The 43020-nt window shown below is 69.2% G+C and carries 37 protein-coding genes and 2 pseudogenes (1 of these 39 cut by a window edge); 22 read left to right on the plus strand and 17 right to left on the minus strand.

Annotated features, from left to right (window positions below; translation table 11 throughout):
- On the minus strand, positions 1-270 hold the beginning of the coding sequence (locus M2283_RS45180; protein ID WP_280882427.1) for an alpha-L-fucosidase. Its footprint begins 1785 nt before the window's first position; only the first 270 of its 2055 coding nucleotides appear in the window; the start codon lies at positions 268-270; its stop codon lies beyond the left edge, outside the window.
- 474 nt (positions 271-744) lie between these two features.
- Between M2283_RS45180 and M2283_RS45185 the strand changes: the two genes are divergently transcribed.
- Positions 745-930: an integrase core domain-containing protein gene (locus M2283_RS45185; RefSeq protein ID WP_432423226.1), complete on the plus strand. Its 186-nt coding sequence runs from the start codon at positions 745-747 to the stop codon at positions 928-930.
- Here M2283_RS45185 and M2283_RS45190 read toward each other — a convergent pair.
- Positions 879-1142 (minus strand): hypothetical protein, encoded by a 264-nt coding sequence (locus M2283_RS45190; RefSeq protein ID WP_280882428.1) that lies wholly within the window; start codon positions 1140-1142, stop codon positions 879-881. The two genes, M2283_RS45185 and M2283_RS45190, sit on opposite strands and share 52 nt — an antisense overlap.
- 302 nt (positions 1143-1444) lie before the next feature.
- On the opposite strand from M2283_RS45190, the gene M2283_RS45195 reads away from it, so the two are divergent.
- The 6 genes from M2283_RS45195 to M2283_RS45220 all read left to right on the plus strand — a co-directional run bounded on the left by M2283_RS45195 (position 1445) and on the right by M2283_RS45220 (position 9494).
- On the plus strand, positions 1445-2485 hold the full coding sequence (locus M2283_RS45195; protein WP_280882429.1) for a LacI family DNA-binding transcriptional regulator: 1041 nt from the start codon (positions 1445-1447) through the stop codon (positions 2483-2485).
- 139 nt (positions 2486-2624) lie between these two features.
- Positions 2625-3872, plus strand: coding sequence for a sugar ABC transporter substrate-binding protein (locus tag M2283_RS45200; protein ID WP_280882430.1), 1248 nt, complete (start codon positions 2625-2627; stop codon positions 3870-3872).
- 20 nt (positions 3873-3892) lie between these two features.
- Positions 3893-4864 (plus strand): carbohydrate ABC transporter permease, encoded by a 972-nt coding sequence (locus M2283_RS45205; protein WP_280882431.1) that lies wholly within the window; start codon positions 3893-3895, stop codon positions 4862-4864.
- Positions 4861-5706, plus strand: coding sequence for a carbohydrate ABC transporter permease (locus tag M2283_RS45210; RefSeq protein ID WP_280882433.1), 846 nt, complete (start codon positions 4861-4863; stop codon positions 5704-5706). Before M2283_RS45205 ends, M2283_RS45210 begins: the two co-directional genes overlap by 4 nt.
- 118 nt (positions 5707-5824) lie before the next feature.
- Complete coding sequence (locus M2283_RS45215; RefSeq protein ID WP_280882434.1) at positions 5825-7582, plus strand: amylo-alpha-1,6-glucosidase; 1758 nt, start codon at positions 5825-5827, stop codon at positions 7580-7582.
- 55 nt (positions 7583-7637) lie between these two features.
- Positions 7638-9494, plus strand: a complete 1857-nt coding sequence (locus tag M2283_RS45220; protein WP_280882435.1) for an RICIN domain-containing protein — start codon at positions 7638-7640, stop codon at positions 9492-9494.
- Between the two features lie 270 nt (positions 9495-9764).
- On the opposite strand, the gene M2283_RS45225 is transcribed toward M2283_RS45220, so the two are convergent.
- On the minus strand, positions 9765-10793 hold the full coding sequence (locus tag M2283_RS45225; protein ID WP_280882437.1) for a LacI family DNA-binding transcriptional regulator: 1029 nt from the start codon (positions 10791-10793) through the stop codon (positions 9765-9767).
- Positions 10794-11355: 562 nt separating this feature from the next.
- Here M2283_RS45225 and M2283_RS45230 point away from each other — a divergent pair.
- The 4 genes from M2283_RS45230 (at position 11356) to M2283_RS45245 (ending at position 17055) form a co-directional block, all read left to right on the plus strand.
- Positions 11356-12663 (plus strand): extracellular solute-binding protein, encoded by a 1308-nt coding sequence (locus M2283_RS45230; protein ID WP_280882438.1) that lies wholly within the window; start codon positions 11356-11358, stop codon positions 12661-12663.
- Positions 12660-13562 carry a carbohydrate ABC transporter permease gene (locus tag M2283_RS45235; RefSeq protein WP_280882439.1) on the plus strand — a complete coding sequence of 301 codons (903 nt, stop codon included), beginning with the start codon at positions 12660-12662 and terminating at the stop codon, positions 13560-13562. The genes M2283_RS45230 and M2283_RS45235 overlap by 4 nt, the downstream gene beginning before the upstream one ends.
- Before the next feature lies 1 nt (position 13563).
- Positions 13564-14460, plus strand: coding sequence for a carbohydrate ABC transporter permease (locus M2283_RS45240; protein WP_280882440.1), 897 nt, complete (start codon positions 13564-13566; stop codon positions 14458-14460).
- 213 nt (positions 14461-14673) lie between these two features.
- A complete protein-coding gene (locus M2283_RS45245) occupies positions 14674-17055 on the plus strand; it encodes a glycoside hydrolase family 3 N-terminal domain-containing protein (protein WP_280882442.1) in 2382 nt (793 codons plus the stop codon).
- 30 nt (positions 17056-17085) lie between these two features.
- Here the strand turns inward: M2283_RS45245 and M2283_RS45250 are convergent, their stop codons facing one another.
- The 3 genes from M2283_RS45250 to M2283_RS45260 form a co-directional block, all read right to left on the minus strand.
- The gene (locus tag M2283_RS45250) at positions 17086-18279 is read right to left on the minus strand and encodes an RNA-guided endonuclease InsQ/TnpB family protein (protein ID WP_280882443.1); all 1194 of its coding nucleotides are present in this window, start codon (positions 18277-18279) and stop codon (positions 17086-17088) included.
- 253 nt (positions 18280-18532) lie between these two features.
- A complete protein-coding gene (locus M2283_RS45255; protein WP_280882444.1) occupies positions 18533-19720 on the minus strand; it encodes a fumarylacetoacetate hydrolase family protein in 1188 nt (395 codons plus the stop codon).
- A gap of 47 nt (positions 19721-19767) precedes the next feature.
- Entirely contained in the window at positions 19768-21501 is a 1734-nt protein-coding gene (locus M2283_RS45260; protein ID WP_280882464.1) for an IlvD/Edd family dehydratase, read from the minus strand.
- Positions 21502-21870: 369 nt separating this feature from the next.
- Here M2283_RS45260 and M2283_RS45265 point away from each other — a divergent pair, with 369 nt between their 5' ends.
- Positions 21871-22203: a hypothetical protein gene (locus tag M2283_RS45265; protein WP_280882445.1), complete on the plus strand. Its 333-nt coding sequence runs from the start codon at positions 21871-21873 to the stop codon at positions 22201-22203.
- A gap of 236 nt (positions 22204-22439) precedes the next feature.
- On the opposite strand, the gene M2283_RS45270 is transcribed toward M2283_RS45265, so the two are convergent.
- The 3 genes and pseudogenes from M2283_RS45270 to M2283_RS45280 form a co-directional block, all read right to left on the minus strand.
- Positions 22440-22826: a GntR family transcriptional regulator gene (locus tag M2283_RS45270; protein WP_280882446.1), complete on the minus strand. Its 387-nt coding sequence runs from the start codon at positions 22824-22826 to the stop codon at positions 22440-22442.
- On the minus strand, positions 22819-23607 hold the full coding sequence (locus M2283_RS45275; RefSeq protein WP_280882447.1) for a hypothetical protein: 789 nt from the start codon (positions 23605-23607) through the stop codon (positions 22819-22821). Before M2283_RS45275 ends, M2283_RS45270 begins: the two co-directional genes overlap by 8 nt.
- A 226-nt stretch (positions 23608-23833) precedes the next feature.
- Positions 23834-24169: pseudogene (locus M2283_RS45280) on the minus strand (GNAT family N-acetyltransferase); the annotation flags it as partial.
- Between M2283_RS45280 and M2283_RS45285 the strand changes: the two are divergent.
- The 3 genes from M2283_RS45285 to M2283_RS45295 all read left to right on the plus strand — a co-directional run bounded on the left by M2283_RS45285 (position 24144) and on the right by M2283_RS45295 (position 26061).
- Positions 24144-24344, plus strand: coding sequence for a hypothetical protein (locus M2283_RS45285; RefSeq protein ID WP_280882467.1), 201 nt, complete (start codon positions 24144-24146; stop codon positions 24342-24344). The pseudogene M2283_RS45280 and the gene M2283_RS45285 sit on opposite strands and share 26 nt — an antisense overlap.
- A gap of 81 nt (positions 24345-24425) precedes the next feature.
- On the plus strand, positions 24426-25253 hold the full coding sequence (locus M2283_RS45290) for a hypothetical protein (protein WP_280882448.1): 828 nt from the start codon (positions 24426-24428) through the stop codon (positions 25251-25253).
- A gap of 43 nt (positions 25254-25296) precedes the next feature.
- Positions 25297-26061 carry a hypothetical protein gene (locus M2283_RS45295; RefSeq protein ID WP_280882449.1) on the plus strand — a complete coding sequence of 255 codons (765 nt, stop codon included), beginning with the start codon at positions 25297-25299 and terminating at the stop codon, positions 26059-26061.
- Between the two features lie 130 nt (positions 26062-26191).
- Here the strand turns inward: M2283_RS45295 and M2283_RS45300 are convergent, their stop codons facing one another.
- Positions 26192-26770: a TetR/AcrR family transcriptional regulator gene (locus M2283_RS45300; RefSeq protein ID WP_280882450.1), complete on the minus strand. Its 579-nt coding sequence runs from the start codon at positions 26768-26770 to the stop codon at positions 26192-26194.
- 239 nt (positions 26771-27009) lie between these two features.
- Here M2283_RS45300 and M2283_RS45305 point away from each other — a divergent pair, with 239 nt between their 5' ends.
- From M2283_RS45305 to M2283_RS45330, 6 genes are all read left to right on the plus strand, one after another.
- Positions 27010-27588, plus strand: coding sequence for a (2Fe-2S)-binding protein (locus M2283_RS45305; RefSeq protein WP_280882451.1), 579 nt, complete (start codon positions 27010-27012; stop codon positions 27586-27588).
- Positions 27585-28577, plus strand: coding sequence for an FAD binding domain-containing protein (locus tag M2283_RS45310; RefSeq protein ID WP_280882452.1), 993 nt, complete (start codon positions 27585-27587; stop codon positions 28575-28577). The genes M2283_RS45305 and M2283_RS45310 overlap by 4 nt, the downstream gene beginning before the upstream one ends.
- Entirely contained in the window at positions 28574-30700 is a 2127-nt protein-coding gene (locus M2283_RS45315; protein ID WP_280882453.1) for a xanthine dehydrogenase family protein molybdopterin-binding subunit, read from the plus strand. Before M2283_RS45310 ends, M2283_RS45315 begins: the two co-directional genes overlap by 4 nt.
- The gene (locus M2283_RS45320) at positions 30693-31814 is read left to right on the plus strand and encodes an XdhC family protein (RefSeq protein WP_280882454.1); all 1122 of its coding nucleotides are present in this window, start codon (positions 30693-30695) and stop codon (positions 31812-31814) included. The genes M2283_RS45315 and M2283_RS45320 overlap by 8 nt, the downstream gene beginning before the upstream one ends.
- Before the next feature lie 69 nt (positions 31815-31883).
- Complete coding sequence (locus M2283_RS45325) at positions 31884-32987, plus strand: Gfo/Idh/MocA family protein (protein ID WP_280882455.1); 1104 nt, start codon at positions 31884-31886, stop codon at positions 32985-32987.
- Between the two features lie 281 nt (positions 32988-33268).
- Positions 33269-33799: a DinB family protein gene (locus M2283_RS45330; protein ID WP_280882465.1), complete on the plus strand. Its 531-nt coding sequence runs from the start codon at positions 33269-33271 to the stop codon at positions 33797-33799.
- Positions 33800-34799: 1000 nt separating this feature from the next.
- On the opposite strand, the gene M2283_RS45335 is transcribed toward M2283_RS45330, so the two are convergent.
- Entirely contained in the window at positions 34800-34931 is a 132-nt protein-coding gene (locus tag M2283_RS45335; RefSeq protein ID WP_280882456.1) for a hypothetical protein, read from the minus strand.
- On the opposite strand from M2283_RS45335, the gene M2283_RS45340 reads away from it, so the two are divergent.
- Positions 34917-35063, plus strand: coding sequence for a hypothetical protein (locus M2283_RS45340; protein ID WP_280882457.1), 147 nt, complete (start codon positions 34917-34919; stop codon positions 35061-35063). The genes M2283_RS45335 and M2283_RS45340 overlap by 15 nt on opposite strands.
- A gap of 174 nt (positions 35064-35237) precedes the next feature.
- Here M2283_RS45340 and M2283_RS45345 read toward each other — a convergent pair whose 3' ends face one another.
- From M2283_RS45345 to M2283_RS45370, 6 genes and pseudogenes are all read right to left on the minus strand, one after another.
- Complete coding sequence (locus tag M2283_RS45345) at positions 35238-35441, minus strand: hypothetical protein (protein ID WP_280882458.1); 204 nt, start codon at positions 35439-35441, stop codon at positions 35238-35240.
- Positions 35442-35825: 384 nt separating this feature from the next.
- Entirely contained in the window at positions 35826-36419 is a 594-nt protein-coding gene (locus M2283_RS45350) for a hypothetical protein (protein WP_280882466.1), read from the minus strand.
- Positions 36420-36494: 75 nt separating this feature from the next.
- Positions 36495-36863: pseudogene (locus tag M2283_RS45355) on the minus strand (helix-turn-helix domain-containing protein); the annotation flags it as partial.
- Entirely contained in the window at positions 36757-41166 is a 4410-nt protein-coding gene (locus tag M2283_RS45360) for a caspase family protein (protein WP_280882459.1), read from the minus strand. The gene M2283_RS45360 and the pseudogene M2283_RS45355, both read right to left, overlap by 107 nt.
- On the minus strand, positions 41163-42065 hold the full coding sequence (locus tag M2283_RS45365) for a hypothetical protein (protein WP_280882460.1): 903 nt from the start codon (positions 42063-42065) through the stop codon (positions 41163-41165). Before M2283_RS45365 ends, M2283_RS45360 begins: the two co-directional genes overlap by 4 nt.
- A gap of 212 nt (positions 42066-42277) precedes the next feature.
- On the minus strand, positions 42278-43020 hold a 743-nt coding region (locus M2283_RS45370), incomplete at its 5' end, for an integrase core domain-containing protein (protein ID WP_432423224.1).

Below are 43020 nucleotides of genomic sequence, written 5' to 3' on the forward strand. Positions count from 1 at the left end.
GTTGAAGTTCTGGGTGACCTGGGTCTGGTAGTTCGCCTTGGTCCACTGCGAGTTGGTGAACGCCCACTCGCCCTGGCCGAGCTGCGAGTAGGACCCGAAGTGGATGAACATCCCGAACCGGGCCTGGTACCACCAGTCCATCTTCGAGGGGACGGCGTACGCCGCGGCGGTGGAAGGCCACAAAACCTGCGGCAGCCCGAAGGCCGCCACTCCTCCGGCGAGGGCGGCGGCCTTCATCAGGGAGCGTCTGCTCAGGGAGGCAGAGGACATGGTGCGGCTCCATGTGTCGAGGTGGGGGAGGACAGGACGTTAGGCGCGGAAGGTCGGCATGGCGACCCTGCTCCGTGTCACCCTGCTGAAGACATCGGATGGATTTATAGGAGAACCATGATGGCTGCGTCTACAGGTAGGGCAAGATTGGTCCAAGATCGGGGGAAAGGTGCCTTGTTTCCGGAGGGGTTGCGCCCGAAAGGTCACTCACCCGTCGTCGACTGAGATCCCATACATGGGATCTATTGGGGTAGCTCTTCGCGATCAGGACCCAGCACCCGAGCTGAACGTGAGGTTCCCCGGCGTGCGGGAGGAGCTGATCAGCTGGTCAGGACGGGTTGACGGGGTTTCAGAAGCCGTATCCCAACCGATCATGGAACGTGCGGGCCGAACAAGTTTCCCGCCGGAGTGATCTTCGCGTGGTGCGCGCATGAAGGCAGGGCCTCTCGGTAGCTCGGGGATACGACACGCCACCTGCAGCGGGAGGCGCTTCAGGGCCGCAATACCTGGGCCGACGAGCTCGAAGCCCGCCTCGAGGTGTTCCGCTGGCTGCACCGCTACAACACCCGACGCCGCCACTCCAGCCTCGGACAACGCAGCCCCAGCGCCTACGAGACAGCACTCGAAACAACATCAACTACCCTGGCCCCAGCCGCATAGCCCGTGTCCAGATTCCGGGTCAAGGCCCGTGCGCCGTCGCCGTAGACCTCGTACAGAGAGCCGGCGGCTGCGCCGTGGAAGGCGCCGGTGTCGGCGGACAGATCGATGACGAGCCGTTCCGGATCCGCGGCGTGGGCGGTGCCGGCGGAGGGGGCAGTGGGCAGGGTGGCGAGGATGGCCGCCACCGCGGCGCCGGCTCTCGTCGTTCTCATCGGTCTTCGTCGCACTGAGGTCTCCGTGGTTGTGCTGCGGGTTCGGACGCCGAACGACGCGGATCGAACCGGTTCGATGACGGTGGGTCGGGAAGCTAGCACCGCCGAAATCCACCAGCAATAGCTCCGGCACAGGGAGTTGCGGCAGTTCCCCCCGAGTTTCGGAGCTGTTACGAGGTGTGTGGTCAGAGGTGTTGACAGCCGCAGTGGTTGTTCCTACGTTCACTTCACGCGAACCGGTTCGATGACCGGCTGTCGCCCCTCGCACCATCGAACCGGTTCGATCCATCCAAGGAGTGCCCGTGAACATCGGTGAGATCGCCCGGCGGGCCGGTGTCTCGCGGAGCACCGTGTCCTACGCGCTGAGCGGCAAGCGCCCCGTGTCGGAGGACACCCGCCGGAAGATCCAGCACGTCATCGACGAACTGGGCTACCGACCCAACGCCAGCGCGCGCGCCCTGGCCAACGGCCGGACCAACACGATCGGCCTGGTCTTCCCGCCCGCCGGCAACCACTACACCGGCATGCAACTCGACTTCATCGGCAGCGTGGTGGAGGCGGCCGCCGCTCAGGACTACGACGTACTGCTGTCTCCCAGCGGCGTCGACAGCGACCGCTCGTTCCAGCGGATGCTGGGGGAGCGGCGGGTCGACGGCGCGATCCTGATGGAGATCAGACTGGAGGACGACCGGGTCGATCACCTGGCCGCCCTCGACTTTCCGTCCGTCGCCATCGGCCGGAGCGCGCATCCCGAGGGCACCTGGTGGGTCGGTCTGGACCACACCGCGCTGGCGGCGGCGTGCGTCCATCACCTCGCGGACCTCGGTCACCGCCGGGTCGCCTTCGTCAACCGCCCCGAGCAGTTGCTGCGGACGGGATACGAGTCGGCTCACCGTGGGCTCGACGGCTTCACCAAGGCCGCGGCCGAACGCGGGCTCACCGTCCGGACGTACTGCTGCGGGGACGACGCCGCGTCCGGCCAGGCCTGCCTCGAACAGATCCTGCACGACGACCCGGCCACCACCGCTCTGGTCACCCTCAACGAGGCCGCGCTCGGCGGCCTGTACCGCGGACTGACCCAGGCCGGTCGTCATGTGCCGCGCGACTTCTCCGTCACCGGCGTCGTGGCGGGCCGGTGGGCGGAGACGGTGACCCCGCAGCTCACCGCGGCGGATGTGCCGGCGGAGGAGATGGGCCGCCGCGCCGTCGACCTCCTCGTCGAGCGGCTCGACCACCCCGACGCGCCGCCCCGGCACCACCTGCTGACCCCGCCGATCTCGCTCCGCGCCAGTACTGGCCCCGGCCCCGGCCCCGGCCTGCCGTCGTCCATCGAGTCCCGCTGACCTAGCCCCGCCCCACCTGCTCACCACGGATCACGGGCACTGCCGTCCACCTCATCGCCGCCGTGACTGTCCGGCATGCCCGCTTCCCCCTCGTCACCCTCCCTCGGCACACCCGTGCCCGAAAACGAAGGAACGCGCAATGCACAGCTCCGTCAGAGGGCTCCGCCTCACCGCCGCGACCGTGACCGTCCTCGCCGTCGCCGGCACTGCCACCGCCTGTTCCTCCGGTTCGGGCAGTACCGGCAACAAGGCCGCGGACAGCGGCACCTACACGATCTGGGACCCGTACCCGCAGTTCGACAAGAGCTCCGCGTGGGCGAAGCTGCTCGACGCCTGCGGCACCAAGGCCGGGGTGAAGATCAAGCGAACCGCGTTCGACACCAGCGACCTGTCGAACAAGGCGCTGCTCGCCGCCCAGCAGGACAACTCCGCCGACGTCCTCATCGTCGACAACCCGGTGGTGTCGACCCTGGCCGAGGCCGGCGTCCTCACCACGACCGAGGACAACAAGCTGGACACCTCGAAGGTGGACGCCAACCTCCTCGCGGCCGGACAGTCGGACGGCAAGACGTACGGCACGCCGATCGGCGCCAACACCCTCGGCCTCTACTACAACAAGACGGTGCTGAAGCAGGCCGGGGTGGACATAGCCACGGTCAAGGACTGGAAGTCGCTCACCGCGGCGCTCGCGAAGGTCAAGAAGGCCGGCAAGAAGGGCATCACGTTCTCCGCGATCGGCACGGAGGAGGGCACCTTCCAGTTCCTGCCCTGGTACTGGGGATCGGGCGCCCAGTTGACCGCGCTCGACTCCGACCAGGCCGTCACCGCGCTGACGTTGTGGAAGGACTGGCTGAAGAACGGCTACGCCCCCAACTCCGTCCTCAACAACACACAGACCACCAGCTGGCAGGAGTTCGCGAGCGGCGACTACGCGTTCAGCGAGAACGGCACCTGGCAGCTCGCCAACGCCGCGAAGGCCGGCTTCGACTACGGGGTCATCCCCGTCCCCGCCGCCGACGGCGCCAGCGCGTCCGCCCCGACCGGCGGCGAGTTCGTCACCATCCCTGTCCAGGGCAAGACCGACCGCTACGCCACCTCGCAGAAGATCGTGACCTGCCTGACCAGCACCGACAACCTCCTCAACACCGACACCACGCTGTCCTACGTGGCGCCCACCTCCGAGGTGCAGGGCAAGCAGGTCGCGGCGAACGCCGAGTTGAAGCCCTGGGTCGACGCGGTCAAGGCGGCCAAGGGGCGCACCAGCGACGACCTGGGCACCAAGTACCCGAAGATCTCCGAGCAGTTGTGGAAGGCGGTCCAGTCCGCACTCAGTGGTGCGCAGTCGCCCAAGGACGCGCTGGCCGCGGCGCAGTCCGCCGTCAAGTAGCCGGGAACCAGGGCCTGTTGATGAGCCATACGACGAAAGTGTCGCACCGGCGGCCGGTCCGCCTGGCGAGTGGTGCGGCTCCCACCGCACCGCCCCGGGCCCGGCGCCGCCCCACCTCCCAGCAGTGGGCCGCCTGGGCATTCCTCACACCGGTGACCCTCTACCTCGTCCTCTTCTACGCCTATCCCCTCTACCGCAACATCGATCTGAGCCTGCGCAACTACACCGTCCGGTCCTTCGTCCAGGGCGACGCACCGTTCACGGGCCTGGCGAACTACCGCAATGTTCTCCACGACCCGACCTTCGCCCCGGCCCTGCTGCACACCGTGGTCTTCACCTCCGTATGCCTGGTCTTCCAATACGCCATCGGCCTGGCCCTCGCGGTCTTCTTCAACCAGCGCTTCCGGCTCTCCGCGACCCTGCGGGCCCTCTTCCTCGTGCCCTGGCTGCTGCCGTTGATCGTCTCCGCGTCCACCTGGTCGTGGATGCTCAACAGCGACTCCGGAGTCGTCAATTCAGCTCTGCACGCCGTCGGCATCGGGCCGGTGAACTGGCTGACCGCACCGGGCTGGTCGCTGGCCTCGGTGATCATCGCGAACATCTGGATCGGCGTCCCGTTCAATCTGGTTGTCCTCCACAGCGGTCTGCAGTCCATCCCCGCGAGCCTCTACGAAGCAGCCGCCCTCGACGGGGCGAACGCCTGGCAGCGGTTCAGGCGCATCACCTTCCCACTGCTGCGCCCGGTGTCCGCGATCACCCTGCTACTGGGCCTCGTCTACACGCTCAAGGTCTTCGACATCATCTGGATCATGACCAAGGGCGGCCCGGCCGACTCGTCCACCACCTTCGCCACCTGGTCCTACCAACTCGGCTTCGGCAACATGCTGCCCGCCTTCGGTCCGGGAGCGGCCGTCGGAAACCTGCTCGTAGTCGCCGCCTTGGTGTTCGGACTGGTCTACATCAGGGTCCAGCGGAAGCAGGGGTTGTCATGACGAGTACGCGAACCGCCAGGGGCAGGCACGGCCGCCGTACGTGGTGGCAGACCGCCATCGGCGTGCTGTTCACCGCGGTGATGCTCTTCCCCGTCTACTGGATGCTCAACGTCTCCTTCACCCGCGACCAGGACATGCGCAAGAGCCCGCCGGACCTGATCCCCGTGCATGGCACCCTGGAGGGCTACCGAGCCGTCCTGGACCAGCAGTTGCCCTACCTCGGCACCAGCCTCGTCATCGGCCTGGGCACCGTGGTCCTCACCGTCGCACTCGCGGCGCCCGCGGGCTACGCACTCGCCAAACTGCGCCCGCGCGGCGGCGGCGTCCTCAGCTTCCTCTTCCTGGTCGCCCAGATGATCCCCGGCATCATCATGGCGATGGGCTTCTACGCCATCTACCTCAACCTCGGCCTGCTCCAGTCGGTGCCCGGCCTGATCGTCGCGGACTCCACACTGGCCGTGCCGTTCGCCGTACTGATCTTCACCGCGTTCATGTCCGGCATCCCCGGCGAACTCCTCCAGGCCGCGAAGACGGACGGCGCGGGGCCGGTGCGCACCTTCCGGTCCATCGTGCTGCCCATGAGCCGCAACGCCGTCGTCACGGTGTCGCTGTTCGCGTTCCTGTGGTCCTGGTCCGACTTCGTCTTCGCCAGCACCCTCGCCAACGGCGGCGCCCACGAGCCGATCACCCTCGGCATCTACCACTACATCGGCAACAACAACCAGGAGTGGAACGCCATCATGGCCACCGCCGTCGTGGCCTCACTGCCCGCCGCGGTGATCCTGGTCCTCGCCCAGCGCTACGTCGCCGCCGGCGTGACCGCCGGCGCCGTCAAGGACTGACCCCTCCGCACCTCGTCAGGGTTCCGGCTGCTCGCCGGCCTGTCGCTCCGGCCTGCCCAAAAGCCGATCACCCACCTCACGCGCCGATCGCCCCTGCTCCAGAAACGAGTCACGCTGCATGACCGCCGCCCCGTCCGGCCCGGCCTTCTCCGTCCACGACATCCCGTTCAGTACACGCGGGTCTTGGTTCGGCATCTCACCCGTGGTGGCGGAGAAGACGTACGCCGAAGACCTGCATCTCGTCTCGCACCAGAACGGCATGCACGCCGTGCTGCGTCTGGTCCCGCTCGACCCGGCCACCGGCGACCGCACCGCCACCGATCCGCACGCGACACCGAGCCTGCTCAGCTGGACCGGGAGCGAAGGCCGCATCGACCTCACCTACGAATCGCCGGACACCGTACGTCTGCGTGGTGCCGGACTCAGCCTGCACATCGGCGCGGCGGCAACCGTACTGACCCCGTTCAGCGGCACCTACTTCTACCGCGAACCCGGCGCGGACGCCTATGTGTTCACCTCGTACGAGACCGGCCGGCGCTACCGCGTCACCGTGCTGTCGGGGACCGTGACCGAGGCCTTGGGCACGCAGAGCCTGGGCAGTGCCGCCCGAGGTGTGACGATCGACGCCGAAGCCGGTGCGGCCTGGGAGCTCGCAGTCGAGGAGTACCAGACCGCGCGCCGCCCCTACGCGTCCTCGGCACCCTTCGACCAGATCGTGGACACCGCGCGCGCCGCCTTCGACGTCTTCGCCGACTCCGTCGCGCCCTGGCGCACGTCCAAGACGCCCGCTGCCGAACTCGCCGCCTACGTGCTGTGGTCGGCGAGCGTGCGACCGCTGGGCTTCGTCACCCGGCCCGCGGTGCTGATGTCGAAGCACTGGATGGACAAGGTGTGGAGCTGGGACCACTGCTTCAACTCCCTTGCCCTGGCTGCCGGAAGCCCCACGTTCGCCCTGGACCAGTTCTCCCTGCCCTTCGACCACCAGGACGAGACCGGCGCGCTGCCCGACTCGGTGACCCACTCGGAGATCCTCTACAACTTCGTCAAGCCGCCCATCCACGGCTGGGCCCTGCGCCATCTACGCCAACGGCTCCGCGATCCGCTCAGCCAGGCCGAGTTGACCCAGGTGTACGACCGGCTGGTGCGATGGACCGACTTCTGGCTCACCATGCGGCGCGCGCCCGGGTCCGCCCTTCCGCACTACCAGCATGGCAACGACAGCGGCTGGGACAACGCCACCACCTTCGACTCCGGGCGTGTGATCGTCAGCGCCGACCTGTCCGCCTTCCTTGTCCTCCAGCTGCGCGAACTCGCCGACCTGGCAGATGAGTTGGGGCTGACGGACGACACGCACAAGTGGACACGAACGGCCGACGTGACGCAGGCGGCGCTGCTCGACGAGCTGTGGACCGGCGACCGGTTCGTGGCCCGCTCGGCGGACGGCGGGGCCACCTGGACGAGCCACAGCCTGCTCGACCTGATGCCCATCGTGCTCGGCGAGCATCTGCCCGAGAGCATCAGCGACGCGCTGGCCGACCGCATCGAGGCCCACCTCACCCAGTACGGTCTCGCAACCGAACGTCCCACCTCGCCGCACTACTTGGACGACGGCTACTGGCGCGGCCCGATCTGGGCCCCGTCCACCGTCCTGATCGAGGACGGTCTGCGCCGTGCCGGCCACGGCCGCCTCGCGGACGAGATCAGTTCCCGCTTCCGGGCCCTGTGCGAGACCTCGGGTTTCGCCGAGAACTTCGACGCCCTCACCGGCGCAGGCCTGCGCGACCGCGCCTACACCTGGACGGCCAGCAGCTACCTCCTCCTCGCCGAAGCCCACGAGTTCCGACGCGCCGAGGCCGCCGAGGCCGTCGGCGGCTGACAGACCACCTGGGCGGGCCGCGCCCAGGCAGCACCCCCCTCAATCAGGAGCCGCCATGCACACCACACCCCTGCCCCGAACAGCACGCAGACACCGCATCGGACGACGAGCGGCATCGGCCCTCGTCACCCTGTTCGCCGCACTGGCCGGGACCGTCCTGCCCGCCGCCCCCTCCCAGGCCGCCGACACCTCCGTCACCGTCGACTTCTCCACCGCAGGCGGCGCCCCCACCTACCACGCCTCCGGCATGATCTACGGAATGACCCCGGACGGCTCGCTGCCCCAGGACCACTTCTTCAAAGACATCAAGTGGCACTTCATGCGAGCCGGCGGCGCCCAGCTCAACAGCGGCGGCTACGCCACCAGCCTCGCCGACTACCAGACCCGCTGGGCCTCAACCCTGGCCCAGTACAAGCGCACCGCCGCCCTCGGCGGCACCTTCGTCCTGCTGCCGCACGACCTGTGGGGCGCCGACGGCACCACCAGCCAGGGCTGGCCCGGCGACAACGGCGACTGGACCCAGTTCGACTCCTTCGCCGCCCAGCTCATCAGTGACGTCAAGGCCAACAACATGACGGTCCAGTGGGACCTGTGGAACGAGCCCGACGGCAGCGGCTTCTGGGGCGCCTCGCAGACGCAGTACCTCCAGATGTGGTCGCGCTTCTACGCCAAGGTCCGCGCCGCGTTCCCCGCCCAGCTTATCGTCGGCCCCAGCATCGCCGGCCAGCCCAACTCCTCCAACAGTTGGTGGACGACGTATCTGACGTACATCAAGGCGAACAACGTCGCCCCCGACATCTACAGCTGGCACGACGAACCCGGTGACCCTGCCACCGACGTCGGCCGCGCCAACTCCACGCTCGCCGCAGCCGGGTTGACCAACACTCGCGCGTACCAGATCAACGAGTACGCCACCCTGTCCATGCAATCGCCGGGTGGCGGCGCCTGGTTCATCGGCCGGCTGGAGCGGGCCGGTGCCGACGGCCTGCGAGGCAACTGGGCCTCGGGAACCGCCCTGCACGACAACGAGGCCAACCTGCTCACCAAGAACAGCGCGGGCCAGTACCTGCCGCTCGGTGAGTGGTTCATGTACCGCTACTACGGCTCGCAGACCGGAAACATCGTCAAACTCACGCCGGGCACCGGTACCGACGGACTGGCCACCAAGGACAACTCGGCCGCCAACGCCAAGGTGTTGCTCGGTAGCAGTGGCAACACCGGGACCGTGACCGTCAACCTGACGGGGCTCAACACGACGTCTGTCGTGGCCAACAGCCAGGTCCGCGCCATCGTCCAGCGTGTCCCGTACAGCAATGGGGCAGCCGTGACCGGTCCGGAGACCATCGCCGACACCACCCTCACGGTCAGCGGCAACGCCGCCTCGGTGAACCTGCCGTGGACGAACGCCAAGGACGGTTACACCGTCACCCTGCTGCCCCCGTCCAACACGACCGTTTCCACGGTCGCCGTCAGCCAGAACAGCGGTCAGTGCCTGGACGACACCAACCTCAGCACAGCCAATGGCACCCAGTACCAGCAGTACTACTGCGAGGGCGGCCACCAGCAGATGCTCGACCTCAAGCCGGTCAGCGGCAAGACCAACACCTACACCGTCGTCAACGAACTCAGCGGGAAATGCCTGGACGTCTCCGGCGCCTCCACCACCGACGGCGCCGCCGTCATCCAGTACACCTGCAACGGCGCCACCAACCAGCAGTTCACCCTCAACCCCGTCACCGCACTCGGCAACAGCCACGACTACCAACTGGCCGCGGTCCACAGCGGCAAGTGCGTCGATGTCAGCAATGTCTCGACCGCGGCCGGCGCGCAGATCCATCAGTGGACCTGCGACGCGGCGAGCGTACTGAGCACCAAGAAGAACCAGATCTGGCGACTGCTCGGCAAGAGCTGACCGCCGTCACGCACGCCGATGGGGAGGGGCACTCCAACTGCCCCTCCCCATCGAGGGCATTGCCTTGCCTCTCGCTTTCGCGAGAGGCCTGTCCAGGCCTTGATCAAATAAATGGGGAGCGCCGCTGACCTGCAACGATGGGATTTTTCGAGGGTTCTGTCAGCTGCCCAAGCAGGGCAGCCGCGTCTTCATCGCCCCGCTCACGGCGGCCCGCGCGGGAGACGTCTGCGACCGGTTCGCCAATTCTGTCCGAAGACCTCTCACTTGTGGTTACCCACGCGCCGAAGTCTGTTCGCGGGGCGGCGCGGTTGAGGCCCGTACCACGAGTTCGGTGGCGAGTTCGATGTGGTGGGACTCGACCTTTTCGCCGTTGGCCAGGCGGAGGGCGGTGCGGAGGGCGGCACCGCCCATCTCCCGTAGTGGCTGGCGCACGGTGGTCAGTGGCGGTGAGGCCATCTGGGCGAGGCTTGTGTCGTCGAAGCCGACCACGCTCAGGTCTTCGGGGATGCGCAGGCCTCGGGCGCGGGCGGTCTCGATGACACCGAGGGCGATCTCGTCGTTGCCTGCGAAGATCGCAGTCGGTGACTCTTCCAGGTCCAGCAGCACCGTGGCGCCGAGCAACCCGGTCTCGTACGTGAATTCTCCGGGCCGGACATAGGCGCTGGGTACCTGCGCTCCTTCCGCCTCCATGGCGGCGCGGTAGCCGTGCATGCGTGCCTGGTTGCATACGGCCAGGGTCGGTCCGCCGAGATAGGCGACGCGGCGGTGGCCCAGGGAGAGCAGGTGCCGGGTCGCGGCCAGGCCGCCGGCGAAGTTGGTCGCCCCGACGCTGTTGACCCGGCTGTCCGGCAGGTGCAGTGGGTCCAGCACGACCAGCGGCAGCCCGGCCCGGGCCAGTTCGTTCAGGTGCGTCGCGGTGTGCACGCTGGTGACCGCGATGACGGCGCGGCGCCCGGCTGAGACCAGGTCCCGCGCCCAGTGTGGGGCACGGGACGCCTTACTGATCACCACCGAGGCCCCCAGTTCGGCGGCGGAGTCGATGATGCCTTCCAGGGTCTCGGCCACGTACGACTTGAGGCCGCCCTGGAACTGCACCTCGATGGTCGGGCTCTCGACGGCCTCGGTGTGACGGAACACGGGCGCGAGGTAATCGTGCTGATGCAGCAGCTCCTGCACCCGGGTGCGGGTGTGCGCCGCCACGTCACCGCGGCCGTTGACCACTTTGGACACGGTCGCGACGGAAACCCCGGCCGCTTGGGCGATGTCCGCCAAAGTGGTGCGCCTGGCGTTCGGTCGCATCGGTTCCTCTCAGCTGTACGTCCACCAGTGTGGTGAGCCGCCGGTCGGACCGGCAACGCGGGTGGAACCGGTCAACCGTACGGCAGCGCGGCACCGAGATCGTCCAGGGAGGTACCGACGGGCTCCTCGACCTCGACGCGTCCGAGGATGTGCGTGAGATCGCGTCCGGTGAACGCGATCCGATCCGCATGCGCGCCGACCCTCCGGGACCGTGTGCCGCGACCCGACGAGCACCGCGCCCCGCTCCCGCATCGGCGGCACCTCGCCCTGCCGGTGTGACATGACCTGCACCGACAGCGAGTCAGCCGCAGCCATCGCCTCACTCTTGCCCACAACCAACCGATTTCGAAACAGTTTCGGTCCCCGCCAAGGTCTCTCGAAGGTGACTGTCGCCCTATGCTACGCAGCCTGACTGCTGCCCGACAACGCGTGTCTGCACATGTCTTGACAGGGCGTCAGCCCGAAACCTAATTTGCACGGACAGAGCTAGAAGAAGGTTGTTTCGAAAACCTTTCACCATGACTCACGAGAAGCCTCTGGCTCTCGAGTGCGGAGAAAAGACATGGCGCTCTCCCGACGTACCCTCCTCGGCCTGGCCGCCGCAGTGCCGGCCTCCGCGGCGCTGGCGGCCTGCGGCTCGTCCGGCCCCGGCACGAGCGGCGGGGCCACGTACTGGTACCTGAACGGTCAGCCGCAGGAAGGTGTCAGGGCCGGCGCGGTGGACGCGTTCAACAAGGCCCACCCCAAGGAGCAGATCAAGGACACGACCTTCCAGAACGACGCGTACAAGACGAAGATCAAGACCGCCATCGGCGCCGGACAGGCGCCCACCATCATCTGGGGCTGGGGCGGCGGGACGCTGCGCACCTACGCGGAGGCGGGCCAGGTCGAGGACCTCACCTCGTGGTTCGACGAGCACTCCGAGGTCAAGAAGGGGCTGTTCCCGTCCTCGTTCGGCGCGGCGACGGTGGACGGCAAGATCTACGCGATGCCGGTCGAGGCCGTGCAGCCGATCATCCTCTACTACAACAAGAAGGTCTTCGACCAGGTTGGTGTGAGTCCGCCGAAGTCCTGGGACGACATCATGGCGCTGGTGCCCAAGTTCAACGCGAAGGGCATAGCGCCGTTCTCCCTCGGTGGCCAGTCCCGGTGGACGAACATGATGTGGCTGGAGTTCCTGTTCGACCGCATCGGTGGTTCCGAGGTGTTCCAGGCCATCATCGAAGGTGAGAAGAACGCCTGGTCCAACCCGGACGCCATCACCGCGCTGACCAAGGTGCAGGAGCTCGTCAAGGCCCACGGGTTCGTCAAGGGCTTCTCCTCGATCACCGCGGATTCCAACGCCGACCAGGCGCTGCTGTACACCGGCAGGGCCGCGATGATGCTGCACGGGGCCTGGTCGTACGGCATCCAGCAGGCGGATGGCGGGGACTTCGTCTCCAGCGGCTCGCTGGGCTACATGACCTTCCCGCCCGTGGAAGGCGGCAAGGGCGATCAGAGCGACACCGTCGGCAACCCCGCCCAGTACCTGTCCATCTCCTCGAAGGCCAGCGCCGAGCAGAAGAAGGTCGCCAAGGACTTCTTCGCCACGGGCGTCCTCCAGGACGCGGAGGTGAAGGCGTGGATCGACACTGGGTCGGTCCCGATCCGGCTGGGCACGAAGAAGCTGCTGGCCGCCTCCAAGAGCGCCGATTTCCTGCAGTTCACCTACGACATCGCCAGCAAGGCCAAGGTGTTCGGCCAGTCCTGGGACCAGGCGCTCAGTCCGACGGCCGCCGAGACCCTGCTGGACAACATCGTCAAGTTGTTCCAACTGTCCATCTCACCGAAGCAGTTCGCCGGCAACCTCAACGCGGTCATCGGCAAATGAGTTCACTCACCGGCCATCGGCCGCGTCGCGAACCGCGCAGCATCCTGCCGTGGCTGGCGGTGCCGGCGCTGGTGGTCTTCGTCGGCTTCGCCGTGGTTCCACTCGTCGGTGTCTTCGCGCTGAGCTTCACCACGTGGGACGGGATCGGCACCATCCACCCGTCGGGGCTGACCAGTTGGCGTGCGGTGCTCACCGACCCCGGGCTGCCGCATGCCCTGTGGGTGACGTTTTTGGTGATGGCCGTGTCCTGGGCCGTTCAGACGCCGCTGAGTATTCTGCTCGGCACGTTCATGGCGGGCCGCCAGCGCTACCGTGCGGTGCTGGGAGTGGTGTACTTCGTCCCGCTGATGCTCAGCTCCGCGGCCATCGCGATCGCGTACAAGGCCCTGCTGGACCCCAACTTCGGGCTCGGTGCCGGACTGAAGATCCATGCGCTGAGCCAGGACTGGCTGGGGCGGCCCGGGCTCGCGTTCGGAGTCGTCATCTTCGTGGTCTCCTGGCAGTTCGTCCCGTTCCACTCCCTGATCTACCAGGGTGGTGTCCAGCAGATCCCGAAGTCCCTCTACGAGGCGGCGCAGTTGGACGGAGCCGGACGGATCCGGCAGTTCTTCAGCATCACCCTGCCCCAGCTGAAGTACACCATCATCACCTCGTCCACGCTGATGGTGGTCGGATCGCTGACCTTCTTCGACCTCATCTTCATCCTCACCGAGGGCGGCCCCGGCGACGCCACCCGGGTCCTCGCACTGGACATGTACAAGCGGGCGTTCCAGGCCAGTCTGATGGGACCGGCCAGCGCCATCGCGGTCATCCTCGTCCTGGTGGGTCTGGCCCTCGCCCTGCTGCTGCGCCGACTCGGTGGCCGGGACGCCGGCGCGAGCCAACTCGAGGGGGCCTGACGTGACCACCACCCTGACCGAGTCGCGACAATCACAGAAGGCCACCCACCGCGAGCGGCAGCGACGCTCCCGTCAGAAGGCCCGCCGCCACAACTGGGTCGGCGGCCTGGCCGGATGGCTCTGGCTCGTCATTGTCGCCGTGCCTCTTTACTGGACCCTCATCACCAGTCTCAAGGCCCAGAGCCGCTACTACGCGAGTAACCCACTGGTGCCTTCAAGCGACCCGACTTTGGACAACTACCGGCTGGTCATCGAGTCCGACTTCCTTCGCTACTTCGTGAACAGCGTCGTGGTCACCGCCGGCGCCGTGGTGCCGGCGGTCGTGTTCTCCTTCATGGCCGCCTACGCGATCGTTCGCGGTTGGCGCATGCGGGTTCTTCGCGCGGTGAACGGACTGTTCCTCATGGGTCTGGCCATCCCGCTGCAGGCGACGGTGATCCCGGTCTACCTGATCATCATCAAACTCCACCTGTACGACAATCTGCTAGCGCTGATCCTCCCGTCGATCGCCTTCGCCATCCCGCTGTCCGTGCTGGTGCTCACCAATTTCATCCGCGACGTACCCAAAGAGCTGTTCGACTCGATGCGGGTCGACGGCGCCACCGAATGGACGACCCTGTGGCGGCTGGCGGCACCGCTCACCCGGCCGGCCATCCTCACCGTGACCATCTTCAACTCGCTGACCATCTGGAACGGATTCCTGCTGCCGCTGATCCTCACCCAGAGCCCTGAGCGCCGGACCCTGCCGCTCGCGCTGTGGACCTTCCAGGGCCAGTACGGGGTCAATGTCCCTGCCGTTCTCGCCGCCGTCGTCCTCACCACACTGCCCGTCCTGGTGCTGTACGCGTTCGGCCGCCGCCAGCTGCTGAGCGGACTGACCGCCGGATTCAGCCGTTGACCGACGCTGACGCCGTGTCCGGTGACCGGCCCGTGGTCGCGCGGGCCCTGCACCAACCCTGGAAGCAGCGACAGCCCCGGCCCCCGATGGGCGGGCGACGCGGATCCGGGCCGATGCCGGAGCCCGGACGCGATCTGCCCCGCCTTGAGTCCTGCTCGTCTACCTGTTCGCCCATCGCGCCCCGGCCAAGGGTCTGACGGGCGTGGGAAGAAAGTGAACGCCAACGTGGCTGTAGAGAACATCCCCGGAATCTCCCTCTGGAACGACCCCACCGTTTCCGTCGCCGCAAGAGTCGACGCCCTGATCGGCGCGATGACCCTGCAGGAGAAGACCGCCCAACTGTACGGAGTGTGGGTGGGCGCCTCCGACCAGGGCGGTGAAGTGGCCCCCCACCAGCACGACATGGAGGAGGCCGTCGATCTCGACGCACTCCTGCCCACCGGACTGGGCCAGCTGACCCGGCCCTTCGGCACGGTCCCGGTCGACCCCGCCCTGGGTGCGCTCTCCCTGGCCCGCACCCAGATGCGTATCGCCGCCACCAACCGGTTCGGCATCCCCGCTCTCGCGCATGACGAATGTCTGGCCGGCTTCGCGGCCTGGGGAGCGACGGCCTACCCCGTTCCGCTGTCCTGGGGCGCCACCTTCGATCCGGACACGGTGCGGCGCATGGCCGCCGCCATCGGCCGCGACATGCGTTCCGTCGGCGTCCACCAGGGACTCGCGCCCGTCCTGGATGTGATGCGCGACGCCCGCTGGGGCCGGGTCGAGGAGACCATCGCCGAGGACCCATACCTCGTCGGCACCATCGGGACGGCCTACGTGCAGGGCCTCGAGTCCGCCGGGATCGTCGCCACCCTCAAGCACTTCGTCGGCTACTCGGCCTCTCGCGCCGGCCGCAACCTCGCCCCCTCCTCCATGGGGCCGCGTGAGCGCGCCGACGTCCTGCTGCCCCCCTTCGAGATGGCGATCCGAGAAAGCGGCGCCCGGTCGGTGATGAACGCCTACACCGACACCGACGGCATGCCCTCCGCGGCCGACGAGGATCTGCTCACCGGACTGCTGCGCGACACGTGGGGCTTCGACGGCACAGTCGTCGCCGACTACTTCGCCATCGCCTTCCTCAAAACCCTGCACGGCGTCGCGGCCGACTGGGCCGGCGCCGCCTGCACGGCGCTGCGCGCGGGCATCGACATCGAACTGCCCAACGTCAAGACATACGGCGCGCCCCTGACCGAGGCCGTAGCCGACGGCCGCGTACCGGAGGCGCTGGTCGATCGCGCCCTGCGCCGGACACTCACCCAGAAGGCGATGCTCGGCCTGCTCGACCCGGACTGGAACCCCATGCCGGCCGCGCTCGACGGGGCGGACCTGGTCGATCCGGCCGCCCTGCGCGGCCGCATCGACCTGGACGGCCCGGAGAACCGCGCGCTGGCCCGCACGGTCGCCGAGAAAGCAGTTGTGCTGCTGAGTAACGACGGCACCCTGCCGCTCGACAGGCCGCGCCGCATCGCCCTGCTCGGCCCCAACGCCGACGAGCCCGTCGCCGTACTGGGCTGCTACTCCTTCCCCCAGCACATCGGCGTCCGCCATCCCGGTACCCCACTGGGCATTGAGCTGCCCACGCTGCGCGACACTCTCGCCGCCGAATTCCCCGACGCCGAAATCACGGTCGCCCGCGGCACCGGAATCGACGACGGAGATCTTTCCGGCATCGGCGAGGCCGCCCAGGTGGCACAGGAGGCGGACGTCGCCCTGGTGGTGCTCGGCGACCGCGCCGGACTCTTCGGGCGGGGCACCAGTGGCGAGGGATGCGACGTCGAGGCGCTGGTGCTGCCCGGCGCGCAGCAACAACTGCTCGACACCCTGCTCGACCTGGAGACACCCGTGGTCACCGTCCTGCTCGCGGGACGACCGTACGCCCTGGGCCGCGCCGTGGAGGAGTCCGCTGCGATCGTGCAGTCCTTCTTCCCGGGGGAGGAGGGGACCCACGCGATCGCCGGGGTGCTCAGCGGCCGTACCAATCCCTCCGGACGTCTCCCGGTCAGCGTGCCGCGCGGGCCGGGCTCCCAGCCGGCCACGTACCTCGGGGCGCGGCTCGCTCAGGCCACTGAGGTGTCCAGCATCGACCCGACCCCCGCGTTCGCCTTCGGTCACGGCCTGTCCTATACGCGGTTCGAGTGGACTGATCTGAGCGTGGACGTCCAGGAAGCTCCTACGGACGGCGAGTTCGGCCTCGCCTTCACCATCCGCAACACAGGCGGGCGGGCCGGAACCGAGGTTGTCCAGCTCTATCTGCACGACCCGGTTGCCTCCGTCGTCCAGCCGGTGCAGCGTCTCGTCGGCTACACCCGGGTCGAACTGGAGCCGGGCGAGGGCCGCCGCGTCCGTGTCACGGTCCCGGCCGACCTCGCCTCCTTCACCGGACGCGACGGCCGGCGCGTCGTCGAACCGGGCGAGCTGGAACTGCGGCTGGCCGCCTCCAGCGCGGACCCGCGCCTGACGGCCAGGGTCACGTTGACCGGAGCCGAGCGCCACGTGGATCACACGCGGCGCTTGCACACCACCGTCGGGCAGGAGCCGGTTGCCCGGGATTGACTTCCTCCCCCTCCTGGAGGAGGGGGGTTCCTACGGCTCGCGCTGTAGGGGTTCCTGCTTCGACGCCGGCTGCCCGCCAGGAGTGCTCCCGTGAGGTCTTACACCGGCTCCACAGGCCGAGACGGCCAGCCCGGCCGCCTTGATGGTGCGGGCCGCGTTGATGTCGCGGTCATGCACGACACCACAGGTGTCGCACGTCCACGCGCGGACATTCAGCGGCAATTTCGCCGCGATAGTGCCGCAGTTCCCGCACAGCTTGCTACTGGGGAAGAAGCGGTCGATCACGACGAGTTCACGCCCATACCAGGCGCACTTGTACTCCAGCATCGACCGCAGTTGCGTCCAGGACGCGTCCGAGATGGCGCGCGCCAACGTGTGATTGTTCAGCAGGTTGCGGACGGTGAGGTCCTCGATCACGACCGTTTGGTTCTCACGGACGAGCCGGGTCGACAGTTTGTGCAGGTGGTCGCGGCGCCGGTCAGCGATCCGCGCATGCACGCGGGCAACCCGCTCGCGGGCCTTCTCCCGGTTCGCCGAGCCCTTGGCCTTGCGGGACAGCTCCCGCTGCGCCCTGGCCAGCCGGGCGCGGTCGCGCCGCTCGTGCCGGGGGTTGGCGACCTTTTCCCCGGTGGACAGGGTCACCAGGGAGGTGATCCCGGCGTCGATGCCGACCGCGTTCTTCGTGGCCGGAGCCGGGGTAATGCAGTCCTCGCACAGCAGCGACACGAACCAGCGTCCCGCCGCGTCACGCGACACGGTCGCCGTGGTCGGCTCCTGGCCCTGGGGCAGTGGACGCGACCAGCGGATGTCCAGGGGGCCGGCCATCTTCGCCAGCGTCAGCCGTCCCTCACGCCACGTAAAGGCCGAGCGGGTGTACTCGGCCGACGCACGGGATTTCTTGCGGGACTTGAAACGCGGGTACTTCGCACGCTGGGCGAAGAAGTTCCCAAACGCCGTCTGGAGATGGCGCAGCGCCTGCTGCAGCGGGACCGAGGACACCTCGGTAAGGAAGGCGAGCTCCCCGGTCTTCTTCCACTGCGTGAGTGCGGCCGAGGACTGCACGTAGGAGATGCGGCGCTGTTCGCCGTACCAGGCCCGCGTGCGCTCTTCCAGCGCCTTGTTGTAGACCAGGCGCACGCAGCCGAACGTGCGCGACAACTCCGCCGCCTGCTCGCCTGTGGGGTAAAAGCGGTACTTGAACGCCCGCTTGACCTGCCGCGCCATACCTCACGTTCTATCAGCTCCCGTGTGATCGACAGGTGTCGGCCGGTGGACGACGCACGCCGGTCCGCCCGGGCGGCGAACCGGCTCCACCAGCCCTGCTTCGCAGGAGCTTCGTTTCCTCCCCCGGCTGAAGCCGGGGGTATCCACAAAGGAGAGCCCCGATGAACCGGCCGTGTGCAGCGCACGTCGCAGCAGCGGCGGCGCTGTGCACACGGCCCCGAACGCGGTGACGGCCGCAGGAGCCCTCGTCCGCTCAGAGCACGCCGCGCCGGGCGAGGTTGCGCATCAGCGCTCCTACACCGGACGTCCACGGCGCGGCCTGCTCGCTGGGGACGACGGTGTTGAGCAGAGCGCCGAGCCGCGGGCTGGAGATCCGCACGATGTCGCCGTACTCGTGGGTGAAGCCCGCGCCAGGTGCCTGTCGGTCCTCGGTGGGGGCGAACAGCGTTCCGGTGAACAGCACGAAGCCGTCCGGGTACTGGTGATGCGGACCGTGTGTGGCAGCTACCAGGTCCAGTACGTCGCGGCTGATCTCGCGCATGGAACTGCTGCCGTGCAGTACGTAGCCGTCCGTGCCGTCGATCCGCAGGTCGATGTCGAGTCCGCGTACGGTGTCGAGGTCGAAGTCCTCGTCGAGCAGGCGGAGGAACGGGCCGATCGCGCAGGAGGCGTTGTTGTCCTTCGCGCGCGCCAGCAGCAGGGCGCTGCGTCCCTCGATGTCGCGGAGGTTGACGTCGTTGCCGAGCGTCGCGCCGCGTACCCGGCCGCGCGAGTCCACGACGAGGACGACCTCGGGCTCGGGGTTGTTCCACACCGAGGCGCCGAGCACTCCGACGTCGGCGCCGGTGCCCACTGCGGACAGTACGGGGGCCTTGGTGAACACTTCCGGGTCCGGCCCGATCCCGACCTCCAGGTACTGCGACCACAGCCCTTCGGAGACGAGCAGTTCCTTGGCCTTGTCGGCTTCGGGCGATCCGGGACGGATGCCGGCGAGCGTGCCGCCCACCACCTGCCCGATGCGGGCCCGCACCTGCGCGGCCTGCGCCGGATCGCCGCCCGTGCGCTCTTCGATGACGCGTTCCAGCAGACTCCGGGCGAAGGTGACGCCCGCGGCCTTGATCACCTGCAGGTCGATGGGGGCGAGCAGATGCGGAACGTCACGCCGGCCGGTCGGTGCTGCGAGCAGTTGGTCCAGACGCCAGACCTGTCCGCCCTCGGCCTCGCGGACGACTGCTGCCGCGTCGTCGCGTTCCATGAGGTCGGAGACGGTGGGTACGACGGCCGTCAGGTCGACGACCTGCTCGCCGCGGACCGCGGCCACACAAGGTCCGTCGCATTGCGGGTTGTGGACGCGCGCGACGAGTGCGGCCCGGTCGGCGTCCTGCGGCAGGACGGAGCCGGCTGTGAGGACGGGATGAGGGCGCGCTGCTGCTGATTCCACGATCGATGCTCTCCTGGATAAAAGGGATACGGTCGCCCGGGGCGGGCTCAGTGGGAGTCGCGAGGGACCTCGTGTCCACGGCTTCCGCGCAGGAAACCGAAGTCGGCGCCCTGGTCGGCCTGTTCCACGTTCTGGGTGTAGAGCCAGGAGTAGCCGCTGGTGTGCCGCTCGGCGGGTGCCCTCCGTGCCTGCCGGCGTCGCGTGAGCTCGGTGTCGTCCACGTCCAGGCGCAGGGTGCGGTTGGGGACGTCGAGGACGACGGGGTCCCCGTCGCGCACCAGGGCGAGAGGTCGGCCGACGGCGGCCTCGGGCGCCACGTGCAGGACCACCGTCCCATACCCGGTGCCGCTCATCCGGCCGTCGCAGATGCGCACCATGTCCGTGACGCCGGCCTTCAGCAGCTTGCCGGGCAGCGGGACGTTGGCTACCTCGGGCATGCCCGGGTAGCCCTTGGGGCCGGCGTTGCGGATGACGATGACGGTGTTCTCGTCGATGTCGAGTTCCGGGTCGTCGGCCACTTCGTGATCGGCCTCGGGGGAGTCGAAGACTCGCGCGGGGCCGCGGTGGGTGAGCAGGTGCGGTGAGGCGGCGGACTGCTTGATCACAGCGCCGTCGGGACACAGGTTGCCGCGGAGCACGGCGATTCCGGTGCCGGCCGGCTGGACGGGGGCGTCGAGGCGGGTGATGACGTCGGCGTCGACGCGTTCGGTGTTCTCGGTGTTCTCGGCGATGGTGCGTCCGGTGACCGTGATCTGTCCGCCGTGCAGCAGCTTGCCGCCGTGCAGCTCGGCCATGACGGCGGGCAGGCCGCCCGCGTAGCAGAAGTCCTCCATGAGGTATTTGCCGCTCGGCATCAGGTTGACCAGGGTCGGTACCGCGCGGACCAGGCTGTCGAAGTCCCGCAGGTTCAGCTCGATTCCGACGCGTCCGGCGATGGCGGTGAGATGGATGACGGCGTTCGTGGAGCCGCCGATGGCCGCGTTGACCCGGATGGCGTTCTCGAACGCTTCCCGGGTCAGGATCTGTGAGGGGCGCAGCTCCTCCTCCACCATCCCTACGATGCGCTGCCCCGCCGCCTGCGCGACTTCCATCCGCCGGGAGTCGACCGCGGTCCAGGCCGCCGACTCCGGCAGCTGCATAACGAGCGCCTCGGCCAGGCAGGCCATCGTCGAGGCGGTCCCCATCGTCATGCAGTGGCCGTTGGAACGGGCCATGCATCCCTCGGCGAAGAAGTACTCCTCCTCGGTCATCCGGCCGGTCTTGAGGTCCTCCTCGAACTTCCACACCTGAGTACCGGATCCCACGTCCTGGCCCCGGTACTTGCCGTTGAGCATCGGCCCGCCGGTGACCATGACGGCGGGCAGGTCGACGCTGGCGGCGCCCATGAGCATGGCGGGAGTCGTCTTGTCGCAGCCGGACAGCAGGACGACACCGTCGAGCGGATTGGCCCGGATCAGCTCCTCGACCTCCATGGCCATGAGGTTGCGGTACAGCATGGCGGTGGGACGCATCAGGGTCTCGCCGGTGGCCATGGTGGGGAACTGCAGCGGCAGGCCGCCCGCCTGCCACACGCCGCGCTTGACGGCTTCGGCGACGCGTGTCAGATGCGCGTTGCACGGGGTGAGTTCGGAGGTACTGGTCGCGATGCCGATGACCGGACGCCCGTCGAACACCTCGTGTCCGAATCCCTGGTTGCGCATCCAGGAGCGGTGCACCATCCCGCTGCGGCCCTGTGCGCCGAACCATGCCTGGCTGCGGCGGCTCGTCTTCTGAGCCCCGATGAACAGCCAGGTTGAACGATGGACCTTCCTGACCAGCCTTGCACGGGTACTGCTGACCCTTGCCCGCGACCCGGCCGCACGGCTACGGGGCATCGCCGCAGCATGCCGGATCACCGGACGCACTGTCCTGGCCATCGTGACCGACCTTGAACAGGCCGCCTACTTACATAGGGAACGCATCGGGCGACGCAATCAGTACACCCTCCACCTGGACGGATCGTTCCGGCACCCAGCGGAGGCCGACATGCCCATCCGCGCCCTCTGGGAACTCTTCACCGGCCGCGAAGAAGGCGCCGCGCCACCCCCGCCGCGCAAAGCACCCTCATCCACCTCCCCTCTATCCCGCCCGACGCTCCGCGGACCGTCCGCGTGCCCGGGGTGATGGCGCCGGGCGGGTCGATGGACCCGGCAGGGACGGCGACGGCGGCGGTGCCGGTGTGGCAGGCCGCCGCCGCAGCGACGGATCAACTCGCCAGCAACCGCGTCATCGGGCGGGATCGCAGCACCGACGGCAAGGAGGGCGCGACGACGACGGACAGCACGACCGCGTTGGCCGTCGGCCCGTGTGACGTGATGCTGTTCGAGAACCGCCTCTGGCACGCCGGTGGCCTGAACTCGCCGCGTGCGGGCGAGGGCCGTGACCTTGCGGGATGCTCGCGACACTGCGGAGTGCCCGTCGTGTGGGAGGCGGTGGACGCCTGAGGTGGAGCATGCGGCGGGCACAGTCCGCTGCTCGTCGACCGGGCGAGGGTTTGGTGGAAGCGGCGGGCAGCTCAGCCGCCTGCATCTGTACCCTCTCCCGGCGCTGACGTCCCGCAGGCGTTAGCCCACCTCCATCCGCGTACGTCATGCACCGCGGGATACAGCGAACACCCCAGACCCATCAGGCACTCGAGAAAGATCATCCCAACGGGCCGTGGCCAGTACGTAACGTCGACTCAGTGCATTTCCGGGTCGAGGGCGTCGCGGACGGCGGCGAGGATGGCCTCCGTGTCAGCGCCCAGAGCGCGGGCGGAGAAAGTGAACTCACGTGCAAGGGTCATGAGTTGAGAGGCATGGTTGTGGGTCGGCCGGGCTGGGGGCGCCGCGACCCGGGAGCCGGCCCCCCGGCGAGTGCGGATCAGGCCTTCGGCCTCCAGCTCGCGGTAGGCGCGAGCCACGGTACCTGGTGCGAGGCCGAGGTCCGTGGCCAGCTGGCGCACGGTCGGCAGCCTTTCGCCCTCGACCAGCCGGCCGGTGACGATCAGAGCGCCGAGCTGTGCGCGGATCTGCAGGTACGGCGGTATCTGGCTGGTGGTGTCGACGCGTACGGCAGGCTCATTCACCGGTGCAGTCCCTTTCCGCCGCGTCGTCGACGGCTCGCGGGGCCACCACCGTGAGCAGAGACCAGATGACGGTGAAAAGGTTCAGCAAGGCCAGTGGGTAGAACACCCAGAAGGTGAGTGCGCCCGTCGTGCCGGCGCAACCTGTTTCCATGAGGGAGATGGTGACCATCAGCACTGCGTACAACTGCTGGCTCGACACGAGCAGGCCCCAAGCCCCGGTCACTGCCCACGCACGGTTGCGACGCTGCTGTTCCCCACCTGGTCCGTGAGCGATGCGGCGCAGTGCCCACACGCAGGTAGGGGTGGCTATGGCGAGCGCGCCGAACATCGGAAGGCTGTAGTACAGACCGGGCCAGGGGCCCAGGGTCGCCGGAATCCCGTTGCAGGCGACGGTAAGGACCTTGCCGCTACTGAGGATACGGTCGGAGTCGAGGGAGGCCGTAGCGGCTGTGATTGCCAGCAGCACGATGAGCGTGACCCCCTGAAGGGCGATCAGGGGACCCATGCGTGGTGGCACATGGTCTCTCACCATGCGCGGGGCGAGACTCGCGGTGCGTACCGCGTCCAGGGGAAGCAGAGTCAGCGCGTCTGCCAGAAGGACACCTGCCACCGTGCACATGCCGAAAGCCGTGATGCAGAACACGACGCGCTGCTCGAACTCGATCTGTCCGAGTGTGGACAGCGCCTGTGCGGCCATGATGCCGATGGCGAGGCCGGACCATCGGGCGTACTGGTCGGCGTGGTCGAGGAATCGCTGCTGGAGCGGGGCAGTGTCGAGCATACGGAGGTCCCCCAGACCATCTTGTACCAAGTGGCGAGTACAAGATGGCCTCAGGTGGCATCTTGTGTCAAATGCTTGATACAAGGAGGAGCTGGGGAAGGCTGGAACGTCCGGCGGTCTGATGCCCTACTCGAACAGCTCGGCCGCCTGTATCCGAACTGCCTCCCGGCGCCGACGTCCAGCAAGGTCAGCCCGCGCTCATCGGTATGCCTCGGTGTGAGCCCGGCGGCTGCCGGCTGAGCCAGTTGACGAGTCCTTGGGCTGTTTCGGTGGCTGTGTCTCTTCCCTGCCACGGGGTCTCCACCACTCAGGCGATCTCGGCAATAGGGTTGTGGCTGGCGGGGCTGACCTTGGCCTGGGCTGTGCCCGTCAGGCAGGACTTGTCATGGAGCCGGATCACTCAGTTCAGCCAGGACATGGCCGGATCGGGAGAGCCTGCCGTCATGCGCTGGTAGCGCAGGGCTTGCGGGGCGTCCGGAGCGCCGCCGATGAAGCTGTGCAGGGCTGGGTCGGACAGCACGGCAGCCATCTCCTCGGTGTGCTCGACGGGCAGCGGCAGCAGGTCCGACCGCTCCCACGGCTACAGCGTGCTGGACGTGATCCCGGAACGCGCGCAGGTGGACTACTACATCCTCTCGGACAAGAAGAGCCCGACGGCGACGTCGTCGTGGACCTGCTCGTACCGCACCCGCAGCGGCACGCAGAAGGTGGAGCGGGTGGACGCGCCGGTGCTCTGACGGGCCAGGGTTGGCGTCGCGGCCGGTAGGGCATGGTGCGTGTGCACCATGCCCTACCGAACTCGCCATCCGGGGACGCGGATGAGACCTGCCGACTTCGACGACCTGATCCTGATGCTGATGGGCGGCGAGGTGGAACCCAACGGCATAGACATGATCGTCCTGTTGCGGGCGAGCGAGCTGGCCCAGGGGGAGACGGAGTCCGACTGGTCGGGCTCCCCGATGATCGCCGAGATCGCGGCGCTCGCCGACCAGGCCTTCTCCGACGACCCGGCCGAGATCGAGCCCGCCCGGGAAGTCCTCTTCGCACTGCGCCAGTCCGAGGCGTCCGACGCGGCGGACGATCGGGAAGAAGGTATCCGGCAGAGCGAGGCGATCCTGCGGCACGTCGACACCGCCCGTTTCCCCATCACCGCGGCCGGAGCGCACCTGAAGCTAGGCGGGGCGCTCCCCAAGCTGTCGTGGAGTGCCGACGGAGTCGACAGATCGGTGCTCCGGCGTGCCGCCGGCCATCTGGAGAGCGCGCTGGCGCTGCTGCCGGACGAGGAGGCGGACCTGCGGGCGATGGCCCGCTATAACGCAGCCCTGGCCTTTCGCGATCTGTGGCGGTCGGGCGATGAATGGGACGATGACGACGACGACCGGGGCAAGGCTCTCGAGCACGGCCTGGCGGCGCTCGCCGCGATGGACCGGGGCGAGTTCTCCGGCGACCGGGGCACGGTGAGCCGGGCCGTGCTGGCGGTCCTGATGGCAGACGGTGAGCCGAGGGACCCCGAGGCGCGCGATCAGACCATCGCCGTCCTGCAGACATGGCTGGCCTCGCGCGAGGGGAAGTCCCTGCCGCGCACCGAAAGACGCGCGCTGAAAGAGGCGCGCGACCACCTGATCACCGCCCGGGGCCGCGGCTGAGCGCCCAGGTGACGTCCTTTGCTCCTGCCAGGAGGGATCGCCCGTGTTCCGGGACTACCTGTACATCGACCGGCCCCGGCTGGTGAGTTACGCCGAACAGATCGGCGCGACGGCCGCGAAGGCCAAGAACCGCCAGTGGCGGGTCGCCCTCGGCCTCACCGGCCCCGTGGTCGAACACCAGCAGGGGTCGGCTGAACGCGCCGCGAACGACCACGAACTGGCCGAGTCCGTGACCCGACATCTGCGAAAGAGGGGCGAGCTGCGCACGACCCGCCCGGCATCCCTGGACGATGTAGACGAAGGACAGGCCACGTTCGTGCTGGAGACCATGCGGGCGCGAAAGGTGATCTTCACGTTGGACGGCGGCGGTGCCCCGCGCGGACTGCGCGAGCTCGCGGTATGGGTGTCGAACCCCTTGGAGAACCCGTCGTCGCGCGACGCGGCGGGCGTCCGCGACGAGGAGGCGACGGGCATGTTCGTGTATCTGCTCGAAGGCTACTGGGACGACGAACCCGCCGAGCGCGCCTACTCGACGATGACCGCGCTCAACGTCCTGCTGCGCACGCTGCACGACGCCGGCGCGGCACCCGAAGCAAGCGCCGGGTCCGACACGTCGCGGGACGACTACGCGACGCCGGTCAACATCCTGGAGCGCAACGGCGGCGTCAAGGGCGACATGCGCACGGTCACGGCGCTCTACCGGGTGCGGTCGGTCTCGGAGAACAAGATCGTCAACGTCGGCGGGCGCACCCTGCGCTGCCACGACCTCTTCGCCTACCCCCTGTACGTGGCCGCAGGGAACGGGTGAGCCGCCCCTGGCGCCAACTACCCTCAGCTCGGACCAGACATCAGCCACGACAGGCGGCGCGGTGCGCGTCGACGAGGAGTACGTGGACTCGATCCGGCCCTGACCCGGCGGCTTCGGCCGCTGTTCGCCGTCAGCGGTGCGGTGCCCCGGCGCGGAGGCCGTCCATGACCAGGTCGAGGAGGCGAGTGGCTCGGGGGCGCCAGTCCTCGGCCGGGGTGATCTGCCACAGACCGGCGATGGCGAGCATGAAGTCGTCGGAGGTGACGCCGGGGCGGATGGTGCCCGCTTCCTCGTTCGTGCGCAGCAGGAGGTCGGCCGCGTCGATGACGGAGGTGGGGGAGGGCTTGGCGGGGCCGCCCGGAGCGCTGGCGGCCAGGCGGATCGCGTCCGCCAGGCCCGCCTTGGTCATGGCGAACTCGGCCAGCCGGTCCATCCAGGTACGCAGGGCCTCCTGCGGCGGCAGCTGTTCCAGGAGCCGGGTCGCGCTCTCGGCCACCTGCCGCATCTCGTGGCGGTAGATCTCCAGGACGAGCGCCTCGCGGTTGGGGAAGTTCCGGTAGAACGTGCCCTGGCCGACGCCCGCCTTCTTGGCGATGGTGCTGAGGGGCACGTCCGGGCAGTGGGTCAGCTCCGCGATGGCCACATCGAGAATGCGCTCGCGGTTGCGCTGCGCGTCCGAGCGCAGGGGTGCGTTGTCGTTCTGCTGCACGCGGGACTCCTCACGGGCCCTGGACCGAAACCCGTCCTTGCTAAGCGGACAGCTGTCCGTTACGTTTGCCGAAGAGCGGACAGCTGTCCGTTTCCGCCATCTTAGCCCTGCCCCCACTCGTACCGCAGCCCGCGTGCACCGTCGCCGGACGCGCACTGCGCAACGGCTTCCGGTCCTTGCCGCGGTTCCCCCGGAACGACCCTTTCGGTTTCCGTCAAGATCCCTGAAAGAAGTGGCTCATGGCTTTACCGACGTCCAGCGTCATCACCTTGCACATCAACGGCGAGAAGTTCACGCTGCCCGTCGACCACCGCACCACGCTCCTCGACGCGCTGCGCGAGCGCCTCGACCTGACCGGCACCAAGAAGGGCTGCGACCAGGGACAGTGCGGTGCCTGCACGGTACTGGTCGACGGCCGCCGCACCGTGGCGTGCCTGCAGTTCGCGGTGGCGGCCGAGGGGCGTGAGGTCACCACCATCGAGGGCGTGGCGGACGGCGAGCGGCTCCACCCCGTCCAGCAGGCCTTCCTCGACCTCGACGGCTACCAGTGCGGCTACTGCACGCCGGGACAGATCTGTTCGGCGATCGGTGCGCTCCAGGAGCACGCCGCGGGGTGGCCGAGCGCCGCGACGGACGACCTGCGGCCCGAGTCGGGACCGCCGCCACTGACCGCCGAGGAGATCCGTGAACGCATGAGCGGCAACCTGTGCCGGTGCGCCGCCTACGCCTCGATCGTCGACGCCGTCGCACAGGCAGCCGGAACGAGGGCCATACAGCCGGCCGGCACCCAAGCGGACTCGGAGGAGCAGGCGGCATGAAGGAGTTCACCTACCAGAAGGCCGCCGACGTGCCGGGCGCGGTCGCACTGCTCGGCGCCGACCCCGACGCGCGCTTCCTCGCGGGCGGCACCAACCTGGTCGACCTGATGAAGAGCGGCGTCGAACGGCCCGCCCGGCTGGTGGACGTGCGCGAACTGCCACTGGACCGCATCGAGACCACCGCCGACGACGGACTGCGTATCGGTGCCACCGTCACCAACAGCGACCTCGCCGCGCACCCCGAAGTGCGGCGCCGCTACCCGGTGCTGACGCAGGCCGTCCTCGCCGGCGCCTCGGGCCAGCTGCGCAACATGGCCACCGTCGGCGGCAACCTCCTGCAACGCACGCGGTGCGCCTACTTCACCGACCTCACCAAGCCGTGCAACAAGCGTGACCCCGGCAGCGGTTGCCCCGCCATCCGCGGTGAGCACCACAACCACGCCGTCCTCGGCGCCTCTTCGCACTGCGTGGCCGTGCACCCCTCGGACATGGCGGTCGCCCTGGCGGCCCTCGACGGCGTGGTGCACTACGAGACCGCCGACGGCCCGGGCGAGGTGCCCATCGGGTGGCTGTACCTGCCCGTGGCCGAGACCCCGCACCGCGAAACGGCCCTGCCGCCCGGCGCGTTGATCACCCACCTCACCCTGCCGCCGTCACCCGTGGCCGCCCACTCCCGCTACCGCAAGGTACGCGAACGTGCGTCCTACGCCTTCGCCATCGGCTCGATCGCGGCAGCGCTCGACGTCCGTGACGGCGTCGTGCACGACGCCCGCGTGGCCTTCGGGGCGGTCGCCAGCCGCCCCTGGAGAGCCCGAGCGGCCGAACGCATCCTCATCGGGGCGCAGGCCGTCACCGAGACCTTCGGAGCCGCCGCGGACGCCGAGATGGCCGCGGCCAGACCGCTGGCGCACAACGCCTACAAGGTGACCCTGATGCGCAACCTGACCGTGGCCGTGCTCGGTGAACTCGCCGAGGAGGCCGGCCGATGACCTCGACTTCCGTGAAGGGCGCGCCGGTACGCGCCGTCGGCACGAAGCACGTCCGCGTCGAAGGCCGTGACAAGGTCACCGGCAAGGCGCGCTACGCAGGGGAGGTCCCCTTCGCCCACCTCGCACACGGCTGGCTGGTCCTCTCCAGCGCCGCCCGCGGCCGTATCGAGGCCATCGAGACCGAGCCCGTCCTCGCGATGCCCGGCGTCCTCGCCGTCCTCCACCACGGCAACGCCCTGCGCCTGCACACCGACTTCGTCGGCATGCTGGGGACCAGGCCCGACCCCACCTGCGCCGTGTTCCAGAACGACAAGGTGCCGCACGTGGGCTGGCCGGTGGCCCTGGTCGTCGCCGAGACTCCCGAACAGGCACGCGAGGCCGCGGAAGCACTCGTCGTCCACTACGAACAGCAGCCCCACGACGTCGAGTTCACCGGCGGGGACCCGAACGCCTACCCCGTGGACGGACACATGCCCGCCGTCACCGACAAGGGCGACCTGGAGAGCGAACTCGCCGCGTCCGCGGTCGTGATCGACGCCGAGTACACCACGCCCGAGGAACACCACCACCCGATGGAGCCCCACGCGGCCACCGCCCGCTGGGACGACGGCCGCCTGGAGCTGACCGACTCCAACCAGGGCGCCACCTGGGTCGTCGCGGAGCTCGCCAACCTCTTCTCCCTCGACCCGGAGTCCGTGCGCGTACGCTCGGAGCACGTGGGCGGAGGCTTCGGCAGCAAGGGAGTACGCGCCCACCAGGTCGCGGCCGTCATGGCCGCCACCGTCCTGCAGCGGCCCGTACGCGTCGTGCTGACCCGACGTCAGATGTTCACGCTGGCCGGACACCGCAGCCCCACCATCCAGCGTGTACGGCTCGGCGCGGACCCCGACGGACGCCTGCGCGCCCTGGACCACCGCGCCCTTAGCCGCACCTCCACCGTCTACGATTTCGTCGAACCGAGCGCCGGCGTGGCCCGGGTGATGTACGACGCGGACGCGCACCACACCGAGAACCAGGTCGTCCGGCTCGACGTCCCCAGCCCCACGTGGATGCGCGCGCCGGGCGAAGCGCCGGGCTCCTTCGCCCTGGAGGCCGCCCTCGACGAACTCGCCGAGAAGTGCGGCGTGGACCCCATCGCACTGCGCCTGCGCAACGAACCGGAGAAGGGCCCGGTCTCCGGCCTGCCCTTCGCCGGCCGCAACCTGCGTGCCTGCTTCGAAGAAGGGGCCCGCCGCTTCGGCTGGGCCGAGCGCGACCCGCGCCCCGGGGTGCGCCGCGACGGGCGCTGGCTCCTCGGCACCGGCACCGCCGGAGCCTCCTTCGGCGCCGGTGCCGCACCGTCGACCGCGACGATCACGGCGCAGGCCGACGGCAGCTTCACCGTCAGCATCGCCGCTGCCGACATCGGCACCGGAGCCCGCACCGCACTCACGCTCGTCGCCGCCGACGCCCTCGAGGTGCCGACCGGGCGCATCCTGGTGCGGCTGGGGGACAGCGCGTACGGCCCCGCGATGATCGCCGGAGGATCCATGGGCACCCGCTCCTGGTCCTGGGCCGTCATGGCGGCGGCCGGGGAACTGCGCGAACGGCTGGTGCCGGGCATGGAGATCCCGCCGCAGGGCATCACCGTGCGGTCCGACACGACCGAGGCCATCGCCGCGCTCGCCCGCAAGGAACGCCACTCCTTCGGCGCCCAGTTCGCCGAGGTCGCCGTCGACACGGCCACGGGCGAGGTGCGGGTGCGCCGCATGCTCGGCATCTTCGCCGCAGGCCGCATCGTCAACCCCCTCACCGCCAAAGGGCAGTTCACCGGCGGCATGATCTGGGGTATCTCGATGGCGCTGCACGAGGAGGCCAGGCGCGACACCGTCTACGGCGGCCCGCTCGGCGCCGACCTCGCGGGCTACCACATCGCCACACACGCCGACGTGCCGCGCATCGAGGCGGACTGGGTGGACGATCCCGACCCCGAGGACCCCGTCGGCATCAAGGGCATCGGCGAGATCGGCATCGTCGGCGCGGCGGCAGCCGTGGCCAACGCCGTCTGGCACGCGACGGGGGTCCGCCACCGCAGCCTGCCCATCCGCCCCGACCGCGTCCTGACGGCGGTTCGCCTTGCTTGATCTCGCAGCCGACCTGCGACGGTGGCTCGCACAGGACCGCGATGTCGCCGTCGCCACCGTGGTGTCCGTCGGCGGCAGCGCACCACGCGGCCCCGGCGCCGCGCTCGCCGTCGACACCGAGGGCGCCGTCATGGGCTCGGTGTCCGGCGGCTGCGTCGAGGGCGCGGTGTACGACCTGTGCGAACAGGCAATGCAGAACGGCCTCAGCGTGCTGGAGCGCTTCGGCTACAGCGACCAGGACGCCTTCGCCGTCGGGCTGACCTGCGGCGGCGTCCTCGACGTCCTGGTCACCCCGCTGCCCGTCGACGCGCCGCTGCGGGCCCTGGTGCGCGCCGCGCTGGACCTCGCCGCCACGGGGGAGGCGGTCGCCCTGGTCCGCGTCGTCCGCGGCCCGGCCGCGCGCCTCGACGCGGGACTGCTCGTGCGCCCCGACGGCTCGTACGAGGGCACCCTCGGCGGTCACGCGGACCTGGACCGCACCGCCACGGCCGAGGCACGAGCCGCGCTCGACGCCGGCCGCACCGGCACGGTCGAGGTGTCCGAGGACGGCTCGCACTGCCCCGGCGGACTGACCCTGCTGGTCGAATCGAGCCTGCCCGCCCCCCGGATGATCGTCTTCGGCGCGGTCGACTTCGCCGCTGCACTGGTGCGCGCGGGCAAGTTCCTCGGCTACCACGTCACTGTGTGCGACGCGCGTCCGGTCTTCACCACCCGGGCACGCTTCCCCGAGGCCGACGACGTCGTCGTGGACTGGCCGCACCGCTACCTGCTCCGCACGACGACCGACGCCCGCACCGTCCTGTGCGTACTCACCCACGACGCCAAGTTCGACATCCCCCTGCTCGAGGTCGCCCTACGATTGCCCGTCGCCTTCGTGGGTGCCATGGGCTCGCTGCGCACCCACCTCGACCGTGACCGGCGGCTGCGCGAAGCAGGCCTGACACAAGAGGAGTTGAAGCGCCTGCGCTCGCCCATCGGTCTCGACCTCGGCGGCCGCACCCCAGAGGAGACGGCCCTGTCGATCGCCGCCGAGATCGTCGCGACCCGCCGCGGCGGGACCGGCCGGCCCCTGACCGGAGCCGGCAGGCCCATCCACCGAAGCGGCGTTCACTGAGGCACGCGGCCCACGGCGGCCGTCACGACATAGCCTAGACTCGCGGCCCGGATGCGGGAGGAGCGGGCAGTGAGCGCAGCACCCATACGGTTCGGCATCGTGGGAAGCGGCTGGCGGGCCGAGTTCTTCGTACGGCTGGCGCGCGCACTGCCCGAACGACTCGCGATCGCCGGCGTAGTGACCCGCTCCGCCGACCGCGCCGCCCGCGTGGCGGCGCAATGGGGCGTGCCGGCCTTCCGTACGGTCGACGAACTGTGCGACACCGCACCGGAGTTCGTGATCCCGTCGGTGCCGTGGGAGGTCACGCCGCAGGCCGTACGGGAGCTCGTCGAGCGCGGGACACCGGTGCTCGCCGAGACCCCGCCCGCACCCGACGTGCAGGGACTCGGCCGGCTGTGGGACGCCGTGGGCGCCGCGAAGCGCCCAGGGGGCGGCGCCCTCGTCCAGGTCGCGGAGCAGTACACACTCATGCCGGGCCACGCCGCCCGGCTCGCCCTCGTACGGCGAGGAGTGATCGGCGAGGTCACCTCCGTACAGGTGTCCTCGACGCACATGTACCACGCGATGTCGCTGATCCGGCACACGCTGGGCGTCGGTTTCGCACCCGCGACCGTCACCGCGCGCGCCTTCACTGCCCCGCTGGCCGATCCGCTGACGCCGGCCGGCTGGACGGACGACCCGAATCCGAAGGACGCCGTCACCACCCTCGCCCTGCTGGACTTCGGCGCGGCCCGTACGGCGCTCTACGACTTCACGGACAACCAGTGGTGGAACCCGCTGCGGACCCGCCGGATCGTGGTGCGGGGATCGCTGGGCGAGATCGTCGACGACACCGTGGTGCGGATGGCCGACCCGCGCACTCCGGTGGAGTCCGCGCTGACGCGCCGCCGTACCGGCACCGACCTCAACCTGGAGGGGGCCGAGGTCCACCACATCTCCTTCGACGGCGACGTGGTGTGGCGCAACGAGTACGTGGGCGCGAGCCTGTCCGAGGACGACCTCGCCGTCGTGGACCTGCTGTGCCGGACGGGCGCGTGGCTACGGAACGCGGGCCCGGAACCGTACCCGCTGGCCGACGGCTGCCAAGATCACCTGCTGGCGCTGGCCTGCGAGGAGTCGGCCCGCACCGGGACGCCCGTGACGACCACGGAGCAGCCGTGGGCAGGCAGTTGACCCCCGAGCGCAGGCCGCCGAGGAGTCAGTTCGCAAGCCACCGCTCGGCGTTCTGGGCCGTCACCTCGTCGTGGTCGGTGGACAGGCTGAGCGACTGCCACTTCTCGTCCTCCGCGAGGCGCCTCGCCCAGGCCGCGCGTCCGCAGGCGTAGGCGTTACTGCCAGCAGCAGGCGCAGGGGCGGTTCGCAGTTGCGCAGGGCGCAGACCGGTGCGGCGCCCATGGCGCGGAGTGCCCCAGGCATTACAGAACTCCCTGCATCACCAAAGGAGTGGGGGGATCCTGGATGCCGTGACCGAAAATACGAGCGAAACAGCCCCCGACGCTGAGGTCAGCGCGCTTCTTCGAGTCTTGGACGGGCAGCGCCGCCACGTCCTCGGCACCCTTGACGGGCTCGACGAGGAGGCTCTGCGACGGCCGGTGCTGCCATCCGGATGGCACTGCCTGGGAATGGTCCAGCATCTTGCGCTGGACGTCGAGCGCTTCTGGTTCCGCGCAGTTGTCGCCGGAGACGAGAAGATCATGCACGGTCTGACGAGCGGCGACGAAGCATGGAACGTGGCCCCGGAAACACGGGCCACCGACGTCCTCGACGGATACCGGCAGGAGGCAGACCTTTCCGACGCCGTCATCACCACCACTCCCGCCGGCGCCGCCCTGGCGTGGTGGCCTCACGACCTGTTCGGCGAGCCGCATCTGCACACCCTGCGCGATGTCCTGCTGCACGTCATCACCGAGACCGCGTGCCACGCCGGCCACCTCGATGCGGCACGAGAGCTCATCGACGGCCGACGCTGGTTGGTGCTGACCTGACGCTGCAGCCCTGTTGAGAACCCCGCCCACAATGGCGACGACCGACCAACTGTCACAGCACGAAGAGAGCCCCCTGCCGATACGCAGAGAGCCCTCTGTGAGTCACAGGAGGCCGCGAGGTCGGACATGAACTGCCTGGACTACCCGACGTCGGCAAAGGACGTGAGGTCACACCCGCCGCATTGGGTGCGAACTCGTCGGCGCGGTCGGTGAGTACGGCACCCCGCAACCGAGCGGTTGCTCACTCAACTGGCCCACATCCTCCTGCCCTGGCGGACTGGCTACGGTCTGCGAGCGGTGCGTACTGGGCTCTGGATCGGACCATGGGTGGACAACGGCGTCCGACTCGGGTGCAGAAGTGGGTGGCGCGAAAGCCGATCGGCACTGGTCTCAGCGTGGCCGTTTCCCTCACACTCTTCTTGCCGATGGTGTCGCGTGAGGAGGAACCCGACGATCCTCTGTTCGCGGTGGTCTTCGGGCTGCTCATGGGACTTGTCTTCAGCCTCACGGCCGTTGCGGGGCGGCGGAGACAGCGCAGGCTCAAGCGTCTGGGGATATGGGACGGATCTTGACAGAACCGGGCGGCCCGACACGAAAAGCTGACCGCCCGCTACCCTGCCCGCGCCCCGCGACCAGGCCGATCGTGACCGGCGCGCCGCCGAGGCCCGGGCCGCGCACAACCGCCTCAGCGCCGCCGCCGGCCGGCTCGTACAGGGCTGACTCCATGCCGAGCGAGGTCACGGCCGCCCTCGGACTGGACCTCGCAGCGAGCACGCCACGGCGCCGATCGCGGAACGGGACGGCTGTTGCGCGGCTGGACCAGCGACTTCACGTCGATGTAGTCGCCGATTGCGGTCGCGACCGGACTCGTGGCGCTGCCCGCGAAGGCATAGCGGTAGTAACCGTTGGCGGTGGCCCTCACCGTCGCGCTCAGCTCGCCGGCGCTGCCAGCTGTGATGGTCTTGAGCGCGGTGTAGGTGCTGCTGTTCCTGGGCCGGTACTACAGCTTGACCTTCTGGCCGCTGTAGCCGGCGTACGTGTTGGTGTTCCAGTTCGCGCGGGTCAGGGTGCCGGTGACGGTGAGGGTCTTGCCCTTCTTGACGGGGTCGGGAGAGGCGTGCCGATCACCCACCCTGCCCAGAAGCAGGCTCTGGCCGACCTGCTGTCACGCCTGGAGTGGGCGGCGGATACCGACGTGACCCGGTTGACGGCAGAGGAGATCGCCGCGGCCCAGCAGGAGGTCGCCCGCGACATGGGCTGGTAGTTCCGCCGTGCTGGGACCGATTCTCGGCAACCGGCGGGGGAGTCATGGTTCTTCGTGTTCGACCGCGTGCTGGCCAGCCGAGTAGGACCTGGGCCCCTCCCGAAGTGGACTGCTGGTGTGTTCGAAGCGGTTCACACGACCGCTGTTGCGTTCGGCCCGCAACCTGACGAGAACCTATGCGGCGGCAAGCTGGAGGAGCTCCGCTACCCCCGAGGCGTGGGCGTAGGGCTCGAAGCGGGGGAGCAGGTCGTCGACGAGGCGGACGCAGCGCGGTGCTCCGATGCGGCGGGCCAGGAGCAGGGACTGGGTGGCGGCGGCCGCCGCGGGCCGCAGCCCGTGATCGTGCTGACCATGCCCAAAGGCGCCCAGCGGGCGCATCCGGGAGAAGGCGTCGTCCAGCAGTTGACGGAAGGCCGGCGAGGTCGGCTTCGGAGACCCAGGCGCACCAGGTGGGCCGATCGGTGCCCGCGTCGCCGGTGGTGTTCAGCGGCGGAGAGGGCACGGAGGCGCGGACACGTCGGGCTGGGGGCGGGGATCGCGGGTTGCCGGCTCGAGCTTCCTCAATCCGCTTCCGCGCGGCAGCCTCCCGCCGATCGAGCTCCTCCAACCACGACACCATCGCCGCCTCCAAGACCACGTCCTGGGACACGACGATCCGCCGACCGACCACAAACGGCAACGGCGCACGGCATCACCAGCTCACTGAGAAGTTTTCATCCTGGCAAGACCTCAGTGGTAGGTGAGGCCGGTCGGCAGCCCGGGTCACAGTCCTTGATCAGGGCTGGAGACCTCTGGATCGGGGCGGGTCAGGCTGTTTCCGGGCAGATGACAGGCCGCACGTAGAGCATCCAGCTTCTCTGCGTCAGTGGTCTCGGCCGCAGCCGCACACGTGAGGATCCGGAGGTCGGTGCCGGCAGGCATCAGGACATCGACATCGAGGGTGATGTCACCCACCCGTGGATGTTCGATGGTCTTGCGGTCGCCGGCCCAGGGGGTGGCAGTGCCGTTGAACCACAGTCGGGCGAACGCTGGTTCCCGTCGAAGCATGCCTTCGACGAATGAGGCAAGACGTTCATCCTGGGGATGGGCGGCCGCCGTCACACGCAGGTCGGCGACGAGGTCCTCCTCTTCCGCGTCGCTGCCTCTCCATGACCAGACGGGCCATGCCGCAATCGGGTCCCGGTCTCGGCTGGCTCTCGTCTGGAACATCCCGGCGACGAGACTGCGCCCCTCCCAGCCGTACGCGCGGGGATCGCCGGCCGCGGCCGTCCACATCTTGTTCCAGCCGATGATGGTCCAGTCAGCAGCGAAGATCCCGGCGGGAGTCGCTCCCAACTGATGGACCAGTCGCTGCACGCTCGCGGGTATGTGCCTGGAGACGTTCCCGGCAGAGGGCGGTGCGAGTTGGGCGCAGCGGAACAGATGGTCACGCTCGGACGGGTCGAGGCGCAGTGCTCTGGCCAGAGCGGTGACCACTTGGGCCGAGGGGTTGCGAGCGCGGCCCTGTTCCAGCAGCACCAGGTAGTCGACCGATATGCCTGCCAGACGGGCCAGTTCTTCACGACGCAGTCCAGGGACGCGCCGCTCCCCGCCGGCCTCCTTGGACGAGGGTGGAGCGGCCGGGCTCTCGGAATCCGGCCGTATCCGGGACGTTGGAACGGGGGTGAGGTGGCGAGGTCGGTGAGGTGTCGCCTCAGGGGGCAGGGAGACGGAGACAGGTGAAGTCCTTCGTGGTGAGGACACCGAGGAGGTCTTCGCCCGCGAGGGCAAGGGCGTCCACCCTGGCACCGGGATGGACACGGAAGGCCACTCGGTCGGCGTCGGCATCCAGGAAGGTCAGGCTCTGGTCGGGGCGGACGACGAGCACGAGACGGCGGCCGTGCACCGTCAGCAGCCGGAGGACCGGGTATGCACGGCGGTGGCTCAGGTCCTCGTAACGCCACAGCGGCTTGCCCGAGAGGGCGTGGAACACCGAGATTCCGCCGTCGAGCAGGACACCGATCACCGGTTCGCCGCGCCACAGGCCCAGGTGATGGCCACTCAGCGGAGAGACGGAAGACCCGAACAGAGAGAAACCGGGAGCGCCGTCCGGGAAGGAGTAGACCTGGATCCCACCGCCCTGTGCGTGCGGCACCGCAGCGAGCAGGTTTCCCTCGTGCTCGACATACTGCACCGATACCCCGTTGCCGCGTGTGTGCCACTGCCCGACCAGCTCTCCCTCCAATGACCATGCTCTGAACCAGTTGCTGTGCGGGCCGACGATCACGTCCTTGCCCTGGAGCCGGCCGAGTCCTGGTGTCAGGCGGTTCGGGAGCCGCAGGTCACGCGGGTCTTTGTCGAGGATGGTCACGTGGGTCGGGCCCCAGAACAAGTCCTGCCAGCTGTATCGCAGGGGTGGCAGTTCCGGGTGGCCGACTGTGCGGCTGTTCGAGGCCGCGTGCCCCCGCGGGGGAGTCACATCGTCCCCCGTGGCGGCGTCGAGGAACCTGTCGAGGAAGAAGAACGACTGACGGCCGGCGTACTGACCGGCGCTCAGGGTGGGCCGGAGCCGGTTGTGGTGTTTCCGCCGGCTCGGCGGACCCGCCGGTGACCGCAGGGTCCACACCCTCGGAGTGGGGCTGTCGCCCTGCCAGGACAGGACGTGATGTCCCTGGGTGTCGGTCTGGACATGGCGGAAGAACGCGGGGGATCCACTGATCCTGGCGGCGGCCTGCAGGCGGCCGTCGATGCCAACGACACCGAGCTCGTCGTCGGGTTCTCCGTAGCAGAGCAGGAACTTCTCATCGGGAGCCGAGACGAGCTCCGCCCAGCTCAATCGCCGGAACTCCGTCCATTCGGCCAGAGTGCTGCTGCGCACGGTCCGCTTGCGTTGCCCTTCCATCGCCACCGGCGGACTTGCGAGCGTCGAGACCACCCACGTCCTGTCCTCCCATACAGCCACGGAAAGGATCACGTCGCCCTTGGCGCGGCGTGGTTGGGAGGACCTCGTTGTCTGCCACCCGGCGCTCGGGTCGACGGCCCACTCCCAGATCCGTCCGTGACCCACGCTGTCCACGTCACTGCCGGCGATCACCACCACGAGTTGCCCCGCGCGCATGCCCATGCCGATCCGCCAGCCGCCGCGTGAGCCGTACCACCACAGGGGTGTGTGTCCGACCTGGGGCACCAGGACACGCGTCAGTCTTCTGCCGTCGGTCGGATCCACCAGGAGGATCGCTCCGGGTTCCAGCAGCGCCACGACGGACCGGCCTTCGACGTCCGTGACTGCCCACGCGAACGCCCGAGTCGGCACCGAGGGTCCTGCGGGGGCGAGGGTACGCAGATCGAAGAGCCCGAGCACCGCCCGGGAACCGAACCCCTCCTGGGCACCGGACAGGACGAGGAGCCGCGAGGACTCCGCACCGGGCAGCGGGGCGAGGGCCCGAACGGGATGATCGGCGGCGCCCCGCAGTTCGCCCAGGCTCGTTCCCGTGGCGAAGTCCCACAGCCGTACCCGGTTCGGGGTCTCCGCCGTGACGACCACCTTCCGGCCGTCGAACTCCAGCAGGGTGACAGCGGTCACCTCACCCTCGTAACTGCCGATCGCCCGGTAACCCGCCGCCCTGTCATCGAGGGGCACGGTCCACTCGGTGTCCCACGGCAGATGCTCGCCGCCCCGGACCCCTGCCGCTTCGGCGAGCTCATGGGCGCCCGACTGGAGCGCGGACAGCCGGAGTTGAGCCAGCCGCGCCCGTGGATCGGGTTCCCGGGACAGCTCCGGCCCCACCTGCTCGTAGAGGGCCCGCGCGGCTCTTGCCTGAGTGGACCGCACGACCGGCAGCACCCGTTGCAAGGCCGCCGGTTCGGCGTGGACCAGAAATCCCGGGTCGCACACCAGCTCGTCGAGGAGGCCGCAGCCCGCGGCATGGGTGGCGAGGTGGGCCAGGACGTAAGGGTCCGCTCCCGACCAGTCACGCAGGCCCGCTGCCGCATCAGTGGGGACGAGGGAGAGCAGGGCGCGGGTGACGGCGGTCAGGGCACCAGGTGCCACATCCGCGCGCAACTCGTACGCGAACGACTCGTGGTAGAGGCGGTAGACCGAGCGCCCGTCGGCGTCCAGTTCCTCGACGATGTGCGCGCCCGCGGCCCGCATCACCCACCGGATGTCGTCCGCCGTCACCGGGACGCCCGTCAGCTCCGAGGCGACCGCCGGCCACACCGCGGCACTGGGGAGCCCCGCACCCTGGGCCAGGGCGAGGGGAAGCAGCAGGGAACGGGCCCGGTCGGCGTGTTCGTGGAGCTGGTCGCGCAGGGCCCAGCGGAAGACGGGGCCGGCCGGGAGGGACGGTGTGTCCGTGGGACGCGGGATCTGCTGCCGCCAGCCGGGAACCGTGGTGTCGAGGGGGCCGGGGCGGTGGGCCAGGGCCCGGGCGATCAGACGGGCGACGAGGTAGTTGCCCGCGGCGTACGCGGCGATTGCCTGGGCGACCCGCCAGGTGCCGGCGGTATCCTCGTACGCTCCGGTGCTGCCGAGACCGTCGGGGGCCCGGAGCAGCTTGTGCGCGTAATCGGCCACGTCCAGGTTGCTGCCCCATCGCGGGTCGTCCAGGTCCAGGGTCGTGAACCGACTGCCCAGGGCTTCGACAACCCTCCGTCGGGTACCGACGAGGAGCCGTACACACGGGATCCTCGCAAGCGGTGCGAGAAGGACCGAGGCAATGTGTTCGGCCTCGCCGCCTCTGCCCTCACCACTCGCCGTGCCCGCCTCGTCCAGGGCGTCGATCACGAGGACGAGCGGTTCGGACCGCTCCGCCAGAGCATGCAGCAGTTCCTCCCGACCGGTGCCGCCCGGCAGCCCAGCCGCGTCCGCGACCGCCGCGACCACGTCGGACAGCAGTTTGTGACGGGCGTGGATCGCCGCGTGGATACTCCCCCTTTCCTGTTCCTGCATGACGCCGAGAAGCCACTCAAGGTCTCGTGGATCGGCCAGGCCGGTCCGTTCGCTCAGTTCGCTCAGGTCGGGCCGACGGGTGACCTCGGAGTTCTCCACGACAAGACGGCCGAGCAGTGCGGACTTGCCCACACCAGGGCTGCCGGTCACCACGAGCTGGCTCTGGGCACTGAACACCGTCCAGCGCGGCAGGGAGTCCGCGCTCGTCATGAGGTGGCGGACGACGTCCTGATCGTCTTCCTTCCCGTTGACCCACGCCACCAGGGCTCGCAACGCTTCACGCCGCCCGGTGAAGTACGTCCCCCGCTCGGCGGCCCGTTCCGTTCCCCGACCACGTGGTCCGAAGTGGCTGACCAGTTCCTCCCGCCGCCGTCGCCCTTCCGCGCTGAGCGCGACGGATTGCTCGGAGAGGTCGACGCCCGCCGCCGGAAGGTCTGGTGCGTACCGAGGGTTCGGGAACAGAGAGACCTCGTCGCCGCACAGGGTGCCGAAGGTCGCGTGCTGGCCGGGGCTGCGTTCGGCGAGCAGTTCATTGACCCTGTCGACGACCTGCTCCACAAATAGCTTGCGCTGGCGCGGGCCACCGAGGGTCGGGTCGTCGACGGCGTCGCGCAGGGCCTCGGCGAAGGCGCCGTCCGCGGCGAGTTCGAGTGGCCGGGCGGCGGCGATGACGGAGAACGACGTGAGGCGGTGCTGGTCGGCCTCGCGCGTCGCGGTCAGGCTGCGGGCCAGTTCACGGACGGCATCGACGGAGCCCTGGCCGGCGTAACAGGTGTCGATGATCAGAAGTAGGCGCCGCAAGCCGGTCTCCGTGACGATGCCGACTACGTCCTCGGTGGCCAGGGCCGTGCCCTTGAGGCGCCCGGGGCGGCTGTCCCTGCACAGGAGGTAGTGGCGGTCGTCGGCGCTGCGGTCGCCGTGGCCTGAGTAGTAGAGGACCAGAGTGCCCTTGCCGTGGTCGTCGTCGGACTCGGCCGTGGCCCAGTCGGCCAGCTCCGTGCGCAGTCCCTCGGTCGTGCAGCCGGAGATCCGGCGCGCGGTGCCGTAACCGAGCCGGGACAACAGTCCGGCCATGACGTCGAGGTCCAGGTCGACGTAGGGCAGTTGCTCGAAGTGTTCGTAATCCCGGTTTCCCGCGACTAGAGCCCACCGGGGTACGGCGGAGTCTGTCATCGCGCTCCCCCGGCCAGGCCCTCGGCTATGGCGGCGCCGGTTTCGGCGGCCGTGAGGTGGTGTTCGAGGGCGTGGGCTCGCCAGCCGTTGTCGACGAGGACGTCGTCGACCGTGCTCCTCGGGTCCGGGAACAGAGGGGCGAGCCGTTTGGCGAGGGCGACGACGTCCCGTCGATCGCACAGGTTGTGCCAGCTGCGCACCCCACCGGGCCACGCACCCCGGCCCGCCTGGGGTGCCGGTCGCAGCCGATCGAAGACCAGGTTGGGGATGCCGAGCGGAGAGCCGATGGTGATCAGGGCGGTGACGGGCCACTCGGGGTGGGCGCACAGCGCCTCGTACGCGATCACGGATCCGAGGGAGTGGCCGACGAGCACGCGGGTCTCGGGGGTCACACAGTCGGCGATCTCCTGCTGGACGCTGTCGCGGACGAGGTCGTCGGTGAGATAGCGGTGTACCTGTTTCAGGACCCCGATCAGGAAGCGGTCGGCCACGCCCGACAGGAACGACGACCTGCTGAGCGCGTACAGCGCTCGTTGCACCGAGTACGGTACGGCGGCCTTGCTCCGTGCCGTGCCGGTGTCCGCCGTGCCCGTCAGGTCCGGCGCGGGCACCCGGTCCGGCTCCAGCCGGTTCGCCTCTCGCCAGAGGGCCAGCAGCAGTTCGGTTTCGAACGGATCCGTCACATCACGGTGGGCGTACGCCGGTTCGCCTTTGGCGGAGGTGGTGCCGGGCGGTCGGAACCAGTGTCCGTAGAAGGCGACTTCCACGTCGTCGGGCTTGAGCGGCGGGCCGTCGGCCAGGCGTACGCCGTCCAGCAGCGCGGGCGCGATGCTGCTGTGGAGCGTGTACTTGCCCAGGTACTGGTTTCCGACGCCGTGCACGATCACGATAGCTGCCATCGGTCTGCTTCCCCCGCAGGTCCGTCAAGTGCCGAGTAGGCCCGAGATCCTACCGATGGGACACTGCGGTGCGAGGCGCCCCCTGCCAACGCCTCTCCGGCGCCGACACCTTCGGCCAGTGTTCCTGGGGCGTCCGGGCCGTCTCCATGATCACCAGCCAGAGGGCTGCGCGGGGGCGCTACAGGGCGTACAGGCGGCGTACGGGGTTGGGTCTAGGTGTAGGAGGGCCGAACGTTGGTGACGCCGTTCTTGAGGCGTGCTGCGGGCGGCAGGCCGCCCGTTCCGCTGTGCGGGCGGTGGTAGTTGTAGTGGATGTTCCAGTTGCTGAGGGCGGCGGCGCGGTCTTCTTCGCTGGTGAACTCGCGGGCGTAGAGGACCTCTTCGGCCATGATCCGTTGGTAGCGTTCCACCTTCCCGTTGTGGCGGGGCGTGTAGGGCTTGGTCTTCTGGTGCCGGGTTCGGTTGCCGATGATGCGGGCGAAGTCGCGCGAGCGGTGGCAGGCGCCGTTGTCGGTGACGACGCGCTGGAGGTGGTTGATGCCGTGGGCGGCGAACCAGACCTTCGCCCGGGCCAGAAAAGCGGCTGCCGTGGCGCCCTTCTCGTCAGCGAGCGGCTCGGTGTAGGCGAGCCGGGAGAAGCCGTCGATGGCGGAGTGGAGGTATACGTAGCCACGCTTCGCGCCCGCTGACTTCGCGCGGCCTGCTGCCTTGGCCTGTTTGGATTCGCGACCGTGGATACGCCAGCCGCCACCGTGGGGAATCCGTCCGACCTTCTTCACGTCCAGGTGCACCATGTGGCCGGCCCAGCGGGCGGTGATCTTGACTGGCGTCCGGTTGCTGGCTCCGCACGGATCGAGGAACGGGTCTGTACGCTCACCGGTGTAATTGATGATCATGGAAGAGACATCAAGTGACTGACACCGTGACCGAGTTCGTGGCCGCCGATGACCAGGCG

Origin of the sequence: Streptomyces pseudovenezuelae, assembly GCF_029892565.1 — a bacterium.
GTDB lineage: Bacteria > Actinomycetota > Actinomycetes > Streptomycetales > Streptomycetaceae > Streptomyces > Streptomyces pseudovenezuelae_A.

Bases quoted from the DNA above. Each gene is read 5' to 3' on its own strand.
- M2283_RS45190 (WP_280882428.1), bottom strand. From the start codon at position 1,142: ATGAGAACGACGAGAGCCGGCGCCGCGGTGGCGGCCATCCTCGCCACC.
- M2283_RS45200 (WP_280882430.1), top strand. From the start codon at position 2,625: ATGCACAGCTCCGTCAGAGGGCTCCGCCTCACCGCCGCGACCGTGACC.
- M2283_RS45205 (WP_280882431.1), top strand. From the start codon at position 3,893: ATGAGCCATACGACGAAAGTGTCGCACCGGCGGCCGGTCCGCCTGGCG.
- M2283_RS45210 (WP_280882433.1), top strand. From the start codon at position 4,861: ATGACGAGTACGCGAACCGCCAGGGGCAGGCACGGCCGCCGTACGTGG.
- M2283_RS45215 (WP_280882434.1), top strand. From the start codon at position 5,825: ATGACCGCCGCCCCGTCCGGCCCGGCCTTCTCCGTCCACGACATCCCG.
- M2283_RS45220 (WP_280882435.1), top strand. From the start codon at position 7,638: ATGCACACCACACCCCTGCCCCGAACAGCACGCAGACACCGCATCGGA.
- M2283_RS45225 (WP_280882437.1), bottom strand. From the start codon at position 10,793: ATGCGACCGAACGCCAGGCGCACCACTTTGGCGGACATCGCCCAAGCG.
- M2283_RS45230 (WP_280882438.1), top strand. From the start codon at position 11,356: ATGGCGCTCTCCCGACGTACCCTCCTCGGCCTGGCCGCCGCAGTGCCG.
- M2283_RS45235 (WP_280882439.1), top strand. From the start codon at position 12,660: ATGAGTTCACTCACCGGCCATCGGCCGCGTCGCGAACCGCGCAGCATC.
- M2283_RS45250 (WP_280882443.1), bottom strand. From the start codon at position 18,279: ATGGCGCGGCAGGTCAAGCGGGCGTTCAAGTACCGCTTTTACCCCACA.
- M2283_RS45275 (WP_280882447.1), bottom strand. From the start codon at position 23,607: ATGCTCGACACTGCCCCGCTCCAGCAGCGATTCCTCGACCACGCCGAC.
- M2283_RS45290 (WP_280882448.1), top strand. From the start codon at position 24,426: ATGAGACCTGCCGACTTCGACGACCTGATCCTGATGCTGATGGGCGGC.
- M2283_RS45305 (WP_280882451.1), top strand. From the start codon at position 27,010: ATGGCTTTACCGACGTCCAGCGTCATCACCTTGCACATCAACGGCGAG.
- M2283_RS45310 (WP_280882452.1), top strand. From the start codon at position 27,585: ATGAAGGAGTTCACCTACCAGAAGGCCGCCGACGTGCCGGGCGCGGTC.
- M2283_RS45315 (WP_280882453.1), top strand. From the start codon at position 28,574: ATGACCTCGACTTCCGTGAAGGGCGCGCCGGTACGCGCCGTCGGCACG.
- M2283_RS45345 (WP_280882458.1), bottom strand. From the start codon at position 35,441: ATGCGCCCGCTGGGCGCCTTTGGGCATGGTCAGCACGATCACGGGCTG.
- M2283_RS45360 (WP_280882459.1), bottom strand. From the start codon at position 41,166: ATGACAGACTCCGCCGTACCCCGGTGGGCTCTAGTCGCGGGAAACCGG.
- M2283_RS45365 (WP_280882460.1), bottom strand. From the start codon at position 42,065: ATGGCAGCTATCGTGATCGTGCACGGCGTCGGAAACCAGTACCTGGGC.